The sequence below is a fragment of the Halomonas sp. genome (genome assembly GCF_034520545.1).
In the GTDB taxonomy this organism is placed as follows: domain Bacteria; phylum Pseudomonadota; class Gammaproteobacteria; order Pseudomonadales; family Halomonadaceae; genus Halomonas.
On the sequence record NZ_JAXHNN010000010.1, the window covers coordinates 965057 to 1022727 of the forward strand.

Annotated in this window: 45 protein-coding genes, 2 tRNA genes, 3 rRNA genes and 4 pseudogenes (2 of these 54 running past the window's edge); 20 read left to right on the forward strand and 34 right to left on the reverse strand. The window is 63.4% G+C overall.

Translation table 11 applies throughout. The features are described from left to right. Positions 1-969, reverse strand: a pseudogene (locus U5L98_RS13195) (ATP-binding cassette domain-containing protein); it reaches 957 nt to the left of the window's first position. Between the two features lie 100 nt (positions 970-1069). Between U5L98_RS13195 and U5L98_RS13200 the strand changes: the two are divergent. Next, entirely contained in the window at positions 1070-1957 is an 888-nt protein-coding gene (locus U5L98_RS13200) for a TatD family hydrolase (RefSeq protein ID WP_322558737.1), read from the forward strand. Position 1958: 1 nt separating this feature from the next. Continuing rightward, positions 1959-2513, forward strand: coding sequence for a hypothetical protein (locus tag U5L98_RS13205; RefSeq protein WP_322558738.1), 555 nt, complete (start codon positions 1959-1961; stop codon positions 2511-2513). A gap of 16 nt (positions 2514-2529) precedes the next feature. On the opposite strand, the gene U5L98_RS13210 is transcribed toward U5L98_RS13205, so the two are convergent. Together U5L98_RS13210 and U5L98_RS13215 are read right to left on the reverse strand one after the other, a co-directional pair. Beyond that, the gene (locus U5L98_RS13210) at positions 2530-4701 is read right to left on the reverse strand and encodes a thiamine pyrophosphate-dependent enzyme (RefSeq protein WP_322558739.1); all 2172 of its coding nucleotides are present in this window, start codon (positions 4699-4701) and stop codon (positions 2530-2532) included. Positions 4702-4737: 36 nt separating this feature from the next. Beyond that, positions 4738-5314 (reverse strand): annotated as a pseudogene (locus U5L98_RS13215) (elongation factor P hydroxylase). 137 nt (positions 5315-5451) lie between these two features. Between U5L98_RS13215 and U5L98_RS13220 the strand changes: the two are divergent. From U5L98_RS13220 to U5L98_RS13230, 3 genes and pseudogenes are all read left to right on the forward strand, one after another. Further along, positions 5452-6914 (forward strand): annotated as a pseudogene (locus U5L98_RS13220) (MATE family efflux transporter). Continuing rightward, the gene (locus U5L98_RS13225; RefSeq protein ID WP_322558740.1) at positions 6911-7996 is read left to right on the forward strand and encodes a DUF3080 family protein; all 1086 of its coding nucleotides are present in this window, start codon (positions 6911-6913) and stop codon (positions 7994-7996) included. The pseudogene U5L98_RS13220 and the gene U5L98_RS13225 overlap by 4 nt, the downstream one beginning before the upstream one ends. A 71-nt stretch (positions 7997-8067) precedes the next feature. After that, the gene (locus U5L98_RS13230) at positions 8068-8784 is read left to right on the forward strand and encodes a hypothetical protein (protein ID WP_322558741.1); all 717 of its coding nucleotides are present in this window, start codon (positions 8068-8070) and stop codon (positions 8782-8784) included. 15 nt (positions 8785-8799) lie between these two features. On the opposite strand, the gene tusA is transcribed toward U5L98_RS13230, so the two are convergent. After that, positions 8800-9051 carry a sulfurtransferase TusA gene (gene tusA / locus U5L98_RS13235; RefSeq protein ID WP_322558742.1) on the reverse strand — a complete coding sequence of 84 codons (252 nt, stop codon included), beginning with the start codon at positions 9049-9051 and terminating at the stop codon, positions 8800-8802. A gap of 41 nt (positions 9052-9092) precedes the next feature. Here tusA and U5L98_RS13240 point away from each other — a divergent pair, with 41 nt between their 5' ends. Next, positions 9093-9383 carry an antibiotic biosynthesis monooxygenase family protein gene (locus U5L98_RS13240; protein ID WP_322558743.1) on the forward strand — a complete coding sequence of 97 codons (291 nt, stop codon included), beginning with the start codon at positions 9093-9095 and terminating at the stop codon, positions 9381-9383. A 19-nt stretch (positions 9384-9402) separates the two neighbouring features. Here the strand turns inward: U5L98_RS13240 and rlmM are convergent, their stop codons facing one another. The 13 genes from rlmM to U5L98_RS13305 all read right to left on the reverse strand — a co-directional run bounded on the left by rlmM (position 9403) and on the right by U5L98_RS13305 (position 25175). Continuing rightward, complete coding sequence (gene rlmM, locus U5L98_RS13245) at positions 9403-10470, reverse strand: 23S rRNA (cytidine(2498)-2'-O)-methyltransferase RlmM (RefSeq protein WP_322558744.1); 1068 nt, start codon at positions 10468-10470, stop codon at positions 9403-9405. Next, positions 10467-10895 carry a DUF2721 domain-containing protein gene (locus U5L98_RS13250; RefSeq protein WP_322558745.1) on the reverse strand — a complete coding sequence of 143 codons (429 nt, stop codon included), beginning with the start codon at positions 10893-10895 and terminating at the stop codon, positions 10467-10469. The genes rlmM and U5L98_RS13250 overlap by 4 nt, the downstream gene beginning before the upstream one ends. A gap of 108 nt (positions 10896-11003) precedes the next feature. Further along, a 5S ribosomal RNA gene (gene rrf / locus U5L98_RS13255) occupies positions 11004-11119 on the reverse strand. An 83-nt stretch (positions 11120-11202) separates the two neighbouring features. Then, positions 11203-14118: ribosomal RNA gene (locus tag U5L98_RS13260) — 23S ribosomal RNA — on the reverse strand. 382 nt (positions 14119-14500) lie between these two features. Beyond that, positions 14501-14576 (reverse strand) — tRNA-Ala (locus U5L98_RS13265). A gap of 5 nt (positions 14577-14581) precedes the next feature. Then, positions 14582-14658: transfer RNA gene (locus U5L98_RS13270), tRNA-Ile, on the reverse strand. A gap of 76 nt (positions 14659-14734) precedes the next feature. Further along, positions 14735-16272, reverse strand: a 16S ribosomal RNA gene (locus U5L98_RS13275). Together the 16S, 23S and 5S rRNA genes with 2 tRNA genes alongside form the textbook arrangement of a ribosomal RNA operon. 675 nt (positions 16273-16947) lie before the next feature. After that, a complete protein-coding gene (gene prpD / locus U5L98_RS13280; protein WP_322558746.1) occupies positions 16948-18429 on the reverse strand; it encodes a 2-methylcitrate dehydratase in 1482 nt (493 codons plus the stop codon). Between the two features lie 98 nt (positions 18430-18527). Next, positions 18528-19721, reverse strand: coding sequence for a 2-methylaconitate cis-trans isomerase PrpF (prpF, locus tag U5L98_RS13285; protein ID WP_322558747.1), 1194 nt, complete (start codon positions 19719-19721; stop codon positions 18528-18530). Next, positions 19718-22357: a Fe/S-dependent 2-methylisocitrate dehydratase AcnD gene (gene acnD, locus U5L98_RS13290; protein WP_322558967.1), complete on the reverse strand. Its 2640-nt coding sequence runs from the start codon at positions 22355-22357 to the stop codon at positions 19718-19720. The genes prpF and acnD overlap by 4 nt, the downstream gene beginning before the upstream one ends. Before the next feature lie 2 nt (positions 22358-22359). Beyond that, the gene (gene prpC / locus U5L98_RS13295; protein ID WP_322558748.1) at positions 22360-23487 is read right to left on the reverse strand and encodes a 2-methylcitrate synthase; all 1128 of its coding nucleotides are present in this window, start codon (positions 23485-23487) and stop codon (positions 22360-22362) included. A 51-nt stretch (positions 23488-23538) separates the two neighbouring features. Next, complete coding sequence (gene prpB / locus U5L98_RS13300) at positions 23539-24429, reverse strand: methylisocitrate lyase (RefSeq protein ID WP_322558749.1); 891 nt, start codon at positions 24427-24429, stop codon at positions 23539-23541. Positions 24430-24458: 29 nt separating this feature from the next. Beyond that, the gene (locus tag U5L98_RS13305; protein ID WP_322558750.1) at positions 24459-25175 is read right to left on the reverse strand and encodes a GntR family transcriptional regulator; all 717 of its coding nucleotides are present in this window, start codon (positions 25173-25175) and stop codon (positions 24459-24461) included. Between the two features lie 229 nt (positions 25176-25404). Here U5L98_RS13305 and pabB point away from each other — a divergent pair, with 229 nt between their 5' ends. After that, on the forward strand, positions 25405-26814 hold the full coding sequence (gene pabB / locus U5L98_RS13310) for an aminodeoxychorismate synthase component I (RefSeq protein WP_322558751.1): 1410 nt from the start codon (positions 25405-25407) through the stop codon (positions 26812-26814). 75 nt (positions 26815-26889) lie between these two features. Further along, positions 26890-27510 carry a phosphoadenosine phosphosulfate reductase family protein gene (locus U5L98_RS13315; RefSeq protein WP_322558752.1) on the forward strand — a complete coding sequence of 207 codons (621 nt, stop codon included), beginning with the start codon at positions 26890-26892 and terminating at the stop codon, positions 27508-27510. A 50-nt stretch (positions 27511-27560) separates the two neighbouring features. Here the strand turns inward: U5L98_RS13315 and cysB are convergent, their stop codons facing one another. After that, positions 27561-28532: an HTH-type transcriptional regulator CysB gene (gene cysB, locus U5L98_RS13320; protein ID WP_322558753.1), complete on the reverse strand. Its 972-nt coding sequence runs from the start codon at positions 28530-28532 to the stop codon at positions 27561-27563. Positions 28533-28764: 232 nt separating this feature from the next. Between cysB and trxA the strand changes: the two genes are divergently transcribed. Then, the gene (trxA, locus tag U5L98_RS13325) at positions 28765-29088 is read left to right on the forward strand and encodes a thioredoxin (protein ID WP_322558754.1); all 324 of its coding nucleotides are present in this window, start codon (positions 28765-28767) and stop codon (positions 29086-29088) included. A gap of 97 nt (positions 29089-29185) precedes the next feature. Here trxA and U5L98_RS13330 read toward each other — a convergent pair whose 3' ends face one another. Beyond that, complete coding sequence (locus U5L98_RS13330) at positions 29186-30280, reverse strand: AI-2E family transporter (RefSeq protein ID WP_322558755.1); 1095 nt, start codon at positions 30278-30280, stop codon at positions 29186-29188. 127 nt (positions 30281-30407) lie between these two features. Between U5L98_RS13330 and U5L98_RS13335 the strand changes: the two genes are divergently transcribed. After that, positions 30408-31190, forward strand: coding sequence for an SIMPL domain-containing protein (locus U5L98_RS13335; RefSeq protein ID WP_322558756.1), 783 nt, complete (start codon positions 30408-30410; stop codon positions 31188-31190). Here U5L98_RS13335 and serS read toward each other — a convergent pair. After that, positions 31180-32457 (reverse strand): serine--tRNA ligase, encoded by a 1278-nt coding sequence (gene serS / locus U5L98_RS13340; protein ID WP_322558757.1) that lies wholly within the window; start codon positions 32455-32457, stop codon positions 31180-31182. The two genes, U5L98_RS13335 and serS, sit on opposite strands and share 11 nt — an antisense overlap. 209 nt (positions 32458-32666) lie before the next feature. On the opposite strand from serS, the gene U5L98_RS13345 reads away from it, so the two are divergent. The 3 genes from U5L98_RS13345 to U5L98_RS13355 all read left to right on the forward strand — a co-directional run bounded on the left by U5L98_RS13345 (position 32667) and on the right by U5L98_RS13355 (position 38195). Continuing rightward, a complete protein-coding gene (locus U5L98_RS13345; protein WP_322558758.1) occupies positions 32667-35837 on the forward strand; it encodes an FAD-binding and (Fe-S)-binding domain-containing protein in 3171 nt (1056 codons plus the stop codon). A gap of 70 nt (positions 35838-35907) precedes the next feature. Continuing rightward, positions 35908-36108, forward strand: coding sequence for a DUF2905 domain-containing protein (locus U5L98_RS13350; RefSeq protein WP_322558759.1), 201 nt, complete (start codon positions 35908-35910; stop codon positions 36106-36108). A gap of 17 nt (positions 36109-36125) precedes the next feature. Then, complete coding sequence (locus U5L98_RS13355) at positions 36126-38195, forward strand: TonB-dependent receptor (protein WP_322558760.1); 2070 nt, start codon at positions 36126-36128, stop codon at positions 38193-38195. Positions 38196-38267: 72 nt separating this feature from the next. Here U5L98_RS13355 and trpC read toward each other — a convergent pair whose 3' ends face one another. From trpC to rpe, 7 genes and pseudogenes are all read right to left on the reverse strand, one after another. After that, positions 38268-39074 (reverse strand): indole-3-glycerol phosphate synthase TrpC, encoded by an 807-nt coding sequence (gene trpC, locus U5L98_RS13360; RefSeq protein ID WP_322558761.1) that lies wholly within the window; start codon positions 39072-39074, stop codon positions 38268-38270. A gap of 8 nt (positions 39075-39082) precedes the next feature. After that, entirely contained in the window at positions 39083-40102 is a 1020-nt protein-coding gene (gene trpD, locus U5L98_RS13365) for an anthranilate phosphoribosyltransferase (protein ID WP_322558762.1), read from the reverse strand. A gap of 30 nt (positions 40103-40132) precedes the next feature. Then, positions 40133-40717 (reverse strand): aminodeoxychorismate/anthranilate synthase component II, encoded by a 585-nt coding sequence (locus U5L98_RS13370; RefSeq protein ID WP_322558763.1) that lies wholly within the window; start codon positions 40715-40717, stop codon positions 40133-40135. Positions 40718-40786: 69 nt separating this feature from the next. Further along, on the reverse strand, positions 40787-42280 hold the full coding sequence (trpE, locus tag U5L98_RS13375; RefSeq protein WP_322558968.1) for an anthranilate synthase component I: 1494 nt from the start codon (positions 42278-42280) through the stop codon (positions 40787-40789). 249 nt (positions 42281-42529) lie between these two features. Then, the gene (gene gph / locus U5L98_RS13380) at positions 42530-43318 is read right to left on the reverse strand and encodes a phosphoglycolate phosphatase (RefSeq protein ID WP_322558969.1); all 789 of its coding nucleotides are present in this window, start codon (positions 43316-43318) and stop codon (positions 42530-42532) included. Positions 43319-43372: 54 nt separating this feature from the next. Beyond that, positions 43373-43603 (reverse strand): annotated as a pseudogene (locus U5L98_RS13385) (GIY-YIG nuclease family protein); the annotation flags it as partial. Between the two features lie 8 nt (positions 43604-43611). After that, complete coding sequence (gene rpe, locus U5L98_RS13390; RefSeq protein ID WP_322558764.1) at positions 43612-44310, reverse strand: ribulose-phosphate 3-epimerase; 699 nt, start codon at positions 44308-44310, stop codon at positions 43612-43614. Between the two features lie 241 nt (positions 44311-44551). On the opposite strand from rpe, the gene ggt reads away from it, so the two are divergent. After that, positions 44552-46225: a gamma-glutamyltransferase gene (ggt, locus tag U5L98_RS13395; RefSeq protein WP_322558970.1), complete on the forward strand. Its 1674-nt coding sequence runs from the start codon at positions 44552-44554 to the stop codon at positions 46223-46225. Positions 46226-46251: 26 nt separating this feature from the next. On the opposite strand, the gene U5L98_RS13400 is transcribed toward ggt, so the two are convergent. Beyond that, entirely contained in the window at positions 46252-46707 is a 456-nt protein-coding gene (locus tag U5L98_RS13400) for a GNAT family N-acetyltransferase (protein WP_322558765.1), read from the reverse strand. Between the two features lie 122 nt (positions 46708-46829). On the opposite strand from U5L98_RS13400, the gene U5L98_RS13405 reads away from it, so the two are divergent. Then, positions 46830-47420, forward strand: coding sequence for a YajG family lipoprotein (locus tag U5L98_RS13405; RefSeq protein WP_322558766.1), 591 nt, complete (start codon positions 46830-46832; stop codon positions 47418-47420). 6 nt (positions 47421-47426) lie between these two features. Here U5L98_RS13405 and U5L98_RS13410 read toward each other — a convergent pair whose 3' ends face one another. Both U5L98_RS13410 and U5L98_RS13415 read right to left on the reverse strand, forming a co-directional pair. Then, positions 47427-48056 (reverse strand): thiopurine S-methyltransferase, encoded by a 630-nt coding sequence (locus U5L98_RS13410; protein WP_322558971.1) that lies wholly within the window; start codon positions 48054-48056, stop codon positions 47427-47429. 22 nt (positions 48057-48078) lie between these two features. Next, a complete protein-coding gene (locus tag U5L98_RS13415) occupies positions 48079-48708 on the reverse strand; it encodes a TIGR04211 family SH3 domain-containing protein (protein WP_322558767.1) in 630 nt (209 codons plus the stop codon). Between the two features lie 375 nt (positions 48709-49083). On the opposite strand from U5L98_RS13415, the gene miaB reads away from it, so the two are divergent. The 5 genes from miaB to lnt all read left to right on the forward strand — a co-directional run bounded on the left by miaB (position 49084) and on the right by lnt (position 54458). Then, positions 49084-50427: a tRNA (N6-isopentenyl adenosine(37)-C2)-methylthiotransferase MiaB gene (miaB, locus tag U5L98_RS13420; protein WP_322558768.1), complete on the forward strand. Its 1344-nt coding sequence runs from the start codon at positions 49084-49086 to the stop codon at positions 50425-50427. A 76-nt stretch (positions 50428-50503) separates the two neighbouring features. Beyond that, on the forward strand, positions 50504-51601 hold the full coding sequence (locus tag U5L98_RS13425; RefSeq protein WP_322558769.1) for a PhoH family protein: 1098 nt from the start codon (positions 50504-50506) through the stop codon (positions 51599-51601). Continuing rightward, positions 51598-52098, forward strand: coding sequence for an rRNA maturation RNase YbeY (gene ybeY, locus U5L98_RS13430; RefSeq protein WP_322558770.1), 501 nt, complete (start codon positions 51598-51600; stop codon positions 52096-52098). The genes U5L98_RS13425 and ybeY overlap by 4 nt, the downstream gene beginning before the upstream one ends. Next, positions 52095-52964: an HlyC/CorC family transporter gene (locus U5L98_RS13435; RefSeq protein WP_322558771.1), complete on the forward strand. Its 870-nt coding sequence runs from the start codon at positions 52095-52097 to the stop codon at positions 52962-52964. The genes ybeY and U5L98_RS13435 overlap by 4 nt, the downstream gene beginning before the upstream one ends. 27 nt (positions 52965-52991) lie before the next feature. After that, the gene (gene lnt, locus U5L98_RS13440) at positions 52992-54458 is read left to right on the forward strand and encodes an apolipoprotein N-acyltransferase (RefSeq protein WP_322558772.1); all 1467 of its coding nucleotides are present in this window, start codon (positions 52992-52994) and stop codon (positions 54456-54458) included. A gap of 111 nt (positions 54459-54569) precedes the next feature. Here lnt and phaC read toward each other — a convergent pair whose 3' ends face one another. From phaC to aroC, 4 genes are all read right to left on the reverse strand, one after another. Continuing rightward, on the reverse strand, positions 54570-56411 hold the full coding sequence (phaC, locus tag U5L98_RS13445; RefSeq protein WP_322558773.1) for a class I poly(R)-hydroxyalkanoic acid synthase: 1842 nt from the start codon (positions 56409-56411) through the stop codon (positions 54570-54572). Between the two features lie 141 nt (positions 56412-56552). Next, positions 56553-56996, reverse strand: a complete 444-nt coding sequence (locus tag U5L98_RS13450) for a phasin family protein (RefSeq protein WP_322558774.1) — start codon at positions 56994-56996, stop codon at positions 56553-56555. A 133-nt stretch (positions 56997-57129) separates the two neighbouring features. Then, positions 57130-57552 carry a hypothetical protein gene (locus U5L98_RS13455; protein WP_322558775.1) on the reverse strand — a complete coding sequence of 141 codons (423 nt, stop codon included), beginning with the start codon at positions 57550-57552 and terminating at the stop codon, positions 57130-57132. 57 nt (positions 57553-57609) lie between these two features. Continuing rightward, positions 57610-57671: the 3' portion of a chorismate synthase gene (gene aroC, locus U5L98_RS13460; protein WP_322558776.1), read on the reverse strand. The gene runs 1024 nt beyond the window's last position; only the last 62 of its 1086 coding nucleotides appear in the window; its start codon lies beyond the right edge, outside the window; it ends in the stop codon at positions 57610-57612.

Below are 57671 nucleotides of genomic sequence, written 5' to 3' on the forward strand. Positions count from 1 at the left end.
CGCTGGGTGACGTGCTCGAGGCTCACCACCCGCTTGCCGCTGCGCCCGCCACTGTCGACGGCGAGCGAGGCCTTGCCCTGGCGTTCGCGACGCTCGCTGCGCTCCCGGCGCAGCTGCTCCAGCGCCCTCACCCGGCCCTCGTTGCGGGTGCGCCGCGCCTTGATGCCCTGGCGGATCCAGGCCTCCTCCTGAGCGAGCTTCTTGTCGAACTCGGCGTGCTTCACGAGCCTCGACTTCCAGCTCGTGGTTCTTCTGCTCCTGGTAGGCGGCATAATCCCCGGGGTAGCGGCCCAGGCGCCCGCGGTCGAGTTCGAGGATCGCCGTGGCGAGCTTCGAGAGGAAGGCCCGGTCGTGGGTGATGAAGAGCACGGCGCCATTGAAGTCCAGCAGCTGCTCTTCCAACCAGGCGATGGTGTCGAGGTCCAGGTGGTTGGTGGGCTCGTCCAGCAGCAGCAGATCTGGCTCGGCGACCAGCGCCCGGGCCAGCGCCACGCGGCGCCGCCAGCCACCGGAGAGCGCCGCCATCTCGGCGTCGGCAGGCAGCCCGAGCCGGGTCAGCACCACGTCGATGCGCTGGTGGAAGGACCAGCCGTCGATCGCCTCGATCCGCGTCTGCAGTTCGGCCATGCGTCGCATGTCCGGGTCCTCGTCGTGGATCAGGTGGTGATACTCGGAGAGCAGTTCACCGGCCTCGGGGAGGCCCTGGGCGACCACGTCGAAGATGGTCTGGCCAGTGGCATCCGGCAGCTCCTGGGCAAGCACGCCGATCTTCAATCCCGGCGCCCGCCAGATGTTGCCGCCGTCGGCCTGGATCTCGCCGGCCACCAGCTTGAGCAGGGTCGACTTGCCGGTGCCGTTGCGCCCCACCAGGGCGAGGCGCTCGCCCTTTTCCAGCACCAGGTCGGCACCGTCGAGCAGTACCTGGTTACCGTAGGCCAGTTGCAGCTGTTCCAGACGTAGCAGGGTCACGCGCTCACCTCTTCATTCATTGAGGGCGCTAGTGTAACGCATGGCCGGCCCGGCGTGGCGACGGGTACAATGCGCGCCTGTTTCCTGAAGGAGTTCCGCCTTGGCTGCCCCGACCGACACCTTCGACGACGTCCTGCCCGAGGCCCTGCGCTTCACCTCGCCCGCCCCGCTGGTGGACATCGGCGCCAACCTGACCCACGAGAGTTTCGCCCGGGACCTGCCGGCGGTGCTGACCCGCGCCCGGGCAGCCAACGTCACCACCCTGATCCTCACCGGCACCGACCGCGAGCACGCCGAACAGGCCGTGGAACTGGCGCGTCGCCACCCGGGACTCTTCGCCACAGCCGGGGTGCACCCCCATGACGCCAGCCAGTGGGATCCGGCGCTGGCGCGGGCGATGCGCGACCTGCACCGCCAGCCCGAGGTGGTGGCGGTGGGCGAGTGCGGCCTGGACTTCAACCGCAACTTTTCCACCCCCACCGAGCAGGAGCGCGCCTTCGAGGCCCAGCTAGGCCTGGCGGCGGAGAGCGGCAAGCCGCTTTTTATCCATGAACGGGACGCCGGGCGACGCATGCGCGAGATGCTGCACGCCTGGCGCGACGATATCACCGATGCGGTAATCCACTGCTTCACCGCCGACCGCGAGACCCTTTATGGCTACCGGGACCTGGACCTGCACATCGGCCTGACCGGCTGGCTGTGCGACGAGCGTCGCGGCCACCACCTGCGCGAACTGGTCGGCGAGATCCCCCTGGACCGGCTGATGGTGGAAACCGACTGCCCGTACCTGCTGCCGCGCAATTTACCTGCCAAACTCAAGGGCAGACGCCACGAACCGGCGCTGCTGCCCTGGATCGTGCGGGAGATAGCCCACTGGCGGGGCATGGACGAGGCCGAGCTGGCCCGTGCCACCACCGCGACCGCGCTCGCCTTCTTCCGCCTGCCGGCGGGCGAGACACGCCACGCCAACCAACATGAGGAGTCCTGACATGGCCGGCCCCGAGAGCAACGAGATTCCCGGCTTCATCGCCGTCGAGACCGGCGAGGACGGCGGCTTGCCGCTGGCCATCGCCTGGACGCTGCCCGACGGGCGGGTCAAGCATACCCTGATCCAGCCGGACGACGACTGGCTGGATAACGAGATGGTTTCGCTGGGCGAGTACAGCCTGGAGGAACTCAACAGCATGGGAGTGAGCCCCCTGGACGTCATCCGCGAGCTCGAGAATGACCATTTCAGCGCGACGCTCTATACGGCCGGCGTGAGTGACGATGAGGCGGCGATCTCGCAGCTGTTCGACACCTACGGCCTCGACCCCTTCGTCGAACTGGCCCCGGCGGAGAGCCTCTACGATGAGCTCGAGCCCGGCGACTGGGCCCGAGCCCGGGGCGAGCTGTTCGGTGAACTGGGACTCGAGCCACTACGCCCCGAGCACGAGGTGGCGGTGATGCTCAATCTCCACCAGCGCCTCGCCCCCGGCGTCACGCCCCCCGAGGCCACCCCCTTCGATGGCCGTCTGCTGGACGGCGACGACGCCGACGACTGAGCGGGCCCCGTGGCAACTACGCCCCCGACCGCCCCAGCAGCGCCAGGGCCCGCTCGACGATGCCCGCCACCGAGGGCAGCGTGACCGTGGCGGCCGGCCCCAGGGCAATGAAACTGTCCTCGGCGGTCAGCCGTGCCAGGCGCTCACCCGCCACGCCGCGCTCGACCAGGCCGGTGATCAGCTCCTCGCTAAGCGAGCCCGACCGCCGGCATTCGTCCACCACCAGGATGCCCGAACAGTCGGTTACCCGACGATGGAGCGCATCGTGATCGATAGCCGTCAGCCAGCGCAGGTCGATGAGGCGCAGCGCGATGCCCTCTTCCTCAAGGCGGACAGCCGCCTGCCGTGACAGGTGGACCCCGTTACCGTAGCTGACGATGGCCAGGTCGCGTCCCTCTCCCCATTGGCCGAGCTCACCCACTGGCAGGCGGTAGTTCGGCCCAGGATCAACGCAGCATCCGCGATCATCCCCCTCCTCCAGCAGGTCACGGGCATGGTAACGGGCGATGGGCTCGAGGAGCACCACAACGCGCTGCTCCTCGTCGGCCAGGCGAACCGCCTCCTGCAGCAGCCCCACCGCCTCGGCCCCGTTTGACGGGCAAGCCACCAGCAGCCCGGGAATATCGCGCAGCACGGCAATGGCATTGTCGTTGTGGAAGTGGCCGCCGAAGCCCTTCTGGTAGCCGAGCCCGGCGATGCGCACCACCATCGGGTTGGTGTACTGGCCATCGGAGAAGAAGCTCAGCGTGGCGGCCTCGCCGCGCAGTTGATCCTCGGCGTTGTGCAGGTAGGCGAGAAACTGGATCTCCAGGATGGGCACCAGGCCGCTCTGCGCCAGCCCGATGCCCAGTCCCAGGATGCTCTGCTCGTCGAGCAGCGTATCGATCACCCGGTGCGGACCAAACTGCGCCTGGAGCCGCTGGGTGACCCCGTAGACTCCGCCCTTGCGGCCGATGTCCTCGCCAGCCATCACCAGGTGCGGATAGCAGGTCATCAGCCGCTGCAGCGCCTGGCTGATCAGCTTCGCCATGGGGGCCGGGCTCGGGTCGCTTTCTCCCTGCCAGGCTCGCTGCCGACCAGGACGCGACGGCGGCACGATGCTCGCCATGACCTGCTCGGCGCTCTCCAGCTTCGGTAGCCGGATCACAGCCTCGGCCTCCCGTGCCACCCGCTCGCCGATCGCCCGGTAACGCTCGGCGATCTCCTCCACGGAGAGAATGCCGTGACGGCGCAGCAGGCCGGCACTGACCAGCAATGGGTCGCGGGCCTCGTCGGCCTCGATACGCGCGGCCGGCAGGTAGGCCTGCTGGGCATCGGAGCCGGCATGACCGAACAGGCGCACACAGTGCATATGGAGGAACACCGGCTGGCGATGGGTGCGGGCGATGTGCGCGGCCTCGCGGGCGACCTGCCAAGTGTCCAGCAGGTCGAGGCCGTCACAGGCGAGATAGTGGAAGCCGGGACGGGCACGCATGCTGGCGGCGATCCAGCCGGCCGGCGTGGGCATGGAGATGCCGATGCCGTTGTCCTCGCAGACCATCACCAGCGGCATGGGGGCACCCTGCCAGGCGGCCCAGCCCGCTGCATTGAGGGCACCCTGAGCGGTGGAATGGTTGAAGGAGGCATCCCCGAAGCTGCAGAGAACCACGCTGTCCGACGGCCACTCGCCGCCACCCCCAAGGCGACGCCACAGGCCCAGGCTGTGCGCCGTCCCGACCGCCTTGGGCAGATGGGAGGCGATGGTGCTGGTCTGGGGCGGGATGTTGAGCGTTCTGGAACCCAGCACCTTGTGGCGACCGCCGGAGATCGGATCCTCGGCCGAGGCTGCGAAGCTCAGCAGCAGGTCGCGGATCGGCGTCTGGCCTGGCACAGCACGGCTGCGCTGGATCATGAAGGCCGCATCACGATAGTGCAGGAAGGCGGGATCAGTGGGCCGGAAGGCGCGAGCGATGGCGGCGTTGCCCTCATGGCCGGCACTGCCGATGGTATAGAAGCCCTCGCCCCGTGCCTGGAGCCGCCGGGCGTGGAGATCGAGCTGACGGCTGGTCAGTTGAGACTCGAAGAGCTCGACGAGCGCCTCAGGGTCGAGCCCGGCTGACTCGAGGGAGCGCTGATGTTCCAGCTCGGGCCAGCTGTCGTCATTCAGGGCGGCAAGGAAGCGGCGTTCCTGAGGCAGGGGTTCGGCCACGGTCGGTCTCCGGTCGGCTGGACAATGCCCTTCAGCCTAGTCGATCGCCTCGTGGGGCCGCGAACCTGCCGACTCGAGCCAACATTGCCCGGCCGCCACGGCCTGCTCGAGGCTGGCACCCTCCTGGTAGAAGGCCACCAGCGCCTGCCGGAAAGCCGCCGCCCGGCCCGGCAGGCCCTCACGCAAGTAGCGTTCGGCGCGCGCCTCGACTCGCGCCTGGAAGCCCTCGCGGTCGACCTCCACCTCGCCCAGGTTATCGATGCTGACCCGGAAGGGCCGGTCGCAGGCCCGAGAGAAGAGCAGCTCCAGCGCCTGAGGCGCCACCTCCACCGCCTCGAAGTCGCGCTGCTGGCCGGCATCGCGGCCGTCGGGCAGGTACCAGTAGCCGTAGTCCTCGAACTCACGCCGACGGGCGCCGGCAATGCACCAGTGGCTGACTTCATGCAGGGCGCTGGCATAGAAGCCGCGGGCGAAGATCACCCGATGACCAGGGAGAGGCCTCGTCCGCCGGCAGGTAGAGCGGTTCATCGCCGCCGCGCACCAGGCGGGTCCGGTAGCGGGGCAGGAAAAGGCCGTCGAACAAGGCCATCACATCCTCGAGTCGGTGGCTCACGCAGGCTCCAGGTAGGCATAAAGGGCGCCATTATAGGGGCAAGGCCGGACACAGCGAAAATCACTGCCCCCTGATACACTGGGCGGCCTGCCGGCGTTGGCCACGTTACCGGCGATACCGCCTTCACCTCGATACGCATGGAGCTTCTTGCCTTGGCCTCGTTCTCCTCACGCCTGCTGGCCACCAGCCGCAAGGAAACGCGGCCGCTACTGCGCCTGGCACTGCCCATCTGCGGGGCCCAGCTGGCCCAGGCCGGCATGAGCGTCGCCGACGTGATGATGACCGGACGACTCAGCGCTACCGACCTGGCGGCGGTCTCGGTGGGCTCCAGCCTGTGGATGCCGCTGATGCTGTTCATGACCGGCACCCTGATGGGGCTGACGCCGATTGTCGCGCAATTGCTGGGGGGTGGCCGCACGGCGGGGATTCGTCCCAGCGTGCATCAGGCGCTATGGATCGCCCTGGCCCTGGGAGTGGCCGCCGCGGTGCTGATGTGGAGTGCGGTCATGCCGGTCTTTCGCCTGATGGCGGTGCCGGAGGAGGTCGCCAGGCGCGCCGCTGCTTATCTGGCCGCCGTGGCGTTCGGCATGCCCGGGGTGGCCCTTTTCAGGCGCTACGCGCCTTCTCGGACGGCATGAACCATACTCGCCCGTCGCTGTGGATCAGCCTGATCGGACTCGGCGTCAACATCCCCAGCAATTTCATACTGATCTACGGTGGCGAAGGGCTGACGGGACTGTTCGGCGAGGGGTTACCCGATATCCTGCAAGGCCTGCCCGCCCTGGGGGCGCTTGGCTGCGGCATTGCCACGGCGCTCTCCATGTGGGTGATGTGCCTGGCGATGATTGCCTACACCCGCCGCTCTCGGGCCTACGGCGATATCGCGCTCTGGCACTCTCCGACGCTCCCGCGTTGGCCGCTGATCCTCGAGCTGCTTTATGTGGGCGTTCCCATCGGCGTGGCGATCTTCGTCGAGGTGACGCTGTTCACCTTGATCGCGCTGTTCATCGCCAGCCTCGGCGAGGTGACCGTTGCAGCCCACCAGGTGGCCCTCAACTACACCTCGATACTCTTCATGCTGCCGCTCTCCCTGGGGATGGCGCTGACCGTGCGCGTGGGCAACACCCTGGGCCAGGGCCGCCACGATGACGCTCGGCTGGTGGCCTGGAACGGCATCCTGGTGGCACTGGCCGTGGCGGGGCTCAACAGTTTGTTGCTGTGGATTACTGCCGAGCCGGTGATCGGGCTTTATACTCATGACAGTGAGGTGCAGCGCTTGACCTTGACGCTGGTCGGGCTGGCGATGATCTTCCAGGTATCCGACTCCCTGCAGGTCAATCTGGCCGGGGCCTTGCGCGGTTATAAGGACACTCGGATCATCATGCTGATCACCCTGCTGGCTTATTGGCTGGTGGGGCTGGGCGGCGGTCACTGGCTGGGAGCGCAAGGTCTGTTCGGGTGGATCGACCCGATGGGCGTGCACGGTTACTGGATCGGCCTGGTTGGCGGCCTGACCATCGCAGCGCTGCTGCTGGGGGAGCGGCTCAGGCGCATCAGCAAGGCGACGACCCATGGACAGATCGAAATTCCTGCCGAGTGACTTCGGCCGTACAGCCTGCCGCCACGGAGTTCGGGGGCTGGCAGGGATGCTGTTACTGCTGCTGGTCGGCTGCGGCGAGGGGGACAGCGAGACCCTGCTGCGCGGCTACCAGCTCCGCCTCGCCGAGACACTCTCGCTCGAGGCGCCACCGCGCTCAACTCCGGACAACATCGCGTGCCTTCCCCGAACGCGACCAGCGGCTGTTCGAGATTGCCGAGACCCGGGAGGGCATGCTCGATATCTATGCGTTGCGCAAGTGTCATATCGCCAACCTGGTGGCGGGGCGTAACAACCAGCTCGGCAAGGTGGCGGCCCCCAGCCAACGCTGGCTGTACGAGCTCCAACTGTGGCGCAGGCTGAGCGGCTGCTGGAACGGCGACGTACCGGAGTCCCTCTCCGATGACAGTCGTGAACGTCTGGCTCACCTGACCGAGACCAAGACCGATCAGCTACCGCAGGTCAGCTGGAACGCTCTGTTCGCTTCCGAGGAGTGGGTCAAGAACTTCTCCCGAGCGAGCTCTCCCCTCTCTCCCGATGACTTCGACGAGGTCGAGCCGCGCAGTACCGCCCTGGGCTACTTGCGCGAGGCAACCTTGCACCAGTTCGACAGGGCCTGGGTTCCCGATTCGGCCACCCTGGAAGGTCACCTCAAGACCCTGCAGGAGCGCCCGCTCTCCGCCGAACTGCTGCGCACCCTGCTGCTGGCCAAGCAGCGACTTGCCGAGGCTTCGACACTGATCGAAGGAGTTCTGGAACACGAGGACGGGAAAGCCTGTCGCGGGGCGCCCGAGCGCCTGGCCGACTCGTCCGAGGCAACCCGGCTGATGACATGGCTGAACGACCTCGAACGCGCCGCCCGGCACTGGCTCGGGGCCATCGACGCCCTCCTCGAGGTGCATGTGACGCCCTCCACCGGCAGTGGCCGACTATCGTCGACGCTGGCTGTCGCTCACCGACCCCGAGGCTCCCCTGCCGGCCTTCACGGCGAGCCTCGATCGCCACGCTGCACTGCGCAATCGCCTTGCTCGTCACTGCCGATGAGCCACCGGGACTTAACCTCGGCAATCACTCTGTGCTATTGATGAAGTAACAGTGACGCAGTGCGCTGCCTACCAGGCCGAAGTCGTGACCACGCAGCACTTGGAGGGACATCATGGGAATCCCGCAGTCACCCCGCTCCGCCCGGGTCATCGATCTCGAGGCCATGCGCAAACGTCAACTGGCCCGACGCCGGTTGGTTCGTCTTTCACCCGAGCTGGACAATCTGGAGATGGTCTATCGGCTCGCTTCGGATGCCGACACCCTGTACGGCATGCCACTGCTGGCCTGGGGACTCCAGGAAAATGGCGAGGTCGTTGGCCTGGTGCCCTGGATGGAGGCTTTGACGCCCTGCCATCGCCTGGATGACGCCGAGCACGGACACTTCATCGGCTATCGTGACCCGGAAACCGAGGAACTCTTCGAGGAGGCACCCGAGCACAAGGTGCTGGAGCTGGAGCACGCCGCCGCCTACTTCGATTACGAAGAGACCGACGAGACTACACTGATCCAGCAGCTGCCCGAGACCCAGGGAACCCATGCCCTGTGCATGGATGAGGACGATGCTCCCTGGCAGCTGAAGCAGGTCTTCGGCTGGCGTCTCTACAGCGATGGCACGGTGGAGGCGCTACTCGCCGACGATTGTCTCATCGAGACCACTCCAATCCTGCCCAGCGATCCCTGCCTCTATCCCGGCCACAGCCGCCACCGAGTGGTCTACTTCTTCCAGCGGCAGATCGCCAACCGCATTCGGCACGAGGATCCCACCACCCTGGAAGCGCTGGCCCTGATGGTCATGCCCGACAGTGACGTTGACACATCAACCCGATGACAGGCTGGTCGCGACTCAGCCGAGACGGATAAAATAGAGGTAACTGCCGTCGTCTTCCTGCTGACGCAGGAGCTCATGCCCGAGGAAACTGCAGAACTTGGGGATGTCTCTCGTCGTGGCTGGGTCGCTGGCGATTACCTTGAGCACCTCCCCCGTGTGCATGTCACGCACCTTGTTGTGCATCAGCATGATCGGTTCGGGACAATAAAGCCCGGTGGTATCGAGCTGCGCATCACAGACCGGCAGGGAATCCGCGGAATCAACCATCTATGACCTCGTTGGGGGAAAGAAAAATAAGGGAGTAACGGATGATCAAGATCATTATCGAACGTCGTATCATGCCCGGCCTGGAGGAAGAATACGAGGCGGCCGCCCGGGAGGCCATGCGCCATTCTCTCGGCGCGCGTGGCTTCATCGGCGGCGAGAGTCTCGTCGAGCTTGGCCACAGCGATCGACGTCTGATGATCACCAAGTGGCGCGACATGCGCGCCTGGAAGGAATGGTACCAAAGCGAGACACGCGCCCGAGTCATGCAGAGTCTACTGCCACTGCTGACCGAGGAGGAGCGTATCCGCATCTACGAACCGACATCCCATTGACCGCGCGGGCCCGTCCGTATCAGTCCAGGATCCGCACATGTACCGTCACCTCCTCTCGATCATGGTAGAGGTGGCGACACGCCACCTTGGCTCGTACGCCGGCCTCGGCGAGTGCCGACTCGAGGCCCGAAAGGCAGCGGGAGACTTCCTGCCAGCGGCGCTTCATGGGCAGCTTCAGGTTGAACACCGCCTCCCGGCACCAGCGCCGCACCAGCCAGCGCTGGACCATCGACATCACGCGCGATGGCTTGTCGACGATATCGCAAACCAGCCAGTCGAGCCGGCAGGGCGGCTCCCAGACGAAGCCGTCCTCGCGCAGGTGCTCCACCAGCCCCGTGGCCATCAGTCCCTTGTCCATGGGGCCGTTATCGATGGCATAGACATGCATGCCGCGCTGCACCAGCTGCCAGGTCCAGCCACCGGGAGCGGCGCCAAGGTCGGCTGCTTGCATGCCCTCCCCCAGCCGTTCGTCCCAATCATCTCGCGGTATAAACTCGTGCCAGGCCTCCTCCAGCTTGAGGGTGGAACGACTCGGCGCGCGGTGAGGAAAGCGCAGCCGGCGAATTCCTCCAGGGAGTTCACTGCGATTGCCGGGAAAGCTCATGCCCAGTTGGACGCGATCTCCGTCACTCCATAGCAGGTGAAGACGGCGGCCGCCGGCCTTGCGCCGCAGGGCGCCCCGTTTCTTGAGCAGCGACTCCAGCGGCCGCTTGAGTGCCTTGATCAGGCCAGCGAGGGCCTTGGCGTCGTTGGTATCCGGTGTTTCCTGCCACACCGACTCGAAGCTCCAGCCACTCGCCACGACCTGCTCGATGATGGGTGTCAAGCGATCCTCGCGGGGGAGCAAGAGCGGCGGTAGGGCGAGCAGGCTCTGTCGGGCAAATACCAGGCTGGACAGCGGCAATGCCCGATGCAGCGCATTGGCTGGCGCATCGCCCGCAACAATGAAGCGCACGAAACCGGCGTCTGGGCTGACGTCGGTTTCTCCATGCCAGCCCAGGGCCATGACCTTGTCCGCGAGCTCTGCCGCCAGATCCGGCTCGAACCCCGAACGACAATAGAGCAACAGCTCACCGGGAACCGTCATCGGCCAGTCTCCTCGGACGCATCCGGGAGCGTGCGATTGCGCAGGTCCTCGATATCCTGCAACTGGACATTGAGCGCATTGGTAGAAATGGTCACCTCCCAGAGCGAGTAGATCAGCGAAATGGACAGGGTCACCAGGCTCACACCGAAGAGCAGCATGCCCAGCAGTTCCAGCGACAGGAAGAGCGCGAACATCGACAGTGTACAGAGCAGGAAACTCAGCACACCCGCCACCTGCATGCGCTTGGTCAGGGAGATACGCCGACGCAGCAACACGATCTGTCGCGCGGTGCCGGGCTGATGACGATCGCGTTCCTCGTCCGCCAGCTTGCGGATCAACTGCGCGAGTACCAGGAAACGGTTGGTATAGGCCAGCAACAGCAGCGAGATGGCCGGAAAGAGCAGGGCCGGCGTGGTCAGCGTCACGAACGATCTCCGATTGTGATTCGTAACGCCATGATAACAGCTGCCACTTTCATGGGCCGCCCATGAAAAACCCCGAGCTCTTTCGAACTCGGGGTTTCTCGGATAGGTGCCTGACGATGACCTACTCTCGCATGGGGAGACCCCACACTACCATCGGCGCTGAGCGGTTTCACTGCTGAGTTCGGCAAGGGATCAGGTGGTTCCCGCACGCTATGGTCGTCAGGCGAAAAGCGGTGAATCATGCTGAGCTGATACGTTTCGTCGTATCCGGCTGTCGGTCGCCATCGGCAGACCGCTTGGGTGTTATATGGTCAAGCCTCACGGGCCATTAGTACCGGTTAGCTCAACGCCTTGCAGCGCTTCCACACCCGGCCTATCAACCAGCTGGTCTCGCTGGGCCCTTCAGGAGGCTCGAGGCCTCGGGGATGTCTCATCTTGAAGGGGGCTTCCCGCTTAGATGCTTTCAGCGGTTATCCCGTCCGCACATAGCTACCCGGCAATGCCACTGGCGTGACAACCGGAACACCAGAGGTGCGTCCACTCCGGTCCTCTCGTACTAGGAGCAGCCCTTCTCAAACATCCAACGCCCACGGCAGATAGGGACCGAACTGTCTCACGACGTTCTAAACCCAGCTCGCGTACCACTTTAAATGGCGAACAGCCATACCCTTGGGACCGACTTCAGCCCCAGGATGTGATGAGCCGACATCGAGGTGCCAAACACCGCCGTCGATGTGAACTCTTGGGCGGTATCAGCCTGTTATCCCCGGAGTACCTTTTATCCGTTGAGCGATGGCCCTTCCATACAGAACCACCGGATCACTAGAACCTACTTTCGTACCTGCTCGACGTGTCTGTCTCGCAGTTAAGCACCCTTATGCTCTTGCACTCAATGCACGATTTCCAACCGTGCTGAGGGTACCTTCGTGCTCCTCCGTTACGCTTTGGGAGGAGACCGCCCCAGTCAAACTACCCACCACACACGGTCCTCGATCCGGATCACGGATCTGAGTTAGAACGCCAATGATGCCAGGCTGGTATTTCAAGGTTGGCTCCACCCGAACTGGCGTCCGGGTTTCCAAGCCTCCCAGCTATCCTACACAAGCAACATCAGCGTCCAGTGTGAAGCTATAGTAAAGGTTCACGGGGTCTTTCCGTCTAGCCGCGGGTACACAGCATCTTCACTGCGATTTCAATTTCACTGAGTCTCGGGTGGAGACAGCGTGGCCATCATTACGCCATTCGTGCAGGTCGGAACTTACCCGACAAGGAATTTCGCTACCTTAGGACCGTTATAGTTACGGCCGCCGTTTACCGGGGCTTCGATCAGGAGCTTCGCTTGCGCTAACACCATCACTTAACCTTCCGGCACCGGGCAGGCGTCACACCCTATACGTCCGCTTGCGCGTTTGCAGAGTGCTGTGTTTTTAATAAACAGTTGCAGCCACCTGGTATCTTCGACCGGTTCAGGCTCGAGGCGCGAGGCCCGTCACCCTAGTCCGGCGTGCCTTCTCCCGAAGTTACGGCACCATTTTGCCTAGTTCCTTCACCCGAGTTCTCTCAAGCGCCTGGGTATTCTCTACCTGACCACCTGTGTCGGTTTGGGGTACGGTCCCACTGTATCTGAAGCTTAGAGGCTTTTCCTGGAAGCGTGGCATCGATGACTTCCAGCCCGTGGGCTGTTCGTCTCGTCTCTCGGCCTGGGGGAACCGGATTTGCCTGATTCCCCAGCCTACTGACTTTCACCAGGACTACCAACGCCTGGCTCACCTAGCCTTCTTCGTCCCCCCATCGCAATACAGTGAGGTACGGGAATATTGACCCGTTTCCCATCGACTACGCCTTTCGGCCTCGCCTTAGGGGCCGACTCACTCTGCTCCGATTAGCGTCGAACAGAAACCCTTGGTCTTCCGGCGGGGGCGTTTTTCACGCCCCTTGTCGTTACTCATGTCAGCATTCGCACTCGTGATACCTCCAGCAGACCTCTCGATCCACCTTCATCGGCGTACACGACGCTCCTCTGACCGCGCCTCATCGAGCTACTCTCCGACGCGAATAGCTAATGCGGCACCCGTAGCTTCGGTACCTGGTTTGAGCCCCGTTACATCTTCCGCGCAGGCCGACTCGACTAGTGAGCTATTACGCTTTCTTTAAAGGATGGCTGCTTCTAAGCCAACCTCCTAGCTGTCTGAGCCTTCCCACATCGTTTCCCACTTAACCAGGATTTCGGGACCTTAGCTGACGGTCTGGGTTGTTTCCCTTTTCACAACGGACGTTAGCACCCGCTGTGTGTCTCCCACGCGTCACTCACCGGTATTCGGAGTTTGCCTCGGGTTGGTAAGTCGGGATGACCCCCTAGCCGAAACAGTGCTCTACCCCCGGCGGTGCTACGTGAGGCGCTACCTAAATAGCTTTCGAGGAGAACCAGCTATCTCCGGGCTTGATTAGCCTTTCACTCCGATCCACAAGTCATCCAAATCTTTTTCAACAGATCCTGGTTCGGTCCTCCAGTTGATGTTACTCAACCTTCAACCTGCTCATGGATAGATCGCCCGGTTTCGGGTCTATTTCCAGCGACTGGTCGCCCAGTTAAGACTCGCTTTCGCTACGCCTCCCCTAATCGGTTAAGCTCGCCACTGAAAATAAGTCGCTGACCCATTATACAAAAGGTACGCGGTCACATGACGTGCATGCTCCCACTGCTTGTACGCATACGGTTTCAGGATCTATTTCACTCCCCTCTCCGGGGTTCTTTTCGCCTTTCCCTCACGGTACTGGTTCACTATCGGTCAGCCAGGAGTATTTAGCCTTGGAGGATGGTCCCCCCGTCTTCAGTCAAGGTTTCTCGTGCCCCGACCTACTCGATTTCACAGGATCAGATTTTCGGCTACGGGACTATCACCCTGTTTCGTTGAGCTTCCCAGCTCATTCGCCTAATCAGTCACCTGCTTAAGGGCTGCTCCCCGTTCGCTCGCCGCTACTGGGGGAATCTCGGTTGATTTCTTTTCCTCGGGGTACTGAGATGTTTCAGTTCCCCCGGTTCGCCTCCTGACACCTATGGATTCAGTGCAGGATACCCACGTTACCGTGGGTGGGTTTCCCCATTCAGACATGCCCGGGTCACAGGTCGTTTGCCACCTCGCCGAGCCTTATCGCAGGCTTCCACGTCTTTCATCGCCTCTGGCTGCCTAGGCATCCACCGTATGCGCTTCATCGCTTGACCATATAACCCCAAGAGGTCTGGTCCGCGATGACGATCGACAATTGCCGGATACGCTTGAAACGTATCTCGTGTCTCTTCCTCTCGGAAGAAACTTGTCAGCATGATTCACATTGTTAAAGAGCATTTAAAGCTGGAAGCTTTAAGCTGGAAGCTGTAAGCAATACCTGCCTGACGGCAGATAACGTTTTCAGCGCCTAGCTTAAGGCTTACGCTTAACAGTCGACTGTTGTGGGGTTGGCTTTTTCTTACAGCTTACGGCTTATCGCTTACAGCTGAAGTGTGGTGGAGCCTAGCGGGATCGAAGTCGTGCGCGACCCCGGCGCGACCTCCTGGTGCAAGGGCAGGCGCTCTCCAGCTGAGCTCCGCGCTTCCAAAAGGAAGATGGTGGAGCCAAGCGGGATCGAACCGCTGACCTCCTGCGTGCAAGGCAGGCGCTCTCCCAGCTGAGCTATGGCCCCAAATTTGGTGGGTCTGGGCAGACTTGAACTGCCGACCTCACCCTTATCAGGGGTGCGCTCTAACCAACTGAGCTACAGACCCAAACAGCTGCCTTATCAGCTCTGGTTCGATCAGGTAATTCATTGTGGACACTTGCCGGGTGCGAGGACTGGTCGTTTAAGGAGGTGATCCAGCCGCAGGTTCCCCTACGGCTACCTTGTTACGACTTCACCCCAGTCATGAACCACACCGTGGTGATCGCTCTCCCGAAGGTTAAGCTAACCACTTCTGGTGCAGTCCACTCCCATGGTGTGACGGGCGGTGTGTACAAGGCCCGGGAACGTATTCACCGTGACATTCTGATTCACGATTACTAGCGATTCCGACTTCACGGAGTCGAGTTGCAGACTCCGATCCGGACTGAGACCGGCTTTTCGGGATTCGCTCCACCTCGCGGCTTCGCATCCCTTTGTACCGGCCATTGTAGCACGTGTGTAGCCCTACCCGTAAGGGCCATGATGACTTGACGTCGTCCCCACCTTCCTCCGGTTTGTCACCGGCAGTCTCCCTAGAGTTCCCGACCGAATCGCTGGCAAATAGGGACAAGGGTTGCGCTCGTTACGGGACTTAACCCAACATTTCACAACACGAGCTGACGACAGCCATGCAGCACCTGTCACTCGGTTCCCGAAGGCACACCCGCATCTCTGCAGGCTTCCGAGGATGTCAAGGGTAGGTAAGGTTCTTCGCGTTGCATCGAATTAAACCACATGCTCCACCGCTTGTGCGGGCCCCCGTCAATTCATTTGAGTTTTAACCTTGCGGCCGTACTCCCCAGGCGGTCGACTTATCGCGTTAACTGCGCCACAAAGGTCTCTAGGACCCCAACGGCTAGTCGACATCGTTTACGGCGTGGACTACCAGGGTATCTAATCCTGTTTGCTACCCACGCTTTCGCACCTCAGCGTCAGTGTCAGTCCAGAAGGCCGCCTTCGCCACTGGTATTCCTCCCGATCTCTACGCATTTCACCGCTACACCGGGAATTCTACCTTCCTCTCCTGCACTCTAGCCTGACAGTTCCGGATGCCGTTCCCAGGTTGAGCCCGGGGCTTTCACAACCGGCTTATCACGCCGCCTACGCGCGCTTTACGCCCAGTAATTCCGATTAACGCTCGCACCCTCCGTATTACCGCGGCTGCTGGCACGGAGTTAGCCGGTGCTTCTTCTGTGAGTGATGTCCTTCCTTGGGGGTATTGGCCCCAAGGCGTTCTTCCTCACTGAAAGTGCTTTACAACCCGAAAGCCTTCTTCACACACGCGGCATGGCTGGATCAGGCTTGCGCCCATTGTCCAATATTCCCCACTGCTGCCTCCCGTAGGAGTTCGGGCCGTGTCTCAGTCCCGATGTGGCTGATCATCCTCTCAGACCAGCTACGGATCGTCGCCTTGGTGAGCCGTTACCTCACCAACTAGCTAATCCGACATAGGCTCATCCGATAGCGCAAGGTCCGAAGATCCCCTGCTTTCTCCCGTAGGACGTATGCGGTATTAGCCTGGGTTTCCCCAGGTTATCCCCCACTACCGGGCAGATTCCTATGCATTACTCACCCGTCCGCCGCTCGACGCCTGGAGCAAGCTCCATCGTTTCCGCTCGACTTGCATGTGTTAGGCCTGCCGCCAGCGTTCAATCTGAGCCATGATCAAACTCTTCAGTTTAAAATCATAAGTGCCTTAAGAGCACCAAACTTGGCTCAAGGGTCAAACGTTCTCAATTAGGATCCGAAGATCCTTGACGAGTCGCTTGCCTTGAATGTTTCAGTGACTGGTCACCGACATCCCGACAAGCGCCCACATGAATTACCTGATCGATTGTTAAAGAGCGTCTCCGGGCTCACATGAAGCGCGGAGCTCTCGCTGTTGCCGTCGTGCTCGGCCGCATCAATGGAAGCGGCGGCCTCGTCGGCGCCCTGCGAGGAAGGCGTATTCTACGTGATCGGCTGTCGGTGTCAACCCTGTAAGCGTTCCGAAGAACGGTTCCAGGTGAGCGACGTGCCATCGAGATGGCGGCCGATAGAGCCCCTGGCGGGCCTCTGTAACGCGTGGCGTATTCTACCGAATTCGGCGTTTCCGTCAAGCAGGAATTTCGACATCCAGCCCGAAAAACCCATACAGAAACAACGACTTCTGCCACTTATCACCGCCGGCAACGTTGCCCGTCGCCAGCAGCGGATGCGTACTTTACGACCTGGAGCCGGAACACGCAACCCCCTATGCACAGGAAAATATAGTCCAACATTTCGCGACGCGCCATGAGACTCGCCACTTTACTCCACGTCGTTACGGCGGGCCCTCCCTGTCACACGAACACCAGGCGGACGGGCCCGCCGGCACTCAGATGACAAAGAGATCGACGAAGCGGTTCACCGGCGTACTCTCCAGGCGCGCCTGCTCCTCACAAAGCGCCAGAATCTGCTCACAACGGCCTGCCGGGAAACGAGTCGCGAGGTTGCGCCGGAACTTGTCCACCAGCAACGGGATTCCCTCATCGCGCCGACGGCGATGACCCACCGGGTATTGGACCTCGACCTTCTCCGTGGCACTGCCGTCCTTGAAGAAGACTTGAATGGCGTTGGCAATAGAGCGCTTCTCGGGGTCGTAGTAATCCCTGGAGTAACCTTCATCCTCGACCACCTCCATCTTGCCGCGCAGCTCATCGATCAGCGGATTCGCCTCGTGGAATTCATCCTCGTAGTGCTCAGCGGTCAGGCTGCCGAAGATCAGGGGCACGGCGATCATGTACTGCAGGCAGTGGTCACGGTCGGCGGGATTCGCCAGGGCACCTTCCTTGGAAATGATACGTATCGCCGAGTCATGTGTGCTCAACACGATGCGGTCGATCTCCTCCAGGCGGGTCCTGACCTCAGGGTGCAGTGTTACGGCGGCTTCGCAGGCCGTCTGGGCGTGGAATTCGGCCGGGAAGGAGATCTTGAAGAGGATGTTCTCCATCACGTAGGTGCCGAACTCCCGCTGGAAGGTGAACTTGCGCTCCGCTTCCGGCTTGAGGGCCAGGTCTCGATTGGTATGACTGAAGAGAATGTCGTAGAACCCCCACTGAGGCGCGGACAGCACCCCGGGGATACCCATCTCCCCACGCATGGCGATATCGGCGAGGCGTACCGCGCGTGACGTGGCGTCTCCGGCGGCCCAGCTCTTGCGAGAACCGGCATTGGGGGCATGGCGGTAGGTGCGTAGGCTCTGGCCGTCGACCCAGGCATGAGAAAGCGCCGAGAGCAGCTGCTCACGATCGGCGCCCATCAGCTTGGCCACCACGGCGGTCGAGGCCACCTTGACCAGCACCACATGATCGAGGCCGACGCGGTTGAAGGAGTTGTCCAGCGCCAGGATTCCCTGGATCTCGTGGGCCATGATCATGGCCTCGAGTACCTCGCGCATGGTCAGCTGGGAATCGCCCTGGGCCAGGCGCTTCTGGGAGAGGTGGTCGGCGATGGCCAGGATCCCGCCCAGGTTGTCGGAGGGATGTCCCCACTCGGCGGCCAGCCAGGTGTCGTTGTAGTCGAGCCAACGGATGATGGCCCCGATGTCCCAGGCAGCCTTGACGGGGTCAAGACGAAAAGAAGTCCCCGGAACGCGAGCGCCATTGGGCACCACTGTCCCCTCTACTAGCGGCCCCAGGTGCTTGGTGCACTCCGGGAAGCGCAGCGCAAGCAGGCCGCAGCCGAGGGTGTCCATCAGACAATGGCGAGCAGTATCCAGTGCCTCGCTGCTCTCGATCGTGAAGTCGAGGACGTAATCGGCAATCTTCTGCAACTCGACGTCATAGTCAGGCCGCACATTGGCTTCCACGGTACTCATGTTCTTCTCCTGCCGTCGCTTGACATTACACCCTACCACTATAGAAAACGCCCCGAATCTGGGACCCGGGGCGTTCACATTTTCTCAGCGTCCTTTGCTCAGAAACTGTCGCCGGGCACTCGCACGAAGCCCTCCATCAGCACCCGGGCACTGCGGCTCATCACCGCCTCCTCGATCACCCAGCGGCCATCCACCTGGCTGGCCTCGGCACCCACCCGCAAGGTGCCGGAAGGATGGCCGAAGGTCACCGCATTGAGCTTGCCGCCACCGGCTGCCATGTTGACCAGGGTGCCATCGATGGCAGCCGCTGATGCAATGGCCACCGCCGCCGTGCCCATCATGGCGTGGTGCAACTTGCCCATGGAGAGTGCCCGAACCAGCAGGTCGATCTCCTCGGCCTTGACTTGCTTTCCGCTGGAGGAAAGATAGTCGGCCGGTGCCGCCACGAAGGCCACCTTGGGAGTATGCTGGCGATTGGCGGCCTCGGCGACATCCTGGATAAGCCCCATGCGCACTGCCCCATGGGCGCGAATGGTCTCGAACATCTCGAGCGCCTTCGCGTCGCCGTTGATCGCTTCCTGCAATTCGTTGCCGGTGTAGCCGATATCGGCAGCCCGTAAAAAGACGGTCGGAATGCCTGCGTTGATCATGGTCGCCTTAAGCGTTCCGATGCCGGGCACGTCAAGATCATCCACCAGATTGCCGGTGGGGAAGATTGCGCCCTCGCCGTCCGCCGGGTCCTTGAAGGCCACCGGCACCTCAGCGGCAGGAAAGGTCACCCCGTCCAGTTCGAAATCGCCGGTCTCCTGTACCGCACCGTTGGTGATAGGGACCAGGGAGACGATGGTCTTGCCGATGTTGGCTTGCCAGATGCGCACCTCGACCTCGCCGTTCTCCGGGATACGCGTCGGATCCACCAGCCCGTTACTGATAGCGAAGGGCCCCACCGCTGCCGAGAGGTTGCCGCAGTTGCCGCTCCAGTCGACAAAAGGCTTGTCGATAGAGACCTGACCGAACAAATAGTCCACATCGTGGTCGGGACTCTCACTGCTGCTCAGGATCACCGTCTTGCTGGTGCTTGAGGTGGCGCCGCCCATGCCATCGATCTGCTTCTGATAGGGATCGGGGCTGCCGATCACCCGCATCAGCAGGCGATCACGGGCCTCGCCAGGTACCTGCGCGGCCTCCGGCAGGTCCGTAAGCTTGAAGAAGACGCCCTTGCTGGTACCGCCACGCATGTAGGTGGCGGGAATCCTGATCTGTGCAATATGCGTCTGAGAACCCTGGCTCATGCTCCTGCCACCTCCTCACTCCCCACACCTTCCAGGAAGTCCTTGGCGAAGCGCTGGAGCACACCGCCGGCCGTGTAGATGGAAACCTCCTCGGCGGTGTCGAGACGACAGATGACTGGCACGCGGTCGATCTCGCCCGTCTTGCGATGAATCACCAGCTCGAGAGTCGCCCGGGGTGCCAGGGCGCCCTCCACGTCATAGGTCTCGGTGCCATCCAGTTGCAGAGTGTGACGAGTAGTCCCCTCCTGGAACTGAATGGGCATCACACCCATGCCGATCAGGTTGGTGCGGTGTATGCGCTCGAAGCCCTCGGCGACGATCGCCTCGACCCCGGCAAGCGCCACGCCCTTGGCCGCCCAGTCACGCGACGACCCCTGGCCATAGTCGGCACCGGCGATGACGATCAGGGGCTGGCCGCGTTCCATGTAGGTCTCGATGGCCTCCCACATGCGGGTGACCTCGCCGTCCGGCTCGATGCGCGCCAGTGACCCCTGAATGGCCTCGCCGTTCTCATCCCGCACCATCTCGTTGAACAGTTTGGGATTGGCCAGGGTGGCCCGCAGGGCGGTGAGATGGTCACCACGGTGGGTCGCGTAGGAATTGAAGTCCTCCTCCGGCAGGCCCATCTTGTGCAAGTATTCTCCCGCTGCGCTGTCCATCATGATGGCGTTGGACGGCGACAGGTGGTCGGTGGTGATGTTGTCCGGCAGGATCGCCAGCGGGCGCATGCCCTTCAACGCACGCGCTGCCGCCATGTTGCCTTCCCAGTAGGGAGGGCGACGGATGTAAGTGCTCTGCGGACGCCAGTCATAGAGCGGGCTCTCGGCCGGCTCAAACGCATCCAGGTCGAACATCGGGATGTAGACCTGCTTGAACTGGTCCGGCCTGACGAACTCGCCGACGATGGCATCGATCTCTTCGTCGGAGGGCCACAGGTCCTTGAGGGTCACGGGGTTGCCATTCTGGTCGGTGCCCAGCACGTCCTTCTCGATGTCGAAGCGCACGGTACCGGCGATGGCGTAGGCCACCACCAACGCCGGCGAGGCCAGGAAGGCCTGCTTGGCGTACGGGTGGATGCGACCATCGAAGTTGCGGTTGCCGGAGAGCACCGCGGTGGAATAGAGATCGCGGTCGATGATCTCCTGCTGGATCTCGGGATCCAGCGCGCCGGACATGCCGTTGCACGTGGTACAGGCGTAGGCAACGATGCCGAAGCCGAGCTTTTCCAGCTCGGTCAGCAGGCCAGCCTCCTCCAGATAGAGGCGCGCCACCTTGGACCCCGGGGCAAAGGAGGATTTCACCCAGGGCTTGCGCAACAGGCCCAGCTCGTTGGCCTTCTTGGCCAGCAGGGCGGCGCCCACCACATTGCGCGGGTTGGAGGTATTGGTGCAGCTGGTGATGGCGGCGATGATCACCGCGCCATCGGGCATCTTGCCCGCTTTCTCTTCCGCCTGGGCCTTGTCAAAGTCCACGGCGATGCCCCGATCATGGAGGGCGCTGGTAGGCAGGCGACGATGCGGGTTGGAGGGACCCGCCAGGTTGCGCTCCACGCTGGACAGATCGAAGGTCAGCACGCGCTCGTACTGGGCCTCCGTCAGGCTGTCGGCCCACAGGCCGACCTGCTTGGCGTAAGTCTCGACCAGCTCTACCTGTTCCGGCTCGCGCCCTGTGAGCGTGAGATAGTCGAGGGTCTGCTCATCGATGTAGAACATCGCCGCCGAGGCACCATACTCCGGTGTCATGTTGGAGATAGTGGCGCGGTCACCGATGGTCAGGCTCTTGGCCCCCTCGCCGAAGAACTCGAGATACGCCCCGACCACGCGCTCCTTGCGCAGGAACTCGGTGATGGCCAGCACGATATCGGTGGCGGTGATGCCCGGCTTGGGCTTGCCGGTCAGCTCCACGCCGACGATATCAGGCAGGCGCATCATCGAGGGGCGACCCAGCATCACGGTCTCGGCCTCGAGGCCGCCCACACCCACGGCGATAACGCCGAGGCAGTCGATGTGCGGGGTGTGGCTGTCGGTACCCACGCAGGTATCGGGGAAGGCGACTTGCTTGCCCTGCTCGTCGCGGCGAACCTGTACCACCGGTGACATCTTCTCCAGATTGATCTGATGCATGATGCCGTTGCCCGCGGGAATCACGTCGACGTTCTCGAACGCGGTCTTGGTCCACTCGATGAAGTGGAAGCGATCCTCGTTGCGGCGATCCTCGATGGCGCGGTTCTTGTCGAAGGCATCCTGGTCGAAGCCTGCGTGCTCAACGGCCAGCGAGTGATCGACGATCAGCTGTGTCGGCACCACCGGGTTGACCTTGGAGGGGTCACCGCCCCTTTCGGCGATGGCGTCGCGCAGACCGGCCAGGTCGACCAATGCCGTCTGGCCGAGGATGTCGTGGCATACCACGCGGGCCGGGTACCAGGGGAAATCCAGGTCACGCCGACGCTCGATCAGCTGCTTGAGCGATTCGGTGAGCATCTCCGGCTCGCAGCGGCGAACCAGCTGCTCGGCCAGCACCCGCGAGGTATAGGGAAGGGTGTCGTAGGCACCGGGCTGGACGTCTTCGACGGCCTCACGCACGTCGAAGTAGTCAAGCTCGGTGCCGGGAAGCGGTTTACGGTAGTCGGTGTTCATACTCAACCCCGATTCTCGATGGGCACCCATTCGCTCTTTTCCGGGCCCACGTAGTCAGCGCTCGGACGAATGATGCGGTTGTTGGCGCGCTGCTCGAAGACATGCGCCGTCCAGCCAGTGACGCGCGAGCAGACGAAGATCGGCGTGAACAGCTTGGTGGGAATGTCCATGAAGTGGTAGGCGCTGGCGTGGAAGAAGTCCGCGTTGCAGAACAGCTTCTTCTCGCGCCACATGACCTCCTCGACACGCTCGGAAACCGGATAGAGCACGCTGTCGCCCACGTCCTCGGCCAGTTTCTTGGACCAGTGCTTGATGATGGCGTTGCGTGGGTCGGACTCGCGGTAGATCGCGTGGCCGAAGCCCATGATCTTGTCCTTGCGCTCGAGCATGCCCATGATCTCGCGCTCGGCCTCTTCCGGCGACGTCCAGTTCTCGATCATCGCCATGGCCGCCTCGTTGGCACCACCGTGCAGCGGGCCACGCAGGGTGCCGATGGCACCGGTCACACAGGAGTGCATGTCGGAGAGCGTGGACGCACAGACACGCGCGTTGAAGGTGGAGGCATTGAACTCGTGCTCAGCGTAGAGTATCAGCGAGACGTTCATCACCCGGGCGTGCAGCTCGGAGGCCGGCTCGCCGCGCAGCATGTGCAGGAAGTGGCCGCCCACGGAGGCATCATCGGTCTCGGTCTCGATGCGTACGCCGTCGTGGGTGAAGCGATACCAGTAGCAGATGATCGAGGGCAGCACCGCCAGCAGGCGATCGGAAACATCCTGCTGCTCATCGAAGCTCTGCTCGGTCTCCAGGTTACCCAGCATGGAAGCGCCTGTGCGCATCACGTCCATGGGGTGGGCATCCTTGGGGATCTGCTCGAGCACGGTCTTCAACGCATCGGGCAGACCACGCAGCCCCTTGAGCTTGGTGATATATGTGTCCAGCTCGGCTTGATTGGGCAGCTTGCCCTTGAGCAGCAGATAAGCGACCTCCTCGAACTTGGCCTTCTCGGCCAGCTCCTTGATATCGAAGCCGCGATAGGTCAGGCCGGAGCCGGTCTTGCCGACGGTGCATAGGGCGGTGGTACCTGCACTCTGGCCGCGCAGGCCGGCTCCGCTGTTGGTCTTCTCTGCCATGTCGTATCTCCTTTGCTGTCTCGTGTTCCGGTCTCGTCGAGCGCGCTGGGCTCAGGCATCGTCGCCCTGTTCAGCAAACAGCGCGTCTAGCTTGCGTTCGAAGTCGTGATAGTTGAGGAAGTCGTAGAGCTCGTCTCGGGTCTGCATGATATCGACCACGTCGCGCTGATGGCCGTTGTCATGGATGCTCTGGTAGACCTTGAGCGCGGCCGCATTCATGGCGCGGAAGGCGGAAAGCGGATAGAGCACCATGCGGCACCCTACTTCACCCAGCTCCTGCTGAGTGAATAGCGGTGTGGCCCCGAACTCGGTGATGTTGGCGAGTATCGGCGCATCGACGCGCTCGCAGAACGCCTTGTAGTCGTCGAGGGTATGCACCGCCTCGGCGAAGATCGCGTCGGCACCGGCTTCGATACAGGCGTTGGCGCGCTCGATGGCGGCATCCAGGCCATCCTTCTGGAAGGCATCGGTACGCGCGATCAGATAAAAATCCGGGTCGAGGCGCGCATCGGCGGCGGCCTTGACGCGGTCGACCATCTCCTGCTGGGAGACGATCGCCTTGTTGGGCCGGTGGCCGCAACGCTTCTGGGCCACCTGATCTTCCAGGTGCACAGCAGCCACGCCGGCTCGCTGCATTTCCTTGACGGTGCGCTCAATGTTGAAGGCGCCACCCCAGCCGGTGTCGATGTCCACCAGCAAGGGCACATCGGTAGCGCCGCAGATGCGATGGGCATCCTGGACCACATCGTTCATGGTGGTCATGCCCAGGTCTGGCAGGCCGAATGAAGCATTGGCAACACCGCCGCCGGAAAGATAGATCGCCGGATGGCCCACTCGCTCAGCCATCAGGGCCGTATAGGCATTGATGGTGCCAACGATGGGCAGCGGGCGGTGGGCCTCGAGGGCAGCTCGGAAGCGAGCGCCGGGTGTCGGTTGGGTCATGAAAGGTCTCCGTATGTTGTCCGAGCGCCTCAGGCGGGCGTCTCGCTGTCCTGCAGTTCAAGGGATGCCGCATAACGTTCGACGACGTTGGAGCGAGACGCACTCACGTGGCGGCGCATCAGCAGCTCCGCCAGCTCGGCGTCGCCGGCCTCGATGGCATCGACGATGCGGTGGTGTTCGACGAAGGCACGCTGGGGTCGCGTACCGCTGGCACTGAACTGGGTACGGTAGAGCCGCACCAGGTAGTAGAGGTCATCGCAGAGCATGCCCATCAGCATCTTATTGTGGCTTCCCTGAACGATGCGGAAGTGGAAGTCCAGATCGCCCTCGCGCTGATAGTAGGCCTCGCCCTTGCGCAGGTCGGCCTGGCGCTCGTGCAAGGCCAGGACCTCACGCAGCCCGACGATTTCCTCGGGTGTCATATGCTCGGCGGCAAGCCGTGCGGCCATGCTCTCCAGCGCCTCGCGCACATCGAAAAGCTCAAGCAGCTCCTTCATGGAGAGCTTGACCACTCGGGCTCCGACATGGGGTACCCGTTCGATCAAGCGGTGCGCCTCGAGGCGACGCATGGCCTCTCTCAGCGGCCCGCGGGAGATCCCGTAGGTACGGGACAACCCCGGCTCGGTGATCTTGCTGCCTGGAGCAAGCTCACCTCTGACGATGGCATCCTGCAGCTGCTGGAAGACACGTTCCGCCAGCGTGCGGACTTCGGGTGGCGTGACCAATTCCGGTGCGACTGAGTTCATGGTAATTGTCGACAATCAAGTGGTGGAGAAACTGTAGCCATTGCCCCCTTCAGGGTCAATGGCCCGGCAGAGCGTAGTAGCTTAACCTTTGGTTGTAGACAACACAGTACTCACACCCATCAATGTCGACAATAGTCACGCCTGTTGACTCGCCGCAAGCGTCGGCAGCGGGAAGGACAAGTCGGCTCCCTACGCCTAGAATGGGGGCCTGTTCCGGGAAGACGCTGTGATGACGCCACCGATCGAGATCACCCCCTTGCCCTACCGCGAGGATCCACTAGGCTACTTCGCGGCGCTGCGCGACAGGCCTGGCGCCGTGCTGCTCGACAGCGGCCGCCCGATGGCGCCCGGTGGCCGCTACGACATTCTCAGTTGCGATCCCCTCACGCTGATCGAGGTAGACGCCACCGGCCACGTGCATGGCGATTCGGCGCTGACGGGACTCTCCTCGTTCGTCGCTCAGCAGGCGCTACTCGACCGGCTATCCGATGACGTGCCGGACAGCAAACTGCCGTTTCTGGGTGGGCTGATCGGCTACTGGAGCTACGACCTCGGGCAGCAAATCGAGCCGGTGGCAGGACAGGCCAGGCGGGTAATCAATCTTCCCGCCAGCCGGGTCGGTCTCTATGACTGGGCACTGATCCAGGACCACGACTGCCGACAGAGTTGGCTGGTGGGCAGTGCCTCGCGCCGCCGTCAGGTGCTCGAGTGGCTGGAGGCGCCGGCATGTCCGGCGGGAGAGTTCCGCCTCACGGCGCCCTTTTCCGCCGAGCTCAGCCGTAGCGATTACCTGGCACGCTTTGCCACCGTCCAGGCCTACATCCGAGCCGGCGACTGCTACCAGATCAATCTGGCCCAACGCTTCAGTGCCCCCTTCGAGGGTGACCTCTGGGCGGCCTACTGCCGCCTGCGTGACACCACGCCCACTCCCTTCGCCGGCTACCTGGCCTGGGATGACAAGGCGATCCTCTCGCTTTCGCCGGAACGCTTCCTGCTCTGCCGGGATGGTCGTGTAGAGACCCGCCCGATCAAGGGCACGCGGCCCCGTGGCACGACACCCGAGGAGGACCGGCGGCTGGCCGATGAACTGGGCGCGAGCCTCAAGGACAAGGCCGAGAACGTGATGATCACCGACCTGCTCCGCAATGACCTTGGGCGGGTCTGCCGGCCGGGCAGTGTACGGGTACCACAGCTTTGCGGCCTCGAGAGCTACGCCAATGTCCACCACCTGGTCAGCGTCATCATCGGCGAACTGGCAGCAGGCCAGCGGCCCATGGACCTGCTGTCCGCCGCTTTCCCGGGCGGCTCCATCACTGGCGCCCCCAAGGTGCGGGCCATGCAGATCATCGACGAACTGGAACCCAGTCGGCGCAGCGCCTACTGCGGCAGCCTCGGCTACGTGGATGTTCGCGGGCGCATGGATACTTCCATCGCCATTCGCAGCGTGGTGGCCGAAGGAGGAGAATTGCACCTCTGGGGTGGGGGCGGCCTGGTTGCCGACTCCCGCGGCGAAGACGAGTACACCGAAACCCTGGACAAGATCCGTCACCTGATGCGGGCTCTGACGGCGGCCAGCCAGGACTCTTTATGGAATAAAGAAAGGGGTTTCTTACTTCATGAAGGAATAGATATCCAATGAAATGGTATTGGGGATGGCCTTACTGGCTCTGCTAGGGTAGCCGGATACTCGCAACCACCAGCCCGGGAGCCCTTCATGGAGCCGCAACTCGACGTCATCAACCGGGAACTCGGCAACGACCCCGAGTCCCTGATTCGCTGGGCACTGGACCAGGGTCAACGGCCGATCTGCACGACCAACTTCCGCCCCTTCGAGGCCGTTATCCTGCACATGGTCACGTGCCAGCAGCCGGATATCCCGGTTGTATGGATGGACAGTGGCTACAACACCGAAGCCACCTACCGTTTCGCCGATGAGCTGATTCAGCGCCTCGACCTCAACCTGGTGAGTTATCTGCCTCGGCGCTCACGGGCCCATCGCGAGGCACTGGAAGGTCCGGCGCCGGGGATCGACGACCCGCGTCACGAGGCCTTCACCCGGGAGGTAAAGCTCGAACCCTTCGAGCGAGCCCTGCGCGAGATGGCACCGGACGTCTGGTTCACCGCGCTGCGTGCCGAGGACACCCCAGAACGTGCCCGCATGGAACCGGTGAGTCGCAACGGTGACGGCCTGCTGAAGGTCTCGCCACTGCTGCACTGGACGGCTCGCGACCTCCATCGCTACCTGCAGGAGCATTACCTGCCGAACAATTTCGACTACTTCGATCCCACCAAGGTCGAGGAGAAGCGCGAGTGCGGCCTACACCTGCAGCATTGAAGGCTGGGCTCCGTCGCGGGTGAGTCCTCCGGCGACGGCTGGGCAGCAGCTCAGCGCTCGGGTAGCTCGATATCCTTGAAGAGCGCCTCCTCGTGTCGCGGCCCGGCGACAAGGGCCGCGTCGACCAGGTCCCGCGTCAGGTGGCCGGCAAAGCCTTCCAGGAAGTCATACATGTAACCGCGCATGAAGGTGCCGCGACGAATCCCGATCTTGGTGGTGGAACTCGCGAAGAGGTGATCGGCCTCCAGCGCCACCAGATCGAAATCGTGCTCGGCATCCACGGCCATATGGGCAACGATGCCGACCCCCATTCCCAGACGCACGTAGGTCTTGATGACATCGGCATCAGCCGCCGTAAGCACCACGTTCGGGGTCAGTCCCTTTGCACGGAAGGCATCGTCGAGCTGGGAGCGCCCGGTGAAGCCAAACACATAAGTGACCAGCGGATAGTCCGCCAAGGCCTCCAGGGTCAGGGTCTGCATTTCGGCCAGCGGATGACCCTGAGGCACGAGGACACAGCGATTCCAGCGATAGCAGGGCAGCAGCACCAGATCGTTGAAGAGTTCGAGGGACTCCGTGGCGATTGCGAAGTCGGCCTGGCCGTCGCTGACCATCTGGGCGATCTGCTTGGGTGTGCCTTGCTGCATGTGCAGGGCCACGTCGGGATATTCCTGGGTGAACTCGCGGATCACCGGCGGCAGTGCATAACGCGCCTGGGTGTGGGTCGTGGCGATAGCCAGGCTGCCGCGACGCTCGTCGCTGTGTTCCTGGGCGACCTCCTTGATGTTCTCGGCTAGCCTCAGCACTTGCCCGGCCAATTCGATGATCGCCTGCCCTGCCGGGGTAACCCGGGTCAGATGCTTGCCGCTGCGGGCAAAGATCTCGACACCGAGTTCGTCCTCGAGCAAGCGGATCTGCTTGGAGATACCCGGCTGAGAGGTAAAGAGACTCTGGGCGGTGGCCGAAACGTTGAGGTTATGGCGCGACACCTCCCAGATGTAGCGCAATTGCTGAAGCTTCATGGCCGCTCTCCCTCGCGTGTCGTGGGATCTTTAAAATACCCGCAAGACATAAGAAAATTACTCATGATCGCTTTATAGCATAACCTGGCCGGGCAGATGCAACCGCTTTCCAGCGCTCTGCCAAACAGCGGGGATTTGCCAGCACTTCGGTCGGCCGCTACCATCGTTCGACCAGGCATGCCCTGCATGTCACCTATCCGCTCGATGCAGCGCAACGAAACTGGAGAATCACATGGCCAATAACGTCGATGTCACCAATGCCAACTTCGAGCAGGAAGTCCTCAAGGCCGACTCGCCGGTCCTGCTCAAGTTCTGGGCCCCCTGGTGTGGTCCCTGCAAGGTGATGGCACCGGTGGTCGACGAGGTCGCCGAGGAGCGCAACGGCAACCTCAAGGTCGTCAGTATCAATGTCGACGATGCCCCCGAAATCGCCGCAGAGCAGGGTGTGCGCGGCGTGCCGACGGTGATGCTGTTCAGGTCCGGCACCAAGGTCGCCTCACTGGTCGGCGCGCAGTCGAAGTCACAGCTGACCCAGTTCATCGATCAGAACGCCTGATCCCAAGCCCCCTGACCGGCTTATCGCCCCGGCCCATGGCCGGGGCGATGTCGTTTACTGCTCCTGAGCACCTACCGAACTTACTTACGTCTCGAACTTACTCCTCGTCCCGTTCCGAGATCGGTCGATGGGCCTTCTCGATCGGCGACTCATCCCCCGGCCCCAGCAGATGGGCGATCCAGCGGGTCTCGGGATGGCTGTCCAGGGCGATCTTCAGGGTCATGGTCAGCACCACCGAGAGCAGCATCCCCACCGCACCGAAGATCCAGCCCCACACCACCAGCGACAGGAAAGCCACGAAAGTCGACAGCCCCAGGGCCCTGCCCATCACCCGCGGCTCGATGATGTTGCCCATCAAGAAGTTGACCCCCAGGTAGGCCGACGCCAACAGAATCGCATCGAACAAGCCCCCCTCGGGAGCCACCAGCAACAGCAGCACCGGAGGAAAGGCCGCGATGGCCGAACCGATGTTGGGGATATAATTCATCGCGAAGGCCAACACGGCCCACAGCAACGCAAACTCCACCCCCACCAGCTTGCAGGACACCCAGATCAGCGCACCGGTTACCAGGCTGATCAGCGTCTTGACGGCCAGATAGCGCTTGAGAGTGAGGCTGAATTCGCTGAAGCGTCGCAGGCTCGGGGCCGGATTCACCAGGGCGCGGGTAATCTTGTCGCGAAAATTGAGCGTCTCGAAGAGCAGGAACATCACCAGCAGGGCCACCACCACGCTCTGCATCATCAGGTTACCCACCTCGCCGAGCACCGCCGGAATCCAGTTGCCGAGTTGGTCGGCATCCAGCAGATCGGCCAGCCGGTTGGTGTCGATGGCAAGCCCCAGCCCGGCCAACCCGTCAAGGAACCCCAAGTAGTACTGATAGAGCTTCTGCTCTATCCCCGGCAATGCATCGATGAAGGTGTCAAAACTGTTGACCAGCAACAGGCCGAGCAGGGAGAGGAAGCCGCCGATGACCACCAGGGTCAGGGATACGGCCAGCCGTTTGCTCAGTCCGAGGCGATGCAGCCACTGCACGGGTGCAGTGCAGATGACCGCGATGAAAAATGCCAGCAGCAGCGGGACCAGCAGACTGGAGCCCGCCCTCATGCCCGCAACAATCACCACCAGAGCGGCCAGTGTCAGCGTCAGGTTGAGGGGAAGAGTATTTTGCTGACTGTCTTGGGGATGGGGCATGCCCGGACTCACGACTGCTGAAAGTCTGCTCATGATGCCGCGGTGGCGGGCAATTGCAAAGCACGGGAACCATCACCTGCCCACGGCCTCGAAGCCGAGGTGTGCACTACCCAACAAGGAGAGAACCATGCCGATTCCCCGCCCGTTCCGCCCCTTGCTCGTGCCGGCCATTGCCGCGCTGGTGATCGCGGGATCCCCGCCGATGCTGTCCAACGCCCTCGCCGCAGAGATGCCAAGCCGCCTGGAGGTCCAGGCCGAGGCCGAACTGCACGTGGTGCCGGATCGCGCCACCCTCAGTGCTCAACTGTGGGAACACACGCCAGCCATCGCCCAGCGCAAGGAGTCCGCGAACGACCCGGATGCCTTGCGCGAGGCCCGCGACAGGCTAGAAGCCCGTGCCGCCAGCCTGATTCGCGCTCTGGAAGAGATGGGGCTGGAGCGCGAGGCGATCCATGCCGGCTCGCTGAACGTGCAACTCGAGCACCTGCCGGGCGAACGGCGCGCCGAAGGCGAGCAAGAAACGCTGATACGCACCCGGCTCCAGCGCCCCGTTCGCCTCCAGCTCGATGACCTCGAGCAACTACCAAGGCTGCTCGATGCCCTGACGGAAGCCGGCGTGGATGCATTGGACGGCGTGAGCTATGACCTTTCCGACCGCGACGCCGCTACCGACGAGGCGCTGATCAAGGCGCTGGAGAAGGCCCGCCACAAGGCCAGTCTGATGGCCGAGACACTGGATATCGAGTTGGGGGAGGTGATCACCGTGAGCGAGACCCGGTCGCCGATCTTCCAGCCGCGAATGATGGCCATGAGCGCCGATGCCCGGGAGAGCGCACCCCGGGCCGAATACCGCCCCGGCACCATTAGTATCGAGGCGGGCGTCAGCGTCAGTTGGGCAATCAGGCGTTAATGTTTTCGACCCCACCCATATAAGACCGCAGCGCCTCGGGTACGGTGATCGAGCCGTCCTCATTCTGGAAGTTCTCCAGCACGGCCACCAGACAACGGCCCACTGCCAGGCCAGAGCCGTTGAGGGTATGCAGCAGTTGCGGCTTCTTCAGCTCGGGATGGCGGAAGCGCGCCTGCATGCGTCGCGCCTGGAAGTCCTCGCAGTTGGAGACCGAGGAGATCTCCCGGTAGGTATCCTGGCTGGGCAGCCACACCTCGAGGTCATAGGTCTTGGCCGCGCCGAAGCCCATGTCCCCGGTACACAGGTTCACCACCCGATAGGGCAGCTCCAGCGCCTGAAGGATTGCCTCGGCGTGGCCGCGCATCTCCTCCAGTGCCGCATAACTGGTTTCCGGCGCTACCAACTGCACCATCTCGACCTTGTCGAACTGGTGCTGGCGGATCATGCCGCGGGTGTCGCGACCATGAGAGCCGGCCTCACTGCGAAAGCATGGCGTGTGGGCAGTGAGCCTCATCGGCAGCGCCTTGGCGTCGATGATCTCGTCCCTGGCGAAATTGGTCAGCGGCACTTCGGAAGTGGGAATCAGGTGATAGCTGCGTTCATCGTCCAGTCTGAACAGGTCCTCGCCGAACTTGGGCAACTGGCCGGTACCGCGTAACGAGGCCTCGTTGACCATATAGGGGACATAACACTCCTCGTAGCCGTGCTCGAGGGTCTGCTTGTCGAGCATGAACTGCGCGAGCGCCCGGTGCAGCCGAGCGATGGGGCCGCGCATCACCGCGAAACGCGCTCCGGTCAGCTTCACGGCCAGGTCGAAATCCAGGTCGCCTTTCAGCTCGCCGAGGTCGACGTGATCGCGAACCTTAAAATCGAACTCGCGCGGCGTTCCCCAGCGGTGCAGCTCGACGTTGTCACTCTCGTCCTCACCCTCGGGAACGCTCTCGTGGGGCAGGTTGGGAATGCCGCTGACCGCATCGTCCCATTCGGCCTGTACCTCGGCCAGGCGCACCTTGGCGGCATCCAGGCGCTCGCCCAGATCGCTCACCTCGTCGAGCAGCGGTTGGATATCCTCGCCCCCCGCCTTGGCCTTGCCGATCGCCTTGGAGCGAGTGTTGCGCTCGTTCTGCAGCGACTCGGTCTCGGCCTGCAGCTCACGGCGCCGGGACTCGAGCGCCGAGAGGCGGTCGATGTCCAGGATAAAGCCCCGCTTTGCGAGTCGTTGGGCGACCGTTTCAAGGTCGCTGCGCAGCAGTTTGGGATCGAGCATGGAATCCGGTCCGTTGCAGTCGGTGGTTGGGGTATCGGCCGCGGAGAAACGGCGGTGATCACAGGCCGCCCATTGTAGGCAAAAGGCCGCAGGGGCGCCACGCACGCCCGGCGCCGGGATGCGCGTACCGCCCTGTCAGGGTAAAGTAGGGCCATCCTCTCTTCCCCGCCCGGCCTTGCCGTGGTGGCGCCAAGACTGAACACGACACCATGATCGCACGACTGGACACCGCCGATTCGCGCCGCATCGAGGGCCTCGACGCTCGCTACCTGCGCTTCCTCGACGCCCTTGAGGCCGCCGGCTTTGCGGGCGAGATCGCCCCGGACTATGCCGCCCGCACGGTACTGGCGACCGACAACTCCATCTACCAGCGGCTGCCACAGGCAGTGCTCTATCCTCGGCATGCGCGGGATCTCGAGTGCATCGCCCGGCTGGCCGGCCGCGACGAGCACCGCCGCGTGGTGCTCACTCCCCGCGGCGGCGGCACCGGCACCAACGGTCAGTCGCTCACCGACGGCCTGGTGGTGGATGTCTCCCGGCACATGAACCGGATTCTCGACATCGACGTGGAGAATCGCCGGGTGCGGGTCCAGGCCGGGGTGGTCAAGGACCAGCTCAACGCCGCGCTCAAGCCTCACGGCCTGTTCTTCGCACCGGACCTCTCCACCTCCAACCGCGCCACCATCGGCGGCATGATCTCGACCGATGCCAGCGGCCAGGGCAGCTGCGAGTACGGCAAGACCCGCGACCATGTGCTCGAGCTAGAGACCCTATTGCTGGGCGGCGAGCGCCTTACCGGCTATCCAGTCGACGAAAAGGCGCTGGAGACGCTGTGCGCGCGCGGCGATGTCACCGGACGTGCCTATCGCACCGCACGGGAGGTCATCGACACCCAGAGCGAGCTGATAAGGGCCAAGTTCCCGCCACTCAACCGCTGTCTGACCGGCTACGACTTGGCACATCTGAGAGATTCGGATAACTGCCTGGACATCAACAGCCTGCTGTGCGGCTCTGAGGGCACGCTGGGCCTGCTCGATGAGGCGGTGCTCAACGTGCTGCCGATCCCCAAGCATTCGACCCTGGTCAACGTGCGCTACGCCGGCTTCATGGACGCCCTGAGAGACGCCAAGGCCCTGAAGGGGAGTTCCGCCAGACCCACTTCCATCGAAACGGTGGACGACACCGTATTGATGCTGGCCATGGAGGACTTCGTCTGGGACAGCGTGGCGGAATTCTTTCCTTCGGGGGAGACACCGGTTCGCGGCATCAACCTGGTCGAGTTCAACGACGACGACCCCGAACGGCTTGCCGAGCGCGTCGCGGCCTTCTGCCACCACCTGGAAGCCGACGCTAGCGTCGTGCGCCTCGGCTATACGCTGGCCGAGGGCCGTGAGCAGATTCAGCGAGTCTACGGGATGCGCAAGCGCGCCGTGGGGCTGCTGGGCAACGCCAAGGGCGAGAAGCGCCCGATTGCTTTCGTCGAGGATACCGCCGTCCCGCCGGAGCACCTGGCCGACTTCATTGCCGAGTTCCGCGCCGCCCTGGACGCCCGGGACCTCGAGTACGGGATGTTCGGCCATGTAGATGCCGGGGTGCTGCACGTGCGCCCGGCCATCGACATGAAGGACCCCGACCAGGCGCGGCTGATTCGCGAGGTCTCCGACGAGGTGGTCGAGCTGACGCAGAAGTACCACGGCCTGCTGTGGGGCGAGCACGGCAAGGGGGTGCGTTCCGAGTACGCACCGACGTTCTTCGGCGAACTCTACCCCAGCTTGCAGCGTATCAAGGCCGCTTTCGATCCCCATAACCAGCTCAACCCCGGGAAGATTGCGACTCCCTTCACGTCCTTCGACGCCGCAGAGACTGCTCCTGCCCAACCCGCCACTAGCGACGTCACTCAGGAAGAAACCGTCAGGCTGGTGGACCCGGGTTTGCTGACCATCGACGGCGTGCAGACTCGAGGCCAGCTCGACCGCACCATCGACGAACGGGTGTGGCAGGCACATGCCGCCACCGTTTACTGCAATGGCAACGGCGCCTGCTACAACTACGATCCCGATGACGCCATGTGCCCCTCCTGGAAGGCCACGCGCGACCGCATCCACTCACCCAAGGGGCGCGCCAGCCTGATTCGCGAGTGGCTGCGCCTGCAGGGCGAGGCCGGTATCGACCTGGTCGAGGAGTCGAGGAAGAAGAAGGCCGAGGGCGCCTGGGGCTTCATCAAGGACTTCCCCGTGCGGCTCAGAAACACCCTGGCCAGACGGCGCGGCGAGGCGGACTTCTCGCACCAGGTATACGACGCCATGGCCGGGTGCCTGGCCTGCAAGTCATGCGCCGGCCAGTGCCCGGTGAAGGTCAACGTGCCGGACTCGCGCTCGCGCTTCCTGGAGGTCTACCATGGCCGCTACCTGCGCCCGCCACGCGACTACCTGATCGGCAGCCTGGAGTTCATGGTGCCGACTCTCTCTCGGGTGGCACCGCTCTACAACGCCGCCCTGGGCAACCGACTCGTCGACCGCTTACTGTCCGGCCCCATCGGCATGGTCGACAGTCCACGGCTCTCCCGTGCCAGCCTGAAGAAGCAACTGGCGGCCTGGGGCGTAGCGGAGGCGACGCCGACGTCGCTCGGCCTGCTCACAGAGACGCAGAAGGCGCGCAGCGTAGTGCTCGTCCAGGACGCCTTCACCAGCTATTTCGAAGCGAAGCTGGTGATGGATATCGTCGAGCTGCTCTCACGCCTGGACGTACGGGTGTTCGTGGCGCCCTACTCGCCCAACGGCAAGCCGCTCGATGTCCAGGGCTTCCTGGGCGCCTTCGAACGCACCGCCGAGAAGCAGGCCCGACGCCTCAAGACCCTTGCCGAGTTCGGCGTGCCCCTTGTCGGCATCGACCCGGCCATGACCCTGGCCTATCGCCAGGAGTACGTGAAGGCGCTGGGGCCGGACGCCGTGCCCGAGGTGCTGATGCTGCAGGAGTGGCTGGTGGCTCAGTCTCCAGCCCTGGCCTTGCGGCTGGCACCCAATGGCCTGAGCGTCGGCGACCCGGGCTATCGGCTGCTCTCCCACTGCACCGAGAAGACCAACGCCCCGGGGAGTCCCAAGGCATGGCAGCAGGTGTTTGGCGCCTTCGGCCTGAAGCTTGAACTGGTCAGCACCGGCTGCTGCGGCATGTCGGGCACCTACGGCCATGAGGCACGCAACCGCGAGACTTCGAAGACCATCTACGCTCAGTCGTGGCAGCCGGTGGTGGAGGATGACGCCAACGCCGGCAGGCTGCTGGCAACAGGTTACTCCTGCCGCAGCCAGGCGAAACGGTTCTCCGACGTCACGTTGCCCCACCCGCTGCAAGCCCTGCTGATGGTGCTCAAGCAGAGCCGCTAGCCTCTGCCCGCCCGCCGGCTATGCCCGCGGGCATCCCACCTTCCGCCCATCGCGAAAGGAGGCAATACCCATGAACCGCGCTCTGATCCTCATCGGACTGCTGATCGTTGCCATCGGGCTCCTCTGGCCTTGGCTCTCGCGACTGCCCCTGGGCCAACTGCCCGGTGACATCGTGATCCGCCGCGAGAACGTCTCGATCTTCTTTCCCATCACCACCATGATTCTGGCCAGCCTCTTGCTGTCGGGGCTACTCTGGCTACTGAACCGCTAGCCGCCTTCGGAGCCGTCATGCCTGGGTCTCGCCTCTCCCTCCTGCTGATCCTGACCCTTGGTGCAGCACCATCGACAGCAGCAGACCTGGAAGCACCCGTCGACACGGCAACACAGCCCCTGCCCACCATCATAGTGAGCGCCCCGCGGCTCGCCCGAGACCTCTACAATACCCCGGCCGCTGTCACGGCCGTGACCCGGGAGGAGATCCAGCAGGGCGAACAAGGCGTTCGACTGGATGAGGCCCTGGACAGGGTACCCGGGATCTTCCTGCAGAACCGCGACAACTTCGCCCAGGGTCAGCGCATCTCCAGCCGCGGCTTCGGCGCCCGGGGCACCTTCGGTATCCGCGGCCTGCATATCCGGGTCGACGCTATCCCCTATACCCTGCCCGACGGCCAGGCCCAGATCGATGCCGTGGACCTGGACAGCGCCGAGCGCATCGAGGTGATACGCGGTCCTTCGTCGGTGCTCTACGGCAATGCCGCAGGTGGCGTAATCGACATCACCACCGGCGACGGTAGCGAGATGCTGCGCTCTCCTTTCCTCAAGCTACAGGGCGGCAGCGACGACTTTCGCAAGCTCTCGTTACGCCATGGCGGCGAAACCGGCAACTGGGTGCACAGCGTGAGTGTCTCGGCACTGGATTTCGACGGCTACCGCGAACAGAGCGAGGTGGAGAAGCGGCTGCTCAATGCGCGAGTCGGTTACCGCCTGGACGACAACCGGACCCTGTCGGCACTGGTCAACATTCTCGACATGCCTACCGCCGAGGATCCCAGTGCCCTGACCCTCGAGGAGGTCAGAGAGAATCGACGCCAGGCCCGCGCTGTGGCAATCCCGCTGGATTCGCGGCAAAGCGTGGAACAGCAGCTGGTCGGGTTGCACTACGAAGACCTCGACGCCATGGGCGGCGAAATCAATATCCGTGGCTTCGCCAGCCGCCGGGATTTCAAACAGCAACTGCCGTTCCCGGGCAGCAGCCTGATCGACTATGAGCGCAACTACTACGGCGGCGGCGCCGACTACACCGGGGCACTCACAGTAGGTGAAATGCCGCTACGCTATGTCACAGGCATCGACCTGGCGCGCCAGGAAGACGATCGTGGTCGGCGTTCAGTGAATCCCCAGGGTGAGGTGACTGGCATCACCGGCGATGAACTGCAGAATGCCACCTCGGCGGGTGTCTTTCTGCAGTCAGAGCTGGGGCTCACCGAGAAACTGGAGCTAAGCGCCGGCGTCCGCCACGACCAGGTGCGCATGGACATCAACGACCGCTTCTTCGCCGACAACCAGGACGACAGCGGCGAGCGCACCTTTCGTGAATGGACCGGCAGCCTGGGGCTGAGCTACCGCTTCCGGCCCGACCATCAGGTCTATGCCACGGTAGGCAACGCCTTCGAGACGCCGACCTTCACCGAGTTCGCCCGCCCCGATGGCCGCGGCGGCTTCAACCCCGAGATCGATCCCCAGAAGGCGCTGAACCGTGAGGTCGGACTACGCGGCATCTTCGGCAATGGCCTGGGCTACGAGTTGGTGGCCTTCTCGGTGGATGTCGATGATGAGCTGATAGGTTTCGAGGCGACCGACGGCAGGACCTATTACAAGAATGCCGGCAAGACTTCCCGAGACGGTATCGAGCTGGGACTGGACTGGAGCTTCTCGCTGGCCTGGCGCTGGACCAGCGCCTTGACGCTGACCGACTACCACTTCGACCGGTTCGATGACGGCGAACACGACTTCGCCGGCAATCGTCTGCCGGGGCAGCCGCGACAGGTCTGGCACAATGGCCTGACCTGGTACGGTAGCGGTGACCGTTTCGTCACCCTCCAGGCCCAGTACACCGGCAACTATTATGCCGACAACGCCAACGAAGTGAAGATCGACGACCACTGGCTATTCAACCTCAAGGGCGGCGACAGCTGGCGCCTCGGCGACGGCGATACTCGGCTGGGCGCCAACTTGGGGATCCGCAATCTGCTGGACGAGGAGTATTACGAGAACGTGCGCATCAACGCCTTCGGAGGACGCTATTACGAACCCGCCGCCGGACGCACCTACTTCGCCGGTCTCGAGATGAGCTTCTAACCCTACGCCAACTTCGTGCAGCGACAAGGGGCAGCCATTGGCTGCCCCCTGTCGAGTTAGGATAACGAGAACTCAGAAAAACAACCGCCTGAGCGCCTGGCCGGGGTCGGCCTCGCGCATAAAGGCCTCGCCGACGAGGAAGGCGTTGATGTCATGCTCGCGCATGCGCAGCACGTCATCGCGGGTATGGATGCCGGACTCGGTAACCACGGTTACATCGGGGGGAATGCGCGGCAGAAGTTCCAGGGTGGTCTCGAGGCGGGTGTCGAAGGTATGCAGGTCGCGATTGTTGATCCCGACCAGAGCGAGGTCGAGCTTGAGCGCCCGCTCGAGCTCCAGGGCATCGTGCACCTCCACCAGCACGTCCATGCCCAGTTCAACGGCCTGGCGGTGCAGATCGGCCATGCGGTCGTCGTCCAGGGCGGCGACGATCAGCAGGATGCAGTCGGCACCGAGGGCGCGTGCCTCACTGACCTGGTAGCCGTGAGTGATGAAGTCCTTGCGGATCACGGGAAGCATACAGGCCTCCCGGGCCTCGATCAGGTAGTCCTCGTGGCCCTGGAAGAAGTCGGCATCGGTGAGAACCGAGAGGCAGGCCGCCCCGCCCTCGGCGTAGCTCGCGGCAAGCTCCCCGGGGCGGAAGTCCTCGCGGATCACGCCCTTGGAGGGCGAGGCCTTCTTGATCTCGGCGATCACCGCCGGATCACCGGCCTGTATGACGTGGCCTAGCGCGGCGACGAAGCCCCGCGGGTCGGACTGCTCTGCGGCCAGGCGCAGCAACTCCTGCTCGGAGACGATACGGCGCCGCTCGGCGACCTCTTCCTCCTTGCGGGACAGGATGCGCTCGAGGATGGTGGGCAAGGATCGGCTATCGGTCATGTTGGCCCTCACTGGCTGAACACGCGGGTGAAGTTGGCGAGTTCCCTGAGCTTCTCGAGCGGGAGCTTCGAGGCCTGGGCGTCCTGGGCCATGGCCACGCCCTCGGCGAGGCTGTCGGACACCCCCGAGACGTAGAGAGCGGCACCGGCATTCAGGCCGACGATGTCCGCCGCCGGCCCTTCGCCCACCAGGGCCTGCTCGACCAGTCGCAGGCTGTCCTCGGCGGTCTTCACCCGCAGCGGATCGAGGGACTGGCGTTCGATACCGAAGGTCTCAGGGGTGATGGTGTACTCGCGGATCTCGCCGTCCCTGAGTTCGGCGACCAGTGTCGGCTGCGCCAGCGAAATCTCGTCGAGACCGTCCTCGGCATGTACCACCAGCACGTGCTCGCTGCCCAGGCGCCGCAGCACCTCGGCCATCAGTGGTACCAGCTCGGGGGCATAGACTCCCAGCACCAGATTGGGGGCGCCGGCGGGGTTGGTCAGCGGCCCCAGGATATTGAACAGGGTACGCACCCCCATCTCCCGACGCGGGCCCACCGCATAGCGCATCGCCGGGTGGTGGTTGGGGGCGAACATGAAGCCCACACCCACCTGTTCGATGCAACGGCCCACCTGCTCGGCATCCAGGTTCAGATTGATCCCCGCCACGGCGAATAGATCGGCACTGCCCGATGACGAAGAAACGCCGCGATTGCCGTGCTTGGCGACATGGGCGCCGCCCGCGGCGACCACGAAGCTGGCGGCCGTGGAGACGTTGAAGAGGTTGGCGCCATCGCCACCGGTGCCGACGATGTCGACCACGTTGTCGGCCTGCAGCCGAACCGGATTCATCAATTCACGCATCACCTGGGCCGCGGCACTGATCTCCTCGGCAGTCTCGCCCTTCATGGCCATGCCCACCAGGAAAGCAGCGATCTGGGAATCGCTGGCCTCGCCGGTCATGATCTGGCGCATCACCTCATGGGTCTCGGCGAAATTCAGGTTCTCACGGCGCATCACCGCACCGATGGCCTCTCGCATCTGCATGACATTGCTCTCCTCTGGCATGGGCACGGCTCAGCGACGTTTCAGGAAGTTGGCCAGCAGCTCATGGCCCTGGCGGGTCAGGATCGACTCGGGGTGGAACTGCACCCCCTCGACATCCAGCTCACGATGGCGCAGCCCCATGATCAGCCCCGGGGTGACATCATCGTCGTCGCACCAGGCGGTGACCTCGAGGCAGTCGGGCAGGCTATCGCGCTCCACCACCAGCGAATGGTAGCGCGTCACCTCCAGCGGGTCCTCGAGGTTCTCGAAGACCCCCTGGCCGAGGTGACGAATCCGCGAGGTCTTGCCGTGCATCACCTGGGGGGCGCGGACCACCTTGCCGCCGTATACCTGACCGATGGCCTGGTGACCCAGGCAGACCCCCAGCACAGGAATCCGACCGGCGAAGCGACGGATCGCTGCCATGGAAATCCCGGCCTGGTCAGGCGTACAGGGCCCCGGCGATATCACCAGATGGCTCGGGGCCAGCGCCTCGATCTCCTCCAGGCTGATGGCGTCGTTACGGTGGGTCACCACCTCGGCGCCAAGCTCCCCCAGGTACTGCACCACGTTGAAGGTGAAGCTGTCGTAGTTGTCGATCATGCAGACTTTCATGGTCGTTCTCTCCCGCCGCGGGGCGCTCGCCCGGCCAAGGCCAGACGCAGGGCATTCAGGGGTGGCGTATCACTCGAGGTTGTCGAGGCCGCGCTCGGCCATGGCCACGGCACGAAAGATGGCGCGGCCCTTGTTGAGCGTTTCCTGCCACTCCAGCTCGGGCACGGAGTCGGCCACCACACCGCCCCCGGCCTGGACATGGAGCTCACCGTCCTTGATCACCGCGGTGCGGATGGCGATGGCGGTGTCCATGTTGCCGTGCCAGGACAGGTAGCCCACCGCACCGGAGTAGACACCGCGCTTGACCGGCTCCACCTCGTCGATGATCTCCAGGGCGCGAATCTTGGGCGCGCCGGACACCGTGCCCGCCGGGAAGGTGGCGCGCAGCACGTCCATGGCAGAAAGGCCCGACTTGAGGCGTCCAACGACGTTGGAGACGATGTGCATGACGTGAGAGTAACGCTCGACCACCATCCGGTCGGTCACCCTCACCGAGCCGGTCTCGCTGATGCGTCCCACGTCGTTGCGCCCCAGATCGATCAGCATCAGATGCTCGGCGAGCTCCTTGGGATCGGCCAGCAGGTCGGCCTCCAGGGCCCGATCCTCCTCCTCGCTGTGGCCGCGCTTGCGGGTGCCGGCGATGGGTCGCACCGTGACCTCGCCGTCCTCCAGCCGCGTGAGGATCTCCGGCGAGGAACCCGCTACCTGATGATCACCCAGGTTCAGGTAGAACATGTAGGGCGAGGGGTTGAGACTGCGCAGGGCCCGGTAGAGGTCCAACGGCGGTGCCTGGTAGGGAATCGACATGCGCTGGGAGGGAACGCACTGCATGACGTCACCGGCCAGCACATACTCCTTGATTGTCTCTACCGCCGCCTTGAAGCCCTCTTCGGTGAACCCCGAGGTAAAGTGCCCCTCCTCTACCGCGGCGCGCCCGGTGCCGGGACTGATGGTATTGAGGGTGGCACTGCGCAGGCGAATCTCCAGGGCTTCCAGGCGCTCCAATGCGCCGGCGTAGGCGCCGGCCTCGGCTGGATCGGCGTGGGTCCACAGGGTCAGGCGGCCGGAGAGATTATCGAACACCACCAGGTCGTTGCAGACCATCAGCAGGATATCCGGCACGCCTAGCGGGTCAGGCTTTACGGCGGCTTCGCTCCGCAGGCGCGGCTCGATATAGCGGATGGTGTCGTAGCCGAAGTAGCCCACCAAGCCGCCGTCGAAGCGCGGCTGGTCATCGAGGCGCGGCACCTTGAAACGGGCCTGGAACTGCTCGATCCACTCGAGCGGATCCTCCACCTCACCGGCGCCCTGGAGATCGTCGTCGACGATATGACTGACGGTAAAGCCACGGATCTCGATACGTTCGCGACAGGGCAGCCCGATGATCGAGTAGCGCCCCCACTTCTCGCCGCCCTGCACGGACTCCAGCAGGAAGGTCCAGGGAGCGTCGGCCAGCTTGAGGTAGGTGGAGAGCGGCGTGTCGAGATCGGCCAGCACTTCGCGGGTAACCGGAATGCGGTTGTAACCGGCGTCGGCCAGCTCGTGGAAACGTTCGGGAGTCATCATGCCCGGATCCTCGATGTGACGGGTTGGCGATGGCAGGCGCAGGAGCGCAGCGGGTCAGGCTCGCGAGGCGAGCATCACCATCGCCAGCCGCAGCGGGCAGGCGAACAGGGCAGACATCGTATGGCGCCATCGGCGGTCGAGAGGGTTTCCGGCTTCGTGCGGCTGATCATCGAGGGGTTTCCGCGTCTTGTCTTATAGCAATAACGTATTGATTGGGCCGCGCTTATAGCATTAGCCGAAATCACGTTAAACGAGTTCCGCCAGCGATTCAACCACGCCATCCGGGGCGCTGTCGCGCACCGACTCGCCGTGATTGTAGCCGTAGGGCACAGCCAGGGTTCGAAACCCTGCGGCGCGACCGGCCTCGATGTCATGGCGCGAGTCACCGACCATCAGGCAGGCCGGGGGGGAGACCTCGAAATGAGCCGCAACATGCCATAGCGGGGCCGGGTCGGGCTTCTTCTCGGGCAGGCTGTCGCCTCCCAGCCAGAGGCCGAAATGCTTGGCCAGACCCACGCCCTCCAGCAACGGGGAGATAAAGGCGTAAGGCTTGTTGGTCACCAGCGCCAGCGGAAGCCCACGGTCGCGCAGGGCGTCCAGCGCTTCCCGCACCCCGGGGTAGAGCCGGGTATGGGCGCCGGGGGCGCGACCATAGTGCGCCAGAAAAGCGGCATGGGCGCGCTCCAGCAGGGCGCTGTCGATATCCGGCGAGGCGCTGGGGACTGATCGTAGAGGGGGTCCTATGCCAGGGATGGCATCGGTAGCGCCCAGGGAGGGGTTCACAGCGCCCCCTCGGAGATCAGTCGCCAGATCAGCCTCGCCGCAGCTGGCGAGGACCGCGTGTCGCAGGGCGCGCTCCATCAACACCCATGAGCCGTTGCCCACCCAGTCGCGCACTCTGGCCTCGCCCGCGGCGGGCAGACCCAGCTCAGCCAGGGCCGCGTCGACCGCCAAGGCCAGGTCCGGTACCGAGTCGATCAGGGTGCCATCCAGGTCGAAGGTAACCAACTCGATACCGTCAAGAATGGGATGCATGCTCACTCCTTGCCCGACCAGCCTGTCCTCCAGCCAGGCCCGCTTGCGTGCGGCGGAAAGCCGCTTGATCTCGGCCTCGCGGCGCAACGCCTCGCTACGGCTGCCTACAGGCTCCTGGTGGCAAAGCACCAGCGGCCCCTTGCCACGCAGCGCCTTGGCCCCCCGGCCGGCACGATGCTCGGCCAGGCGGCGGGCCACGTCGGTGGTAATCCCTGTATAAAGCGCACCGCCGGCCGTCTCAACCAGGTAGAGATGCCATAGGGTGGCCGTAACCGTCTCTGCCAAGGGGCGACCTATACCCTGGCCAGCTGGTCGCGAAAGTCGCGGATCACGCTATCGTAGCGATGCGGGTCGGCCTCGTTGCGCGCCTTGAACACCGCCGAGCCGGCCACGAAGGTGTCGGCGCCGGCTTGGGCGATCTCGGCGATGTTGTCGACCTTTACTCCGCCATCGATCTCCAGACGGATCGGGCGCCCCGAGGCATCGATGCGCCGCCGGGCCTCGCGCAGCTTATCCAGCGTGCCGGGCAGGAAAGACTGCCCACCGAAGCCTGGGTTGACGCTCATCAGCAGGATCATGTCGACCTTGTCCATCACGTAGTCGAGGAAGGAGAGCGGCGTGGCCGGGTTGAAGACCAGACCGGCCTGGCAGCCAGAGTCACGGATCAGCTGCAGCGAACGGTCGATATGGTCGGAGGCCTCCGGGTGAAAGGTAATATAGCTGGCCCCCGCGTCGATGAAATCGCCGATCAGCCGGTCCACCGGCTTGACCATCAGATGGGCGTCGATGGGTGCGCTCACCCCGTGCTTGCGCAGAGCCTCGCAGACCATCGGCCCGATCGTGAGGTTGGGCACGTAATGGTTGTCCATCACGTCGAAATGGACGATATCCGCGCCGGAGGCCAGGACATCATCCACCTCCGCACCCAGCCGGGCGAAATCAGCAGACAAGATGGAGGGCGCCAAAAGAAAATTCGGACGGGATTCGTTCATGCCGGGCGATTCCTGTGAATTACTGAACTGGAACGGCATTTTAGCAGCTCAAAGAGCAACACTGGCAGAGCTTGCAAAAATCCAGGCGATACTCCAATACTGAGATCCGCCAGAAATAAAACAAGTCAAAAAAGGAAAAGTCATGTCTCAGCATCGAACGTCGCCATCGCGGGGGGTTGATACTCGCCCCGTGAAATCTCCCACCAGGCATGTGTTGGCCGGAATTCTGAGCGCTACGCTGATGCTCTCGCCGCTGGCGATGGCCCAGGAAGCGATATTGGAAGGGTCGCGTTTTCATCCTCAGGAGAGTGCCAAGGGCATGGTGGCCACTAGCCACTTCCTGGCCTCCGAAGTGGCGCGTGACGTATTGGCACAAGGTGGCAATGCCGTGGACGCAGCAGTGGTCGCCGGCTTCGCCCTGGCAGTCACCCAGCCACGCTCCGGCAATATCGGTGGCGGTGGCTTCATGCTGATCTCCGACGAACAGAGCGGTGAAGTAGTGGCCATCGACTATCGCGAGACCGCCCCGGCGGCGGCCACCGAGACGATGTTCCAGGACGAGAATGGTGAACCCGTCACCGAACGTTCTCGCTACACCCATCTCGCTGCCGGGGTGCCGGGTACCGTGGCAGGACTTGCCATGACGCTCGATGAGTACGGAACCTTGAGTCTGGCCGAGGCGCTAGCACCCGCCATTCGCCTCGCTGAGGAAGGCTTTGCCGTGCCTTCGCGGTTCGTGCAAGGGATTCAGGACAGCAAGGCACGCTTCGAGCCGTGGGAGGCCAGCATGGCCAAGTTCTTCAAGGAGGACGGCTCAGCCTATGAAGTTGGCGACATCTACCGCCAGCCGGACCTCGCCGCCACGCTCAAGCGCATTGCCGAGAACGGGGCCCGGGAATTCTACGAGGGCGAAACCGCACGGCTGATCGTTGCCGAAATGGAAAACCATGACGGCCTGATCACCATGGAAGACCTGGCAGGTTACGAACCGGTCGTCAGGGAACCCAGCTACGGCAATTATCGCGGCTACGACATCTACGCGATGAGCCCGCCCTCTTCTGGCGGCGCCCACATCGTGCAGATGCTCAACATTCTCGAAGACTATCCGATCGCCGAGATGGGGTTCGGCTCGGCCGACAGCATGCACGTCATGGCCGAGGCCATGAAACGCGCCTACGCCGACCGCTCCGAGTACCTGGGTGATACCGACTTCGTTGATGTGCCACTGGATGGCATCACCTCCAAGGAGTATGCCGAGGAATTGCGTGCCCAGATCAGCATGGACCAAGCCACGCCCAGCGCGGATATAGGCCCCGGCAATCCCCTACCCTACGAATCGAACGAGACCACGCATTTCTCCATTATCGACGGCAACGGGCTTGCAGTATCCAACACCTACACGATCAATTTCAGCTACGGCTCGGGGATTGTCGTTGATGGCGCCGGGTTTCTTCTCAACAACGAGATGGATGACTTCTCGGCCAAGCCCGGCGTGCCCAATGCCTATGGCCTGATCGGTGGCGAGGCCAACAAGGTCGAGCCCGGAAAACGCATGCTCTCGTCCATGACCCCGACCATCGTCAAGTACGACGACAAGAACTTCCTGATCACCGGCAGCCCAGGGGGGTCGCGCATCATCACCACCACCCTGCAGGTGCTGATGAATGTTATCGACCACAGTATGAACATTCAGTCGGCTGTCAGCGCACCACGTATGCATCACCAGTGGCTACCCGACGAGATTCGTGTGGAAGATGGCTTCAGCCCGGACACCCTGGATATTCTGAAGCAACGTGGTCACACCATCAGTCAGCAGGAAGCCATGGGGGCTGCCCAATCCATCGTAATCCGCGACGGCATGTTCTATGGAGGGGCTGACCCACGCCGCTCCACCTCGTCCGCCATCGGTCTCTGAGCTCTCGCTAAGCTCCGCACCCCGCTTCAATCTCGGGGTGCGGTTTTTTCCTGTTCCAACAGGGGCCAGACCATGAGCGACTCCTGTTCACCTGTTTCCGGATCCTCGCGCTCATCGACGATGCTGAAACCCAGCCGTCGGTAGAAGGAGACGGCGCGCACGTTACGGGAATAGACCCACAGGGTGATGGACGAGTGGCCCGCCATGGCGTGAGCCATCAGGCCACTGCCGTGCCCGAAGCTCTGTACCTCGGGGTCCACGAACAGCGCCTCGAGATGATCACCATGCATGGCACAGAAACCGATCACGCGTCGGCCGGCTTCCAGCACCTGCACCTCGCAGGCGGGCAGACGGCGAAGCGCCATGTCATCGGCACGCGCTCTCCAGTAGGCCTCATCAATGAAGGGGTGGGCTTGCTGGGAGGCACGCAGCCAGATGTCGACAAGATGCGGGATCTCCTCCCGGGTGGCGGGTCGGATCATGTCGCAGCTCCTGTGGCTATCCCTGCAGTGTAACCCCTAGCAGGGAACGGGTCGCGTCACCGGTTCCCGCTACCTAGGCCGGAGGCTATACTCGATGCCCTGCCATCTTCAGGAGACTTCTCATGCAGCGTCGTCATGTCCTGGGTGCCTGCACCCTGCTGCTCGCCACCGGTTGGCTGGCCGGCTGTTCCAACCCTCACTACCTGCAACTCGACCCCAAGCGCACGGCCCAGGTGCCGCAGAGCGGTAGCGGCCAGGAAGTCACCGTGACGGCCGTGGACGGTCGCGACAGCGACGTCATCGGCACCCGTACCGGCAGCGCCATGTCCACCGCGGTGATCACCGTGGATGCCCATGAGCTGGTGCCACGGCTGCAGACGGAGGCGGAACGCGCCTTGAGGGAAATGGGCTTCACTCCCACCACCGAGCAGGCCAAAGGAAGGCCCAGCCTGACACTCACCCTGGATCACCTGGGCTACGAGCGTGGCAAGAGTCGTCCCGTCATCGACGAGGCACGGATCGAGTCGGTGCTGATCGCCGAGGCGACCAACGACGGCAACACCTATACCGGCACCTACACGTCGCGCCGCACTCAAAGCTATGCCATGCGCCCCGGCAAGAAGGCCAACACCCGCATGGTCAACGAGCTGCTTTCGGACGGCCTCGACCGCGCCTTCCGCGACCCCGAGCTGGGACGACTGCTGGCACGCTGAATCTGCTCAAGCCAGCGGGCCACGACGCACCAGCGCCCAGGCGCTCTCGCGAAAGCCGCTGCCGGCCTCCGGCTCGCCGTCCTCCAGATGAGTGACGCGGAAGTTGGGCTCGAACAGCTCGCGCACTTCCTCGGCAGAAACGCTGTAGGGCGGCCCACCAGGGTCTCGCGTCAGTGTAATCAGCAACCCTCGAGCACCGGGCAGGATCAGCTGAGCCAGATGGAAGGCGTAACGCTGGCGGGTGGCCGCCGGCAGGGCGATCAGGGCGGCACGGTCGTAGAAGGCACCGATCTCTGCCGCCTGCTGAATATGGAAGTGGAAGAAATCGCCGCACCACAACTCCACGCTGCCCTGGCGACAGATGTCGAAGTCGGCCTGGCGATAACGGCTCACCTCCCCCACGCCCTCGGCGACGAACTCCTCGATGGCCTGCTCGGCCAACTCGATGCCCAGCACCGGGTGGTCATGATGCGCCAGCCAGCGCATGTCCAGGCTCTTGCCACACAACGGCACCAGCACCTTGGTGCCTGCCCGGACCCCCAGGCTGGGCCAGTGACGTACCAGGATCGGATGGGGCCGGTCGCGATGGAAACCGATGCGCCCCTCGCGCCAACGCTCCCGCCATTCGTTGACCATCATTCCCCCTGCCGGGCCAGCATCAGAACCAGCGATCGCGCTTGCGACGACGGCGTGGCAGATGGGGCACGATCAGCCCCACCAGCAAGCCGGCTCCCGCGACTCCGCCACCGTACATGAAGTAGCGCATCAGCAGGTCCTCTTCCTGGGTATCCAGACGAGCCTGGAGCTCGCGGATGGTGGAGCGCGCCTGCTCGGTCTCATCCTCGAGGGCCGCGTTGCGCGCTTCGAGTTCGGCGATGCGCCGCTCGCGGACCTCGAGGGTCTCGGTCATCGACGCGGTACGGCTCTGCCAGGTGTCGTTGATGCCGGAAAGCTCCTCGGTCAGTTCCTCCACCCGAGCTTCCAGCACCGGCAGTCGCTCCTGGGCGCTGGGCGTCTCCTGCAACTCGTCACTCAGAACCCATACCGTGTCACCTTCTTCGTCCACCACTCGGCTGTAGTCGCCGCTGGTCTCGAGGACCGTGACCGGCTCACCGGCGGAAAGGGTCCCGATGATCCGATAGCCGTCGGTCGGGCCACTACGCACAAAGGTAGTGAGGTCGTCCGATACCCAGGCAGTACCGTCGGCTTCCTGCTGGGCATGCAGAGCTTGGGGGAGCGTCGCGAGCGCCACGCCCAGTGTCAGAATCTTGAGTTTATGTATCGTCATGCCGTTGTCCTGGCTGTCCAAGGCTCGCGTGTCGCGAAAGATGCACCATCCACGTAAGACCGTGGCGACGATGCTGATGTTCGTGGTGTAGGTTACCCACAGCGACTGTGGACAACCATCGGGAAAACCGCTGGAAAGTTGCCGGCAGCCGGCATTCCAACCGCCCCGTGCCGCTGTCGTTCACTTTCTGACCAAAGCAGGCGAGCGTACCCGTCCCCGCAAGTCGCACAGGGTACCACAGTCGCATCTGCCGGCCGCTGGCCCCGATGGGGGCAACGGCGTATAATGACGGGTCTTCTCCCGGGTGGCCATTCGGCCATCTGCCAACATCCATCCACCGGTGCACCGTCGCGCCAGATGCCGCGACCTATTCTTATGGCGAAGAAACTCTTCATCAAGACGCACGGCTGCCAGATGAACGAGTACGACTCCGCGCGCATGGCGGATCTGCTCGGCGAATCCCACCAGCTGGAGCTCACCGACGACGAGCGCGATGCCGACGTCATCCTGCTCAACACCTGTTCCATCCGCGAGAAGGCCCAGGAGAAGGTGTTCCACCAACTGGGGCGCTGGAAGAAGCTCAAGGAGGCCAACCCCGACCTGCTGATCGGTGTCGGGGGATGCGTGGCCAGCCAGGAGGGCGAGGCGCTGCGCAAGCGCGCCCCCCATGTCGACATGGTGTTCGGGCCGCAGACCCTTCATCGGGTGCCATCGATGCTCGACTCGCGCCAGCAGGATCAGATCTCGGTGGTCGACGTCACCTTTCCCGAGATCGAGAAGTTCGATCACCTGCCCAAGCCAAGCTCCGATGGCGCCACCGCCTTCGTCTCGGTAATGGAAGGCTGTTCCAAGTACTGCACCTTCTGCGTGGTGCCCTATACCCGCGGCGAAGAGGTCTCGCGCCCCTTCGAGCCAGTGATGGACGAAGTGATCCATCTCGCTGACCAGGGCGTGCGCGAGATCAACCTGCTGGGACAGAACGTCAATGCCTACCGCGGCGCAAACCAGCTGGGCGACGAGATCGACCTGGCCGAGCTGATCGCCTGCGTGGCGGCGGTTGAGGGCATCGACCGCGTACGCTTCACCACCTCCCACCCGGTGGAGTTCTCCGACAGCCTGATCGAGGCCTATGGGGAGATTCCCGAGCTAGTCAGCCATCTGCACCTCCCGGTGCAGGCCGGCTCGGATCGCGTGCTCGCGGCCATGAAACGCGGCCATGGCGTTGAGGAGTATGTCGAGAAGCTCGAGCGTATCCGCGAACTGCGCCCGGACATCAGTTTCTCGTCGGATTTCATCATCGGCTTCCCGGGCGAGACCGAGGCGGACTTCGAGGCTACGATGAACCTGATCCACCGCATCGGCTTCGACCACTCATTCAGCTTCGTCTACTCAGCGCGCCCCGGCACACCGGCCGCGAATCTCGAGGACGACACCCCGGAAAGCGTCAAGAAGCAGCGCCTGGCAATTCTTCAGGAGCGCATCAACCAGCAGGCGATGCAGATCAGCCGTCGCATGGTGGGCTCCACCCAGCGCATCCTGGTCACCGGCTTCTCGCCGAAGGATCCGGGCCAGCTCTCCGGACGCACCGAGAACAACCGGGTGGTCAATTTCCGTGCGCCCAACCCGACCGAGCTGATCGGCTATTTCGTCGACGTGGAAATCAGCGAGGCGCTGCCCAACTCGCTGCGTGGCGAGCTCGCTTCCCCCGCGTGCTACTGATTCGTTCTGCCGTTGCCCCGGCCAGCACCGGGGCAGTAAGCTGACTCTAAACCCATTAGCCACGGACCGCCCCGACTTGACCCAACCAGCCTCTCAGGCCAACCGCATCATTACCCTGAATCTCGAGCCCAACGACCCCCGTCGCCTGGCCAACCTCTGCGGTCAGCGCGACGAGAACCTCAAGCTTGTCGAATCGCGGCTCGGCATCACCCTTCGCAACCGCGGCAACATCTTCCAACTCGCTGGGCCGTCCTCGCGCGTCAAGGCGGCCGCCAACGTGCTGGAGCACCTCTACCGCGAGGCCGAGGTCAGCGATCTGGACCCGGACACCGTGCACCTCTTCCTGCAGGAGTCGGGGCTCGAGGCGCTGGATGAGGAAGAGGGCGGAGAAACTGAGGACGAGGTGCTGCTGCGCACCCCGCGCACGCTGATCAAGCCACGCGGCCTCAACCAGCAGAGCTATGTGCAGAGCATACGCGCGCATGACATCAACTTCGGCATCGGCCCGGCGGGTACCGGCAAGACCTACCTGGCCGTGGCGGCGGCGGTAGAGGCCCTCAACCAGCAGGAAGTACGCCGCATCCTGCTGGTGCGCCCGGCCGTGGAGGCCGGCGAGAAGCTCGGTTTCCTGCCCGGCGACCTTGCCCAGAAGATCGATCCTTACCTGCGCCCGCTCTATGACGCCCTCTACGAGATGATCGGCTTCGAGCAGGTGGCCAAGCTGATAGAACGCCAGGTAATCGAGATCGCCCCGCTGGCCTACATGCGCGGGCGCACCCTCAACAACGCTTTCATCATCCTCGACGAGAGCCAGAACACCACTCGCGAGCAGATGAAGATGTTCTTGACCCGCATCGGCTTCGGCTCCACCGCGGTGATCACCGGCGACATCACCCAGGTCGACCTGCCCCGCGGCCAGAGCTCGGGGCTGATCCAGGTGCTCGAGGTACTCAAGGGAACACCCGGCATCGGCGTGACCCACTTCGCCGCTAAGGATGTGGTACGTCATCCGCTGGTACAGCGCATCATCGAGGCCTATGACCACTTCGAGGCCGAACAGGAAGCCTCCGAGCGCGCCCAGCGTGATGAACGTGAGAGCCAGCGGCAGGAACGCCTGGAGCGTTCCCGGCAGAACAAGCTGCGCCACGACGCCCCAGGATCCGCGGATTCATGAGTCCTCTCATCGATCGCCAGATCGCGCTCGAGGCCGATGATCTGCCGGGTCAGGCCGAGCTCGAGAAATGGGTGGGCGTGGTGCTGGCGCGCCACGCCGATGATTCACGCCACGAGCTCACCATCCGCTTCGTCGATGACGCCGAGAGCCAGACCCTCAACCGCGACTACCGCGGCAGGGACAGGTCCACCAACGTGCTCTCCTTCCCTTTCGAGGGCCCGCCCGGGGTCACGCTTGATCTGCTCGGTGACCTGGTAATCTGCCACCCGCTGGTGATCATTGAGGCAGCGGAACAGGACAAGTCGCTGCGCGCTCACTACGCTCACATGGTGGTCCACGGCACCCTGCATCTACTGGGTCATGACCATGAGGAAGACGCCGAGGCCGAGGTCATGGAGGCCCTCGAGCGTGACATACTCGCGTCGCTGGGGATCGCCGACCCCTATGCGCCGTCGAATCGCGATTCCGATACCGAGGACGAGAGAGCCGACGCATGAGCGAAGACCGATCGAGCAGCCAGGGCAGCAAGTCCTGGCTCGACAAGCTGTTCAGCGCCCTGTCCAGCGACAGCGATGAACCCAGCTCCCGGGACGAACTGCTGGAGTTCCTGCGCCAGGCGGGCTCTCGCCTCAAGCTCGACCAGGACGCCATGATGATCATCGAAGGCGCCCTGAACATCAGCGACCAACAGGTACGCGAGGTCCTCATCCCGCGCTCCCAGATCACTGCCATCGCCCTCGACCAGCCCCTCGAGGAATACCTGCCGGTGATACTCGAGACCGGCCACTCCCGCTATCCGGTGATCGGCGAGAACCTGGACGAGGTCAAGGGCATCCTGCTGGCCAAGGATCTGCTGCCCCTGCTGCGTAGCGGCCAGGGGAATGGCATGCCCTTTCAGCTCGACGAGGTGCTGCGCCCGGCCATGTTCGTACCCGAATCCAAGCGCCTCAATAGTCTGCTCAAGGAGTTCCAGGACACCCGCAATCATATGGCGGTAGTGGTGGACGAGTACGGGGGCACGGCGGGCATCGTCACCATCGAGGACATCCTCGAGGAGATCGTCGGCGAGATCGAGGATGAGCACGACATCGACGAGGAGATCGATATCCGCGAGTTGGGCGACGAGCGCTATGCGATTCGCGCCCTGACCACCATCGAGGACTTCAACGACCGCTTCGGCACCCGCTTCTCGGACGACGAATTCGACACCCTGGGCGGACTGGTGATGCAGCGTTTCGGCCACCTGCCGGGACGCGGCGAGCACACCGAAATCGGTGGCTGGCGCTTCACGGTGCTCAACGCCGACAACCGCCGCATTCGGCTGCTCGAGGCTGAACCCTGCGAGGAGAACGCCGAAGAGTAACGCGGCCCCTGACCACGGATGGACACCATGGCTGACTCTCGTCTGACCCCGGCACTGGGCTGCCTGGCGGCCCTGCTCGCCGGTGGCCTCACCACTCTGACCGCCTCACCCTTCGAGCTCTGGTGGTTGGGTCCGGTAGCCGCCGGCCTCGTCTATCTGGGCCTACATTCCCTGACACCCGCCCAGGCGGCGCTTCGCGGTTGGTGCTACGGCCTGGGGTTGTTCGGGTCCGGGGCCTCCTGGGTCTATGTCTCGATCCATGATTACGGCTACACCGGCGTGCCCCTGGCACTCTTCCTCACTGCGCTTTTCGTCGCCGGCCTGGCGCTGTTCTTCGCAGCCACCCTCTGGATCTACCGGCGACTGTGCGGCCCTCGCCTGGCGGCGCTGAGCTTTGCGGGTGCCTGGGTGCTCGGTGAATGGCTGCGCACCTGGCTTTTCACCGGCTTCCCCTGGCTCCTGCTGGGCAGTGGCCAGGTGGACTCGCCTCTCGCTGCCTGGGCCCCGGTAGGCGGCGTCTACCTGATGTCGCTGATCACCACCCTGACGGGCAGTCTGGGCGTCGAATTCCTGCGGCACCGCTGGTGGGCCGTCGCACCCGTCGCCTTGCTGTGGCTGGTACCGCTGGTCCTGCCCGCCCAGTGGACCTCTCCCGCTGGCGAATCGGTACGCGCCGCCCTGCTGCAGGGAAACCTCCCCCAGCTGATCAAGTGGACCCCCGAAGGGCAGCGGCGTGCCGTCGACACCTATCTCTCGATGAGCCGGCAGCTGGAACAGGACATCGAACTGGTGATCTGGCCCGAGGCCGCCCTGCCCATGTTCGAGGACCAGGCGGCGCCCATCCTCGAGCGCGCCCGAGCCAGCATGCCGACGGGTACCAACCTGCTCACCGGCGTCCTTCAGCGTGACGACAGCGGCCTCTACTATAACAGCGTCGTCGGCCGGGGCGACGTCGAGGGCGAGTACCGCAAGGCCCACCTGGTGCCATTCGGCGAATACCTGCCCCTGGAGAGCCTGCTACGCGGGGCGATCGCCTTCTTCGACCTACCGGCGCCGACCATGACGCAGGGACCCTCCGATCAGCCACCGATCCGCGTCGGAGAGCTGACTCTCGGTATTGCCATCTGCTACGAGATCATCTATGCCGACCTGGTGGCCTCGCGAGCCCGCGATGCCGGAGTCCTGCTAACGGTCTCCAACGACACCTGGTTCGGGGCCTCCATCGGACCATTGCAGCACCTGCAGATGGCCCGCCTGCGAGCGCTGGAGAACGGCCGCCCGGTGGTACGCGCCACCAGCAACGGCGTCACCGCCTTCATCGACCCACAGGGCAGGATCACTGCCCGAGCACCGCAGTTCGAGACCACCGTCCTCGAGGGTGAAGTCACGCCCATGGAAGGTCTCACCCCCTTCACCCGCACGGGCAGCTGGCCGACCTGGCTGCTGGCCGTCCTGATTGTGTTGCCCGGCCTGCGGCTGGGGCGCAAGCCGTAAGCTGGAAGGCAGCATAAGCCTAGCCCATAACCACACAACCCCGCCGTAATGGCGGGGTTGTGTGTTCTTCCAGCTTCCAGGCGCGGAGCGCCGCTCTTCCAGCTTACAGCTTCAGGCTTCCGACGAAGTCGGGGTGTCACCCAGCACCTCGGGGATAGTCATGCGCACATAGCGCCCTGGCGCCGGTTCGAGGATATCGAGCTCGCCATCACCTGGCTGCCGCGCTGCCACCAGCTTCTCGGTGTCAACATAGCCATTTTCGGTGATCCACTGTTGCCAGTGGGGCCACCAGGAACCTTCATGCTGCTCCGCGCCCTCCAGCCACTCGTCGGCGGTAGCAGGCAGCTCGTCGTTGGTCCAGTAACCGTACTTGTTCTTGCTGGGCGGATTGACGATGCCGGCGATATGGCCAGAGCCGCCCAGCACGAACTTGACCGGCCCCTTAGGCAGGAGGGCACCGTAGTAAGTGCTGTTCCACTTGGCGATGTGGTCCTCACGGGGAGAGATGAAGTAGCTCGGCGTGGAAATCTTGCGCAGGTCGATCTTGACCCCATCGAGCTCGATGCCATCCGGCTGGACCAGGCGGTTCTCCAGGTACATGCGTCGCAGGTACCAGGCGTGAGTCCCGGCCGGCAGGTTGGTGCCATCGGTATTCCAATAGAGCAGATCGAAGGGAACCGGTGGATTACCCTTCAGGTAATTGTTGATGTAGAAGGACCAGAAGAGGTCGTTCTCGCGCAACAGGTTGAAGGAGTAGGCCATGACCCGGCCGTCTAGATAGCCGTCACGCTCCAGCTTGGCCTCGATGCCCTCGAGCACCGTCTCGGAGAGGAAGACACCAATCTCGCCCGGATCACGGAAGTCCTGCAGGGTGGCCATGTAGGTTACCGACTTGACCTTGCGACCACGCCGAGTGCTGGTCAGGTAGGCCACGGTCGAGGCGGCCAGGGTCCCGCCGATGCAGTAGCTCATCAGGTTGACCGACTTCTCGCCGGTGGCCTGCTCGATAGCCTCCATGGCGGCAATGGGACCCATCTGCATATAGTCGGCCCAGGTCAAGTCACGCTGTTCCGGGCCAGGATTGCGCCAGGAGATAAGGAAAACGGTGTGACCCTGCTCCACCAGCCAACGGACCAGGGAGTTATCCTGGCGAAGGTCGAGGATGTAGTACTTGTTGATCCAGGGCGGCACCACGAGCAACGGGGTCTTGTAGACCTGCTCGGTGGCCGGCGTGTACTGGATCAGTTGGATCAGCTCGTTCTCGTAGACCACCGCCCCGGGAGTGACGGCAATGTTCTCACCGATCGCAAAGGCGCTGCGATCGGTCATCGTGACATTGATGCCCTCGGCGGAGTTGGCCAGGTCCTCGCGCAACCGGGCCAGGCCTTCGACCAGGTTCTGACCGCGCGTTTCCGTGGTCCTGCGCATCACCTCGGGATTGGTGGTGACGAAGTTGGTCGGCGCCATAGCATTGACCAACTGGCGTGCATAGAAACCGAGATTGCGCTTCTGGTCCTCCGAGAGACCATCAAGGCTTTCGATCAGATCTTCTACCACCCGTGAGAACATCAGGTACTGCTGCATGATCGCCAGATAATAGGGATCGTCGTACCAGGCATCATCATTGAAGCGGCGATCGCCTTTGCTCGGCGTGATCAACGGCTCGACGTCCTCGCCGGCGAGGCTGCGCAGCGATTGCTGCCAAAGCTGGAACTGGTCCTGAAGCAGCCGCGACTGGGTCTGCCACAGCAGGGGCGGGTTCTGCATCAGCGATTGGGCACCGGCCTGAAAGCACTGGCGCATGTCTTGATGGACCGATTCCGCAGCATCGCTGGGCACTATGCGTGCCAGCAGATCCTGCATCAAGGCCTTGTATTCTTCGCTGATCTTGGCGAGCTGAGCGTTCCACGCCTCTAGCTCGACCTGTGTCGGTGCTTGCACCCCTGACTGCATTGACCCCTCCTGTCATTCATGAAGGTCGGTGTTTCTGATGGGCGACACTGGAACCGACCTAGGGTTCGATATGACTCACAACGCCACTATCCGGCCCCCGTACCCCGGGAACCGGACAGGCGCGATTAGATTATCGCGATATCAGCGCTTGCGCGACGTGGACTGGCTGGTCGCCTTGGCGGGTTCGTCCGACTTCGATGCCTCGCCCTTGGCAGCCTGTCCGGCCTTCTCGGCCTGCTCGGCGAGCTGCTTACCCGATTCGGCGTAGAGCTTTTCGAGCTCGGTCTTGAACTCGAGGCTCATCTCGCTCATCGCCTTGGCATCCTCGAGCATCTGCTTGGAGAGCTCGTTCATCATCTCGGCCTGGCGAGTACCGAAGTCTCGCATGCTATCGGCATCGCTGACTTCGCTAGCATCCCGCATGCGCTCGGTGCCCATTTGGCTGTAGCGCTTCATGGACTCCATCTGATACTGAGTCATCTTCTCCATGTTGTTCAGCATCAGCGAGTTGAGCTTGCGCATCGGTTCGAAAAACTGGCGGGTCTGCTCGTTGAATGCGTTGATCATCTTGTCTTGGTCTTGCATGTCAAATTCCTCCTGGAGGATCGATAACAAAGGCTTTGTTGCACTGCACAAAGCCTAGTCTTCCACCTTCTCAGTTGCAACCGTATTCATGGCGCTCTCGCGAAGGTCGAATATGGCCGGTCAATTTCCGCTATCAGCTATCGCGCTTGCTGCGGGAGCTAGCACTAGCCGTGGACTTTCGAGAGGTGCTGGATGTTCCAGAAGAGCCACTGGAGGAGTTACCGCTGCCCCCCGTTTCCGACTTCTGTTCCTTGCTCGCTGCGCCACCACCGCTACTAGTGGAACTGGCGGCCTTGGTCAGCATATCGAGCATCATCTGCTGGTAGTTGCCAAAACTGGACAGCCCCTGGGAGAGGTTCTGTGAGACGTTCTGCGACAAGCCGGGCTGCTGCAGGAAGGGCTGCATCAGGCTCATCGGATCGTATCCTTCCACCCCCGACTCCATCTGTTTCTGAATCCGGTTCAGTAAATCCTTCTGGAAGGCCTCCACGTCGGGCAGGCCAAGCGCCTGGCGAAACTCTTCGGGGGTCAGGTCGAACTCGACGTTGATCTTCATGGCGTCACTCTTGTTGGTGGTCAGAAGAAGTGTAGCAGCCATGACGGATGGTGCGGCTCAGCGCAGCCAGGGTGTCGATACCCGGACCTCGGCATTCTGCCCGCGGTGGCGCAGCAGAT

Excerpts from the sequence above, each read along its gene's own strand:
- U5L98_RS13435 (WP_322558771.1), top strand. The coding sequence starts at position 52,095 with ATGAGCGAAGACCGATCGAGCAGCCAGGGCAGCAAGTCCTGGCTCGAC.
- U5L98_RS13405 (WP_322558766.1), top strand. The coding sequence starts at position 46,830 with ATGCAGCGTCGTCATGTCCTGGGTGCCTGCACCCTGCTGCTCGCCACC.
- U5L98_RS13230 (WP_322558741.1), top strand. The coding sequence starts at position 8,068 with ATGGGAATCCCGCAGTCACCCCGCTCCGCCCGGGTCATCGATCTCGAG.
- U5L98_RS13370 (WP_322558763.1), bottom strand. The coding sequence starts at position 40,717 with ATGAAAGTCTGCATGATCGACAACTACGACAGCTTCACCTTCAACGTG.
- U5L98_RS13350 (WP_322558759.1), top strand. The coding sequence starts at position 35,908 with ATGAACCGCGCTCTGATCCTCATCGGACTGCTGATCGTTGCCATCGGG.
- rpe (WP_322558764.1), bottom strand. The coding sequence starts at position 44,310 with ATGAACGAATCCCGTCCGAATTTTCTTTTGGCGCCCTCCATCTTGTCT.
- pabB (WP_322558751.1), top strand. The coding sequence starts at position 25,405 with ATGACGCCACCGATCGAGATCACCCCCTTGCCCTACCGCGAGGATCCA.
- U5L98_RS13415 (WP_322558767.1), bottom strand. The coding sequence starts at position 48,708 with ATGACGATACATAAACTCAAGATTCTGACACTGGGCGTGGCGCTCGCG.
- U5L98_RS13355 (WP_322558760.1), top strand. The coding sequence starts at position 36,126 with ATGCCTGGGTCTCGCCTCTCCCTCCTGCTGATCCTGACCCTTGGTGCA.
- prpD (WP_322558746.1), bottom strand. The coding sequence starts at position 18,429 with ATGAGTACCGTGGAAGCCAATGTGCGGCCTGACTATGACGTCGAGTTG.
- serS (WP_322558757.1), bottom strand. The coding sequence starts at position 32,457 with ATGCTCGATCCCAAACTGCTGCGCAGCGACCTTGAAACGGTCGCCCAA.
- trxA (WP_322558754.1), top strand. The coding sequence starts at position 28,765 with ATGGCCAATAACGTCGATGTCACCAATGCCAACTTCGAGCAGGAAGTC.
- lnt (WP_322558772.1), top strand. The coding sequence starts at position 52,992 with ATGGCTGACTCTCGTCTGACCCCGGCACTGGGCTGCCTGGCGGCCCTG.
- rlmM (WP_322558744.1), bottom strand. The coding sequence starts at position 10,470 with ATGACGGTTCCCGGTGAGCTGTTGCTCTATTGTCGTTCGGGGTTCGAG.
- trpD (WP_322558762.1), bottom strand. The coding sequence starts at position 40,102 with ATGCAGATGCGAGAGGCCATCGGTGCGGTGATGCGCCGTGAGAACCTG.
- trpC (WP_322558761.1), bottom strand. The coding sequence starts at position 39,074 with ATGACCGATAGCCGATCCTTGCCCACCATCCTCGAGCGCATCCTGTCC.
- trpE (WP_322558968.1), bottom strand. The coding sequence starts at position 42,280 with ATGACTCCCGAACGTTTCCACGAGCTGGCCGACGCCGGTTACAACCGC.
- ggt (WP_322558970.1), top strand. The coding sequence starts at position 44,552 with ATGCTCTCGCCGCTGGCGATGGCCCAGGAAGCGATATTGGAAGGGTCG.
- miaB (WP_322558768.1), top strand. The coding sequence starts at position 49,084 with ATGGCGAAGAAACTCTTCATCAAGACGCACGGCTGCCAGATGAACGAG.
- ybeY (WP_322558770.1), top strand. The coding sequence starts at position 51,598 with ATGAGTCCTCTCATCGATCGCCAGATCGCGCTCGAGGCCGATGATCTG.
- gph (WP_322558969.1), bottom strand. The coding sequence starts at position 43,318 with ATGCATCCCATTCTTGACGGTATCGAGTTGGTTACCTTCGACCTGGAT.
- U5L98_RS13400 (WP_322558765.1), bottom strand. The coding sequence starts at position 46,707 with ATGATCCGACCCGCCACCCGGGAGGAGATCCCGCATCTTGTCGACATC.
- U5L98_RS13330 (WP_322558755.1), bottom strand. The coding sequence starts at position 30,280 with ATGCCCCATCCCCAAGACAGTCAGCAAAATACTCTTCCCCTCAACCTG.
- prpC (WP_322558748.1), bottom strand. The coding sequence starts at position 23,487 with ATGGCAGAGAAGACCAACAGCGGAGCCGGCCTGCGCGGCCAGAGTGCA.
- U5L98_RS13450 (WP_322558774.1), bottom strand. The coding sequence starts at position 56,996 with ATGCAAGACCAAGACAAGATGATCAACGCATTCAACGAGCAGACCCGC.
- U5L98_RS13315 (WP_322558752.1), top strand. The coding sequence starts at position 26,890 with ATGGAGCCGCAACTCGACGTCATCAACCGGGAACTCGGCAACGACCCC.
- U5L98_RS13335 (WP_322558756.1), top strand. The coding sequence starts at position 30,408 with ATGCCGATTCCCCGCCCGTTCCGCCCCTTGCTCGTGCCGGCCATTGCC.
- U5L98_RS13205 (WP_322558738.1), top strand. The coding sequence starts at position 1,959 with ATGGCCGGCCCCGAGAGCAACGAGATTCCCGGCTTCATCGCCGTCGAG.
- acnD (WP_322558967.1), bottom strand. The coding sequence starts at position 22,357 with ATGAACACCGACTACCGTAAACCGCTTCCCGGCACCGAGCTTGACTAC.
- U5L98_RS13410 (WP_322558971.1), bottom strand. The coding sequence starts at position 48,056 with ATGGTCAACGAATGGCGGGAGCGTTGGCGCGAGGGGCGCATCGGTTTC.
- U5L98_RS13305 (WP_322558750.1), bottom strand. The coding sequence starts at position 25,175 with ATGAACTCAGTCGCACCGGAATTGGTCACGCCACCCGAAGTCCGCACG.
- U5L98_RS13240 (WP_322558743.1), top strand. The coding sequence starts at position 9,093 with ATGATCAAGATCATTATCGAACGTCGTATCATGCCCGGCCTGGAGGAA.
- prpB (WP_322558749.1), bottom strand. The coding sequence starts at position 24,429 with ATGACCCAACCGACACCCGGCGCTCGCTTCCGAGCTGCCCTCGAGGCC.
- tusA (WP_322558742.1), bottom strand. The coding sequence starts at position 9,051 with ATGGTTGATTCCGCGGATTCCCTGCCGGTCTGTGATGCGCAGCTCGAT.
- cysB (WP_322558753.1), bottom strand. The coding sequence starts at position 28,532 with ATGAAGCTTCAGCAATTGCGCTACATCTGGGAGGTGTCGCGCCATAAC.
- U5L98_RS13455 (WP_322558775.1), bottom strand. The coding sequence starts at position 57,552 with ATGAAGATCAACGTCGAGTTCGACCTGACCCCCGAAGAGTTTCGCCAG.
- prpF (WP_322558747.1), bottom strand. The coding sequence starts at position 19,721 with ATGAGCCAGGGTTCTCAGACGCATATTGCACAGATCAGGATTCCCGCC.
- U5L98_RS13345 (WP_322558758.1), top strand. The coding sequence starts at position 32,667 with ATGATCGCACGACTGGACACCGCCGATTCGCGCCGCATCGAGGGCCTC.
- phaC (WP_322558773.1), bottom strand. The coding sequence starts at position 56,411 with ATGCAGTCAGGGGTGCAAGCACCGACACAGGTCGAGCTAGAGGCGTGG.